The following is a 46054-nucleotide window of genomic DNA, read 5'->3' as shown; positions in this document are numbered from 1 at the left end:
CAAAAGGCGTGGCGGAAGCGACCGTGATTTTCTGGATCGCCGGGATATTGTCCCAGCTTTCAAGCGCGTCGGTTCGCGGGCGAAGGAACACGTCGCCGTTCTGCATCTGAATGACCACGCCGCTTCTGGTCAGCACCTGGCCGCCGGCATAATCAGGCACCTTGATCTGGAACGTGGCCTGGACAAAGGACTGGACTTTCTGGCCCGATACGCTCGCCTCGGTCAGCGGATTCCGATACGAAAATTCGGCGGCGGTCCCGGGACTGGTCTGATAGGTCGTGCGATATCCGCCGCTTGAAGACACGGGGCTTCCCGTTGTGTCGGTCAGAGCGAACTGCGAACTGTCCTCGGCGTTCCAGCCCACGGCGGCGTTCGCCTGCGTCTGGGTGATGTTGTTCTTCGACGTCGGGTCCAGAAGCGACCGCTTTCCGAAATACAGCCAGGTTTGCGTTGGCATGATACGTTTCTTTCCTGATAGCCTGCAGCGTTGGCCGGGCCGTCCCGGCGGGGGCCGAGGCAGCGTCAACCCCGGAAAATATGCGTCTAGCACAACCAAAGGCTGAAATCACCCTGTCAATCAGTGGAACGCCATGTCGCTGTGTCGCTGTTGCACGACAGATGCGAATTGCCTGTCCAGTGGCTGGCCGCTACAAACCCGCGCGACAAAGGATGGGAGCGACAGGATGACCACGACCCGCACCGAGACCGACAGCTTTGGCCCGCTGGAGGTCGATGCCTCGAAATACTGGGGTGCGCAGACCCAGCGTTCGATCAGGAATTTTCCCATCGGCTGGGAACGCCAGCCGGTCGCGATCATCCGCGCGCTTGGCGCGATCAAGCTGGCGGCGGCGCGGGTGAACATGCGAAGCGGCGATCTGGATCCGGCAGTCGGGCGCGCGATGGAACAGGCCGCGACCGAGGTCTACGAGGGCCGGTTCGACGACAACTTCCCGCTGGTCGTCTGGCAAACGGGATCGGGCACGCAATCGAACATGAACGCCAACGAGGTCATCGGCAACCGCGCGATCGAGATTCTGGGCGGCCAGATGGGCAGCAAGGCCCCGGTTCATCCCAATGATCATGTGAACATGGGCCAGTCCAGCAACGATACCTTTCCCACGGCGATGCATGTCGGCATCGCGATGATGGCGCGCGATGTGCTGATTCCCGGTCTGGAAAAGCTGCATCAGGCGCTGGCAGCGAAGGCCGAGGAATTCCGGGACATCATCAAGATCGGCCGCACCCATACGCAGGACGCGACGCCGCTGACGCTGGGTCAGGAATTCGGCGGCTATGCCCATCAGGTCGCCAAGGGAATCGAGCGGGTGAAGCTGGCTCTGGGCGACATCTACGAACTGGCGCAGGGCGGCACCGCCGTGGGCACCGGCCTGAACACGAAGAAGGGCTGGGACACCGAAATCGCGGCCGAGATCGCCGCCATCACCGACCTGCCCTTCGTCACGGCCCCCAACAAGTTCGAGGCGCTGGCCGCCCATGATGCGATGGTGTTCTTTTCCGGCGCGCTGAAGACCGTCGCTGCCTCGTTGTTCAAGATCGCCAATGACATCCGCCTGCTGGGATCGGGTCCGCGATCGGGCCTGGGGGAACTGATCCTGCCCGAAAACGAGCCCGGATCCTCGATCATGCCCGGCAAGGTCAACCCGACCCAGGCCGAGGCGCTGACCATGGTCTGCGCGCATGTGATGGGCAACGACGCCGCCGTGACCTTTGCCGGCAGCCAGGGTCATTTCGAACTGAACGTCTACAACCCGATGATGTCCTACAACGTCATCCAGTCGATGCAGCTTCTGGGCGATGCGGCCTCGTCCTTCACCGACAACATGGTGGTGGGCACGCAGGCCAATACAGCCCGCATCGACAAGCTGATGAAGGAATCGCTGATGCTGGTCACGGCGCTGGCGCCTTCCATCGGCTATGACAATGCCACCAAGGTCGCCAAGACCGCGCACCGGAACGGCACGACCCTGCGCCAGGAAGCCGTCGCGCTTGGCTTCGTCGATGCCGAGACCTTCGACCGGATCGTTCGTCCCGAGGACATGATCGGCCCCAGGGAATGAACAGCGCTTGACCGGATCGGGCCGGTCCGGGGTAGTATGCCGCTCCGCCCCGGCCCTTTCCATCGGAACGCCATGACCCGAATCATCAACCTGCGACAGGCCCGCAAACACCGCGCCCGCAATGCCAGCCGCGCGGCGGGCGACACGAATGCGGCGAAATTCGGCGAGGCGAAGCCGCTGCGCGATCTGCGCAAGGCGGAAAAGGACCGCGCCCTGCGCGACCATGACAGCCACAGGATCGACCGGACCGACGAGACCGGCCCGGATGGCTGAGCCGATCCTGCCCCCCGTGACCCCGCCGCTCAAGCGGTCGGTGACGATCGACGGGCACCGCACCTCGGTCTCGCTGGAGGATGCATTCTGGCATGACCTGGCGGCGCTCGCGAAGCGGCGCGGCGAGACTCGGGCAAGCCTGATCGGCAGGATCGACCACGCCCGGCCGCCCGAGGTCGGACTGGCCACCGCGTTGCGGCTGTTCGTTCTGGCCGAGACAAAGCGCGGTCTGGCGCAGATCCGCACGGCAGGGACGCAGGCATGATCTGACCTGCCCGGAGGTCATGCAAGCCCGGACGCCGGTGCTTTCCTGTCCGGGGCCGGAACGCTGGGACCGGCCTTTTCACCGGAAAAGACCGGGCTTGACGCGCGGCGCCGGCCGCCACAAGGGGGGGATGCCGTGATCCTGATCACGGACGATCTCACGCCCATCCGGCCCGCGGCGCGGCCCCCGCAGGCGGCGGGACGGCTATTTCGCGCTGGCGGCGGCGCTTTCCGGCAATTCCTCGTCGAACAGGCGCTGGTAGAATTCGGCCACCGTCTGACGCTCGAGTTCGTCGCATTTGTTGAGAAAGGTCAGGCGGAAGGCATAGCCCACATTGTCGAAGATGCGCGCGTTCTGTGCCCATGAAATGACCGTCCGCGGCGACATCACGGTGGACAGATCGCCCTGCATGAAGGCCGTCCGCGTCAGATCCGCCAGCGTCACCATCTGGTTGATCGCCTTGCGACCCTTCTCGTTGTTGTAGTTGGGGTTCTTGGCCAGCACGATGGCGGCCTCGGCGTCGTGGGACAGATAATTCAGCGTCGAGACCAGCGACCATCGGTCCATCTGTCCCTGGTTGATCTGCTGGGTCCCGTGATAGAGGCCGGTCGTATCGCCCAGGCCCACGGTGTTGGCGGTCGCAAACAGCCGGAAGCAGGGATTGGGGGTGATGACCTCGTTCTGGTCCAGCAGGGTCAGCTTGCCGTCGGCTTCCAGCACGCGCTGGATCACGAACATCACGTCGGCGCGGCCGGCATCGTATTCGTCGAAGACGATCGCGGTCGGGTTGCGCAGCGCCCAGGGCAGGATGCCTTCGTGAAACACCGTCACCTGCTTGCCATCGACCAGCTTGATCGCGTCCTTGCCGATCAGGTCGATGCGGCTGACATGGCTGTCCAGGTTGACGCGCACACACGGCCAGTTAAGCCGGGCCGCCACCTGTTCGATATGGGTGGACTTGCCGGTGCCGTGATAGCCCTGGATCATCACCCGGCGGTTATAGGCAAAGCCCGCGAGGATCGCGAGCGTGGTGTCGGGGTCGAACTTGTAGGTGCTGTCGATCTCGGGCACCCGGTCGCTGCGCTCGGCAAAGCCCCTGACCTTCATGTCGCTGTCCAGCCCGAAGGTTTCACGCAGGTCGATTTCCTCGGTGGGTTTGGCGTTCATGTCCAGCATCATCGGGCCCTTTCCTCGCAACGCCGCCTTGATCGCGCATTCGTGCGGCGCGCGCAAGACAGGGTCGCGTTGACGTGTGCGAAGACCCTGCCTAATCTGCCCTGCGAACAAGGATGGGAATGAACGTGGCTTTGAAAGAGGCGCGCAGGGTCGAGCTGGAGGAAATGATCGCGCGGGTGGCCCTGGCCGACCGCGAGGCCTTCGATGCGCTGTATGACGCGACCTCGGCGAAACTGCATGCGGTCTGCCTGTCGCTGCTGAAGGACCGTCCCGAAGCCGAAGAGACCCTGCAAGAGGTCTATGTCAGGATCTGGCAGAATGCGGCGCGCTATGCCTCGAACGGCCTGTCGCCGATGACCTGGCTGATCACCATCGCCCGCAACCGCTCGATCGACCGGCTTCGGGCGCGCAAGTCCCGTCCTGCCACGGCGCCGGCCGAGGCCGCCGACGCGGTCCCCTCGGCCGAGCCCGGCCCCGAGGCCGCGACGATCCGCGCCCAGGAGCGCCGGATGCTGGATGAATGCCTTGCACAACTGGGCGAGCCGCAGGCCGGTGCCGTCCGCGCCGTCTATCTGGAAGGGGAAACCTATGCCGATCTGGCCGCCCGCGAGGGCAAGCCGATCAACACCGTCCGCAGCTGGCTGCGCCGCAGCCTGTTGCGCCTGAAGGATTGCGTGGGTCAATGAACGAGGACACGCCCCTGACCCCGGAACAGGAAGACGACGCGCTGGCGGCGGAACTGGCCCTTGGCCTGCTTGACGGGGACGAGGCACAGGCCGCCGTCGCGCGGCTGGCGCAGGATCCGGCCTTCGCCCAGGCCGTGCGCGACTGGCAAGAGCGACTGGCGGGCCTTGCGCTGAACCTGACGCCGGTGATGGCGCCTGCCCGTGCGCGGCAGCGCATCCGCGAACAGCTGGGCCATGGACGCGCGCCGCTGGCCGACGACCCGTCGGCGCGCGCGGCGCCGTGGTGGCGCGGGCCCATCGGCGCGCTGACCGGCCTGGTGGCGGTCGCGGCCGTCGCCCTGTTCCTGTGGATGCCCGGACAGACGCCGACCACCGCGCCCGTCGCCGCCGATTACCAGGCACAACTCGTGTCCGAAGACGACAGCCTGCGCGTCGCCGCCCGGCTGGATGGCCGCGAGATGGAGATCGCGCTGGAACAGGGGACCGCCGCCGAGGGCCGCGACTATGAGATCTGGTGGATCAAGCCCGACGGTTCGGACCCGATCTCGCTGGGCCTGGTGCCGCGATCGGGCAATGCGCGGATGGAACTGCCCTCGGATCTGAACCCCGACGAGGGCGTCCAGATCGCGCTGTCGGACGAACCTCAGGGCGGCTCGCCCACCGGGCAGGCAACCGGGCCCATCGTCGCGATAGCGCCGCTCACGCCGACGTGATCCGGGCGGCCCCGCCGGCCGCGCAACTTATCCTGAATGCTTCCGTGCCTGTGGGTATCGCAGCCGAAAACCGGCTGTTCCAACCCGGAGGAAGATTCATGAAACGCTTCACCACCGCGCTTGCCGCATCCGCCATCGCCCTCAGCCTTGCCGGAGGCGCCTACGCCGACAACACGATGGTCGGCGGCGTCGAGATGTTGCCGACGAACAACGTCGTCGAGAACGCTTCGAACGCGCCCAACCTGACCACGCTGGTCTCGGCGGTTAAGGCCGCGGGTCTGGTCGAAACGCTGATGGGACCCGGACCGTTCACCGTGTTCGCGCCCACGAACGCCGCTTTCGCGAAACTGCCCGAGAAAGCCGTGGCTGACCTGCTGAAGCCTGAAAACAAGGACATGCTGACCAAGGTCCTGACCTGCCATGTCGCCGCCGCGGACGCGATGTCGCCCGCCATCGGCAAGATGATCAAGGATAATGGCGGCAGCTATGCAATCGACACCGTGGGCGGCTGCAAACTGACTGCCTCGATCAACCCCGACAATCAGGCGCTGCAGCTGACCGACGAAAACGGCACTGTCGCGACCGTGACCACGCCGGATGTCAAGCAGGCGAACGGCGTCGTCCACGTGATCGACACGGTTCTGATGCCGAAGATGATGTAATACGGCACAGACCGGCCCGCCTTCCCCGGCGGGTCGACTGGCCCGCGCGAATCCCCTTCCGCGCGGGCCTTTTTCCTGTCCGAACCCCCGAACCGCCTTGCGCGCCGCGCGTTGCATCGTCACGGTTGGGACGGAAAACGGGGCAAGGACAGATGCGGGCATGAGCGGACTCATTGCGCTTCTGGACGATGTCGCGGCCATCTCGAAGGTCGCGGCCACGTCCATCGACGATGTGGCGGGACAGGCCGCCAAGGCCGGCGCCAAGGCGGCCGGAGCCGTGATCGACGATGCGGCCGTGACGCCGAAATACGTCGACGGCTTCGATGCAAGCCGCGAGATTCCGATCGTCTGGAAGATCGCCAAGGGGTCGATCTTCAACAAGCTGGTGATCCTGCTGCCGGTCGGCCTGCTGCTGTCGGCCTTCGCGCCCTGGCTGATCACGCCGCTTCTGATGATCGGCGGCGGCTATCTGTGTTTCGAAGGCGCCGAGAAGGTCGCCCAGATCTTTGTCCGCACAGACCGCCACGACAGCCAGAAACACATCCGCCCCGAAGGCGCCGGCGCGGCGCTGGAGGAGAAGCGCGTGGCGGGGGCGATCAAGACCGATTTCATCCTCTCGGCCGAGATCATGACCATCGCGTTGTCGACCATTCCGGCCAGCGACACGCTGTGGACGAAGGCGCTGATCCTGTTCGTCGTGGCCATCGGGATCACCGTGGCCGTCTATGGCGCGGTGGCGCTGATCGTGAAGGCCGATGATCTGGGCGTGCATCTGGCGACCGGGCGCAGCGGTGCGCTGGCCTCGCTTGGTCGCGGCATCGTCAAGGTGATGCCGGGCCTGATGAAGACTCTGACCATCGTCGGCACCGCCGCGATGTTGTGGGTCGGCGGCAACATCATCCTGCACGGCCTCTCCGAGATGGGCTGGCAAGTCATCTATGGCTGGATCGAGGAGACCGCGGCGAAGGCTGCCGAGGCGGTTCCACGGGCGCCGGGCGCAGTCGCCTGGATGACCACCGCCTTTTTCGACGGAATCTTCGGCCTGCTGCTGGGGCTGATTCTGATCCCGCTGGTCGAATACCTGATCAATCCCGCGCTGTCGGCCACAATCATTCCGCTGATCGCTTCGGCAAAGCGGGTCCTTGGCGGCAAAGGCCCGCAAAAGGCCGAGGAAAAGAGCAGCGGCGATCCGCGTTGACCGTCTGGTCAAAGACTGTCACATTTGCCTCACGAAAGAGTTGCGCTTCCGTCATGCGAGACCGCTAGGTCCGGTAGCGATCCACAACTCCTGAGGGGAGGAAGAACATGAAACGCCTGATTACCGCTTCCGCGGTGGCGCTGATCGCGTCGCTGTCGGCCGCCAATGCCCAGACCGAAATCCAGTGGTGGCACGCCATGGGCGGCGAGCTGGGCTCCAAGCTGGAAGAAATCGTCCAGGGCTTCAATGACAGCCAGAACGAATACAAGGTCGTCCCGTCCTACAAGGGCACCTATCCCGAGACGATGACCGCCGCCATCGCGGCGTTCCGCGCCAAGCAGCAGCCGACCATCGTGCAGGTCTTCGAGGTCGGCACCGGAACCATGATGGCCGCCCAGGGCGCCATCGTCCCGGTCTATCAACTGATGCAGGACAACGATGTCCAGTTCGACCCGAACGCCTTCCTGCCGGCGGTCGTGGGCTATTATACGGACACTGACGGCAACATGCTGTCGATGCCGTTCAACAGCTCGACGCCGATCCTGTATTACAACAAGGATGTGTTCGAGAAGGCCGGCCTGGACCCGGAACAGCCCCCGAAGACCTGGGGCGAGATGGAAGAATTCTCGAAGAAGATCATCGATTCGGGCGCCGCGTCCTGCGGCTTCACCACCGGCTGGGTCAGCTGGATCCAGACCGAGAATTTCAGCGCCTGGCACAACCAGCCGGTCGGCACCGAACAGAACGGCTTCGGCGGACTGGATGCGCGGCTGTCGCTGAACGGCCCGGTTCAGGTCAAGCATTGGGAAAACCTCAAGAAATGGGCCGATGAAGGCATCTTCAAATATGGCGGCCCGGTCGGCGGCGACAACGCACCGCCCATGTTCTATTCGCAGGAATGCGCGATGATCATGAACAGTTCGGCCAGCCGTGCCGGTGTCCTGGCCAATGCCCAGGATTTCCAGGTCGGCTTCGGGATGCTGCCCTATTACGACGATGTCGAGGGCGCGCCGCAAAACACCATCATCGGCGGCGCGACCCTGTGGGTTCTGTCGGGACGCCCGGAGGAGGAATACAAGGGCGCCGCCAGGTTCTTCGAATATCTCTCTTCGCCCGATGTCCAGGCCGACTGGGCCTCGTTCTCGGGTTATCTGCCGATCACGCAGGCCGCGGCGGACCAGATGTCGGGCTTCTTCGCCGACAATCCCGGCGCCGATACCGGCCTGAAAGAGATCACGCTGAACCCGCCGACCGAGAATTCCAAGGGTCTGCGCTTTGGCAATTACGTCCAGATCCGCGGCATCATCGACGAGGAATTCGAACAGCTTCTGGCCGGTTCGAAAGACGCCCAGGGCGCGCTGGATTCGGTGGTCGAGCGGGGCAACAAGCTGCTCGAGGAATTCCAGGCGCAAAACCAGTAGGAACGGATCGGGGGCCGCGATCGGTCGCGGTCCCCATCCCTTGCCGACCGGCCCGCACCACCCGGAGATGCGATGAAGCGCACAATTTTCAGCAATCAGTTGCTGCCATGGCTGCTGCTGGCCCCACAGCTGGCCATTACCTTCATCTTCTTCCTCTGGCCCGCCGGCCAGGCGATCAGGCAAAGTTTCCTGCGCGAAGACGCCTTTGGCATCAATACAAGCTTCGTGGGGCTGGCGAATTTCCGGGCGCTGCTGGACAGTCCGGAATACCTGGAATCGGTGAAGGTCACGGCGGTTTTCGCCGTCTCCGTGACGGTCGTGTCGATGGGCGTGGCGCTGCTGCTGGCGGTGGCCGTGGACCGGATGCTGAAATCGGCGCGCGTCTACACAACCCTGCTGGTCTGGCCCTATGCGGTCGCGCCGGCCGTGGCCGGCATCCTGTGGTGGTTCATCTTCAACCCGACCATCGGCATCATGCCCTATGTGCTGGATGTCATCGGCTATGACTGGAACCATGTCAGTTCCAAGACCGATGCGATGATCCTTGTCGTCATCGCCAGCGCGTGGAAGCAGATCAGCTACAACTTCCTGTTCTTCGTCGCCGGCCTGCAGGCCATTCCGGCCTCCATGCGCGAGGCCGCCGCCATCGACGGCGCCGGCCCCGTCAGGCGTTTCTTCGACATCACCTTTCCGCTGCTGTCGCCCACGACCTTCTTTCTGCTCGTGATCAATATCGTCTATGCCATGTTCGAGACCTTCGGCGTCATCGACGCCACGACCGAGGGCGGACCCGCGCGGGCCACCAACATCATGGTCTACAAGGTGTATTTCGACGGTTTCGTGGGACAGAATATCGGCAGTTCGGCGGCGCAATCGGTGGTCTTGATGCTGCTGGTGATCACGCTGACGATCATCCAGTTCCGCTGGGTCGAAAAGAAGGTCGAATACTGATGATCGAAAATCGCCCCGGCCTGAACATCCTCGCCCATCTGGTGCTGATCCTCGGCGTCGTGATCGTCGCCCTGCCCGTGTGGGTGGCCTTCGTCGCCTCGACCCGGTCCGCGACCGATTTCATGTCGGGCACCGTGCCGATGTGGCCCGGCCCCCATCTGGTCGAGAATTATGCCCGGATGCTGGACAGCGGCGTCTCGACCAGCGGCACACCGCCGGTCGCGCGGATGATGTTCAACAGCCTTGTCATGGCGCTGTCGATCGCCACCGGCAAGATCGCCATCTCGATCCTGTCGGCCTTCGCCATCGTCTACTTCCGCTTTCCGCTTCGCGGGCTGGCCTTCTGGTGCATCTTCGTGACGCTGATGCTGCCGGTCGAGGTCCGCATCGTGCCGACCTTTCAGGTCGTGGCGGGGCTGGGCCTGCTGAATTCCTATGCCGGGCTCTCGGTTCCGCTGATCGCCAGCGCCACCGCCACCTTCCTGTTCCGACAGGTGTTCCTGACCATGCCCGACGAGTTGGTCGAGGCCGCGCGGATCGACGGCGCCGGGCCGATGAAGTTCTTTCGCGACATCCTGCTGCCGCTGTCACGAACCAACATGGCGGCCCTGTTCGTGATCCTGTTCATCTATGGCTGGAATCAATATCTGTGGCCGCTGCTGATCACCACGGATGCGCAATATTACACCATCGTCGCCGGCATCAAGCGCATGGCAGACGCCGTCGACGGTCTGCCGCAATGGCATCTGGTCATGGCGACCGCGGTGCTGGCCATGTTGCCGCCCGTCGCGGTGGTGATCGGAATGCAGAAGCTGTTCGTCAAAGGTCTCGTCGAGACGGAGAAATAAGTTGGCATCCATCAAACTGGACAATCTCGGCAAGATCTATCCCGGCGGCAGCCGCGCCGTGGGCGGCGTCAAGCTTGATATCGCTGACGGTGAATTCATCGTTCTGGTCGGGCCATCGGGCTGCGGCAAATCCACGCTTCTGCGCATGGTCGCGGGACTGGAAAGCATCACCGAAGGCGAGGTCCGGATCGGTGACCGCGTGGTCAACAAGGTCGAACCCGCCGACCGCGACATCGCGATGGTGTTTCAGAACTACGCCCTCTATCCGCATATGTCGGTGCGTCAGAACCTGGCTTACGGCCTGAAGAACCGCCGCACGCCCAAGGCCGAGATCACCCGGCGCGTGGACGAGGCCGCCGCAATCCTGCAAATCGGCCCGTTTCTGGACCGCAAGCCGCGTGCCCTGTCGGGCGGGCAGCGTCAGCGCGTGGCAATGGGCCGCGCCATCGTGCGCGAACCGGCAGCCTTTCTGTTCGACGAACCGCTGTCCAACCTTGACGCCAAGTTGCGCGTGGCGATGCGCCTGGAAATCAAGGACTTGCAGAAACGACTGCGGACGACCTCGATCTACGTTACCCATGACCAGCTTGAGGCGATGACACTGGCCGATCGGCTGGTCGTTTTGAATGCCGGTCAGGTCGAACAGATCGGCACCCCGCTGGATGTCTATCGCCGTCCCGCCTCGACCTTCGTGGCCGGATTCATCGGCAGCCCGGCAATGAACCTGATTCCGGCCCGCGCCGTGCCGCATCTGCCCGGCAGCGCCCATGCCGCCGTGATCGGCATCCGCCCCGAGGATCTGGTTCCCGATCCCGACGGCCCGATCGAGATGCAGGTCGGCGCGATCGAGGAACTGGGCGCACAGCGCCTGGTCCACGGCAAGGTCAACGGCGCCGACGTGACGATCGCCCTGCCCTCGCATGGCGAATTGTCCGACAGGCTGCGCCTGAATGCCGCCCCCGAGGCCCTGCATCGCTTCGACGATAAAAGCGGCAAGCGGCTGGACTGAACGCCCTTTCGGCCGCGGGTGATCGGTGAGCAGCGACTCATGTTCCGTCTTTGTTCCGGGTACGGGCTGTGTTAACCTCGATTCTCCAGCCAGAGGTGAATACGCATGTGCCATTCGGTCTGTTCGCGCGACCCCATCCGCTCGATCCAGTGCATCGTCCCGCCCCACATGCTGCGCGTGATCGCCTTGCGGGGCGATGAACGCACTGCCGAAATGGCGCGCAGCCTGCTGAAGCAGACGCAGCAACTGCGCCAGGAACGCGAGGATCACGTCCATCCCGGCACGCCCGGCCCCGATATGCCGCCAGCCGCCGCTGTCGCGCGACGAAAGCGTGGCGCAAGGGCCAGCCGGTACCGCCCCGACCGCCGCGTCCATGACGGCCAGCACAAGGCGGCCCTTCCCGGCACGCTGGTCCGGGCGGAAGGCGATCCGCCCGCCGGGATCGCGGATGCCGACCGCATGTATGATGCGATGGGCGAGGTGTTTTCGCTTTACGCCGATCAGTTCGACCGCGATTCGCTGGACGGTCACGGGATGCCGCTGCTGGCGACCGTGAACCACCGGCGCAACTACAACAACGCCTTCTGGGATGGCGATCAGATGGCCTTCGGCAATGGCGACGGAAAGCTGTTTCGCAGTTTCATCGACCCCACGGTGATCGCGCATGAAATGACCCATGGCGTGATCCAGTATTCCGGCGGGCTGATCTATCAGGATCAGTCGGGCGCGCTGAACGAAAGCCTGGCCGACGTCTTCGCCGCGATCTCGGTCCAGCATCAGCTGAAGCAGACACCGGCGGAGGCCGACTGGATCATCGGGGGCGAATTGCTGGGTCCGGACATCAAGGGCGTCGGGCTGCGCAGTCTGAAGGCGCCAGGCACAGCCTATCACGACGATCTTCTGGGTCAGGATCCGCAACCCTTTCACATGGACAATTTCCTGTCCACCAAGGACGACGATGGCGGCGTCCACATCAATTCCGGGATCCCGAACCATGCCTTCTATCTGTATTGCATGTTGCTGGGCGGGCCATCCTGGGAAAAGCCGGGCCAGATCTGGTATCGCGCCCTGCAAGAGATGAACAATCCGCTGGCCACCTTCGCCGAATGGTCTGACCAGACCGTCGCCGCCGCGATCACGCTTTACGGCATGGGCAGCCCCGAGATGGTGTTGCTGCGACGGGCCTGGAAGCTGGTCGGACTGCCGGGCTAGGGCGACCTCGGTCGTTTTCCGGGGTCCGGCGGCGCGTCCGGCCTGCCCCTATCCTTTCGGTGATCTTGCCGGACCGCCTTTCCCGCCTTATCTTCTGCGCATATGGGTTGTGCAGCGATAGGCGCCGGGTGTGTTGCCATGATCATCGAAATATCGTCCAGCGGCGGCTTTGCCGGAGTTCCGGCCGCCGCCATGAACAAGCGGATCGACGTGGATCAGCAGACCCCGCAGATGCGGCAGGAAATCTGCGAGGCGTTCGAGCCGCGCGATCTGAGCCAGCTTGCCTCGAAATCTGGCGCGCGCCGGGGCGCTGACATGATGACCTATCGCATCACCGTCACCGACCGGCAGGCCGGCGCGCATGTCTTCACGATTCGCGAGGATCAGCTTCCACCCCAGATGCTGGACCTGATCGACCAGATGTAGGATCTTGGCCGTCCCTGCCCCAAGTGCGGCAGGCCGATAGCCGCCTCCGGGCTACAGCCAGTTCTTCCAGCGCAGCACCAGCCACGTTCCCCCGGCCGTTGCCGCCATCAGCAGCAGCGCGGCGGGATAGCCCCATGCGGTGTCCAGTTCCGGCATCGAGGTGAAGTTCATCCCGTAGATGCTGGCGATCAGCGTCGGCGGCAGGAAGAGGGCTGCGATCACCGACAGGATGCGCACCGTGTTGTTCTGTTCCAGATTGATCATGCCCAGGGTCGTGTCCACCGCCAGACTGACCCGTGAGCCCAGAAAATCGGCATGGACTTCCAGCGCCTGGATGTCGCGCATATGGCCCCGGATCACCGGGCGCAGCCTTTCGGGTTCGGGCCGTTCGTCGATGGTCGCGGTATAGAAGGCCAGAATCCGTTCGACCGTCAGCAGGCCAAGGCGCACCCGAGCCATCAGGTCCGCCTCGCGCCCCACCTCGCGCAGCGCCGTTTGCAGGCGATCGGCCGTGCCGCGCGCGCGGCGCCCGGTCGCGCCGGGGCGGCTTTCGAACACGCCCGCGGTCGTCTCGTCCAGCAGCCGACCCGAATTTTCGAGGATGTCGGCCAGGCGCGCGATGATCTCTTCCACCAGCCCCGAGAACAGCCTGTCCACCGTGCCGCAGCCAAGGGTCGATCGTTCGGCCCTCGCGGGAAAGGTCAGGAACGGCCGGGGCGCATGGTGACGGACTGTCACCAGACGCTCGGACGACAGGATGAAACTGACCGGCATCGCCGCGCGCTGGCCATCAGCGCGTTCGCCGGGCAGAACGGCCGTCATGTAGTCGAAGCCGTCCTCGCGATACAGACGGTTGGAGATCTCGATTTCTTCCATCTCGGCCAGACTGGGAACCTCGAGGCCAAGCTGGCGTATCTGCGTCACCTCGTCTTCGGTGGGAACGACCGCGTCGATCCAGACGGCGCGGCGCAGATCGGCAAGGTCCGCCAGACGCGACAAGCGGCCATTGCGAATCTCGTAGGCGTAGATCATCGGCAATCGTTCCCTTGCGGTCCGGGTCTAGATTTCGGCGCCGCGCAGGAAAACGGCCAGATCGGCGACATTGGTGCCTGTCGGTCCGGTTTGGACCAAACCGCCTGCGGCGGCAAGCGCGGGGGTGGAATCGTTGTCGGCAAGCACCCGGTCCAGATCGATGCCCGCCGCCTCGATCCGCGTCAGCGTGCCGGGATCGACAATGCCGCCTGCTGCCTCGCCCGGCCCGTCGCGGCCGTCGCTGCCGACCGAGGCAAAGCACCAGTCACCCTTCAATCCCCCTTCCGCCGCAGCCCGCGCGAACCGCAAGGCCAATTCCTGATTGCGTCCGCCCATGCCCTTGCCGGTCAGGCGCACGGTCGTCTCGCCACCGAAGACCAGCGGAACACCGGGACGTGCCTGCCGCGCCGCAGCGACCAAGACACGGGCGCAATCCTCGACATCGCCCTCCAGCGGCACGGCCCCGTCACATCCTCCGGCTGCGACCATGGCCTGAACGCTGTGCCTGTTCGAGCCGACAAGAATATTGCGCGCCTCGGGCAGATCGCCGCGATCATCGGACCGCGACAGGGCGGCGCGGACAGCATCGGGCAGCCGATCCCATATCTCCAGCGCGCGCGCCGTCCGTGCCGCTTCGGCGATGGTTCCGATCGGCGCGACCGTCGGCCCCGAGGCCACCACCCGCAGATCGTCACCCGGAACATCCGAAAGGATCAGCGCCGTGATCGGCGCCGGCCCCTGACGCAGCCAGCCGCCGCCCTTCAGTCGCGACAAGGCCTGCCGGATCAGGTTGGTTTCGCGGATGTCGGCGCCCGATGCCAGCAGCAGCCTGTTGACCTCTTGCTTCTCGGTCAGGGTCACCCCCTCGACCGGGGCGGGCAACATCGCCGAACCGCCGCCCGAGATCAGCGCCAGGATCCGATCTGCCGGGCGGCTTTCAGCCAGTCTCTCCGCAACCCGGCGGGCGGCCTGCGCGCCGTCCTCGTCCGGCACCGGATGCCCGGCGCGCAGCACCTCGGCCCGCATCAGCGGCGCATCGTTGCCGGCATTGGTCACGATCAGCGTCTGCGCGTCGGGCAATTGCTTCATCGCCGTCATCGCCATGGCGCGCGCGGCCTTTCCCACTGCAATAATCCGCCAGGAACCGCCTGAACGCGGCGGATCAGCGATCACCGACGGCATGGCCGCATTGACGGCCAGCGACGGATCGGCGGCCCCGATCCCGATCCAGACAAGCGCAAGCGCCTTCGAAGCCAGAGGATTGTCTGTCTTGGTCATGGCTGCATATTCCGGGATTTGCGGCCGGATGGAAAGAGCCCCGGAGCAAGCCCGACCGCCGCCGGCCGCATCATCGAACAGCCGGGCGCCATGAAAAAGGGCGCCTTCCCGGCGCCCCTCGCTGTCGCGCGTCAAGGATCGGCCCTAGACGCTGTCGCGAAAATAATTGTCGATCTCGCGATCGGCCTCGTCCTTGCTCCAGCCGTATTTCTCCTGAAGCTTTCCAGCCAGACGATCCTTGTTGCCGTCGATCTGATCCAGCTCGTCATTGGTCAGTTCGCCCCACTTTTCCTGGACCGAACCCTTGACCTGTTTCCACTTGCCTTGGACAACATCCCAATTCATAGCGACCTCCTTTGGTCTTGATGATCGCGGGAACAACGGCCGGACAGAGGCCGCGGTTCCAAGAACCAACATAAGTCAGTTCACCAGATCGCGCGCCCGTCCTCCGTTGCGATGGTCCAGCAGATTCTGCAATGCCCGCATCCCCATATCCGTCCGCACCGTTTCCGTGGCCGTGCCCAGATGCGGCAGCAGGGTGACATTGGGCGCCTGAATCAGGGCCTGCGGAATGTGGGGTTCGGCCTCGTAGACATCCAGCCCCGCACCGGCGATCGTTGCGCTGTTCAGTGCCTCGATCAGCGCCGCTTCCTCGACCACGTCGCCCCGCGCGATATTGACCAGATAGCCCGCCGACCCCAGGGCGCGCAGCTCCGGCCCGCCGATCATGTGCCGGGTGCCGCCGCCGCCGGGAACCGCGACCACTGCCACATCAGCGGCCGCCAGGGTCTCGCACAGGCCGGGCATCTGCTGGGCGGGAATATCCAGCGAGGAAACGGTCGAGCGGTTGTGAAAGACGACCCGCATCCCGAATCCCAGATGGCAGCGCCGGGCGATCGCCTTGCCGATCCGGCCCATGCCGATGATGCCGACCGTCGCGCCGCTGACATGGCCGCCCAGAAGCTGCGTCGGGTTCCAGCCGGTCCATTTGCCCGCGCGCAGCAGCGCCTCGCCCTCGCTGGCCCGACGCATCGCCATCAGGATCAGCGTCAGCGCGATATCGGCGGTGGCGTTTGTCACCACGTCCGGCGTGTTCGAAACCGCAACCCCCGCCGCCCGCGCCGCGGCAATGTCGATATGGTTGTAGCCGGCGCCGAAATTCGCCAGCATCCGGCAGCGCAGATCGCCGCCGGCAAAGGCACCCGCCGTGAAGGCGTCGCCCAGCGTCGGCAGGATCGCGTCATAGTCGCGCAAGGCCCGCGCCGCGCCCGCCTCGTCCAGCGGCGTGTTGTCGCGGAAGGTCGCATCGAACTGCGCGGCGATGGATGCGGTCGCCCGATCCGTCATCGGGCGCGTGACCAGAAGCTTCATCAGAACAACCTTCCCCCGTCAGGCACGGACAGATCCGGCGCGATCAGCACCACCTCGCCGGCATCGTCGGGCACGCCCAGAACCAGCACCTCGGACATGACCGGACCGATCTGGCGCGGCGGAAAATTCACCACGCACAGGGCCTGCCTTCCGACCAGGGCTTCGGGTGTATAATGTTTCGTGATCTGGGCCGAGGATTTGCGCTGGCCCAGTTCCCCAAGATCCAGCCACAGTTTGATGGCTGGCTTTCGCGCCTCGGGGAAAGGTTCGGCCCGGACGATCGTGCCGACCCTGATATCGACCTTCATGAAATCGTCGAAACCGATCATCATGCGCGGTTTCTCGCATCGGCAGGGCGCAACGGACCCTCAGGCCCGTCCGAAGGCTTCGCCCAGGGCGATGTCCAGCGCGGCTGCGGGTTCCGCGTTGCCCCAGCCGACCAGCTGGAACGAGGGATAGAACCGTTCGCACCCGATCAGGGCATTGCCGATCATCCGGTCGACCTGCTCGGCCGAGGCGACCTGATCGCCGGCCAGAACCAGCCCATAGCGCCAGACCATCAGCCGTTGCTGCGCCCAGAAGGTGAAGCCCCCGTCCCAGACCTGATCATTGGCCAGGTTCAGCGTCTCGTAGACCAGCGGCAGCTTGTCGGCTGGCGGGTCCATGTCGAAGGTGCAGATCAGGCGCAGCACCTCTTCGCGCGGCGACCATGCCAGCGTCAGCGAATAGCTGCGCCACTGCCCCTCGACCACCATCGCGATCTGGTCGTCGGCGAGACGGTCGAAATCCCATTCGTGATGGGCGGCGACAGCCTCTACGATATCGATGGGATGGATCTCGTCGCTGGGAATGAAATGATCGGTCTGAGCCATAGCCTGGATCCTGCCTCTCTGCGGGAGCGATTCTGTCGCCGCTAACCCTCGGTCTGTGGACAATACCGGGCATAGGTGCCCGAATGTTCCTACCATATATCGTGGGCGCGAATCTCTCGCGAGTAAAGTGAAAATTCGTTAACGAATGGCGTGGACGGAACGGGGAGAACGGCATGGACCGCGATCACGGGGGCGATATCGACCGCGCGGCGCGGCGCTTTGGCACGGGGGACTGGCTGGACCTTTCGACCGGGATCAACCGCAGGCCATGGCCGGTTGGCACCCTTCCCGATCACGTCTGGCGGGCCCTGCCGACCGCCGCGGCCCGCGATCGTCTGATCGGTGTCGCCGCCGGCCGGCTGGGTTGCGATCCTTCCCGCGTGCTGCCGGTCGCCGGCGCCTCGGCGGCGATCCAGCTGTTGCCACGGCTGCTGCCGCGCGGACGCGCCTCGGTCCTGGCGCCCAGCTATAACGAACACGCGGCCAGCCTGCGCGCGGCGGGCTGGACGGTCGACGAGGTGAAAGACCCGCAGGACATGGCGGGGGCGGATCTGGCGGTTCTCGTGAACCCGAACAACCCCGACGGCCGCGAATGGCGGCCGCAAACCCTCGGCCGCCTCGCGGGCCGGGTCGGCCATCTGCTGGTGGACGAAAGTTTCGCCGATCCACGCCCGGACTTGTCGCTGGCCGCCACATGTCCCGACAATACCCTGATTCTGCGCAGCTTCGGCAAGTTCTGGGGCCTCGCGGGCCTGCGCCTCGGCTTCGTCATCGCCGCCCCCGCCATCCTTTCGCGGATCGCCGAAGAATCGGGGCCCTGGCCCGTCAACGGCCCCGCGCTCGAGATCGGCGCCAGGGCCATGGCCGATCGCGACTGGGCCGAGGATGCGATCCTTTATCATTCCGAGGCCAGCCTGCATCTGGACCATGTGGCGCAGCGCGCCGGATGGCAGCCCTTGGGCGGCACTCACCTGTTCCGCCTTTATGACACGCCGGATGCTGGACAGGCGCGCGACGGCCTGGCCCATGCCCGTATCTGGACCCGCCGCTTCCCCTATTCGCGCCACTGGCTTCGCCTTGGCATTCCCGGCAGCGCCGCCGAATGGGACCGGCTGCAGGATGCCCTCGGCCGCCTCGCGCTCTTGCCAAATACCTCGGGGTGAATTGGCCGCAGGCCAAGAGGGGCAGCGCCCCTGCCGGCACGCCGGCAAGGACAAGCCGGCTTTGTGTCTCGCCCTCGGCTGCGCATTGTGTAAGCTGAGCAAAAGCCGAACAGGGACGGATCATGTCGATCAAGGCCAGCATCTACCACCTGACCCACTACAGATACGACCGCCCGGTCAGCCTGGGTCCACAGATCATCCGCCTGCGGCCGGCGCCGCATTCGCGCACCCGGGTGCTGTCGCATTCGCTGAAAGTCTCGCCCGCGGATCATTTCGTCAATCACCAGCAGGATCCCTTTGGAAACTGGCTGGCCCGCTTCGTCTTTCCCGAACCGGTGCGCGAATTGAAGATCGAGGTCGATCTGGTCGCGGACATGAGCATCCACAACCCGTTCGACTTCTTCGTCGAGGACAGCGCCGACCAATGGCCTTTCGATTACGCCCCCGACCTGGCCGAGGAGCTGGTGCCCTACCGGCAGGCCGAACCGGCGGGACCGCTGCTGCGCAAGCTGCTGGACAGCATCCCGCGCCAGAAGACCCGAACAGTCGATTTCGTGGTCAACCTGAATGCCCGGATCGCGGGCGAAACCGGCTATACGATCCGGATGGAGCCGGGCGTCCAGACGCCCGAGGAAACGCTGTCGCTGAAAAGCGGATCCTGCCGCGATTCCAGCTGGCTGCTGGTCAATGCCCTGCGCCACCTGGGTTTCGCGGCGCGCTTCGTGTCGGGCTATCTGATCCAGTTGAAGCCCGACCTGAAGGCGCTGGACGGTCCCTCGGGCACCGAGGTCGATTTCACCGACCTTCATGCCTGGGCCGAGGTCTATCTGCCCGGCGCGGGCTGGATCGGGCTGGATCCGACATCCGGCCTGCTGACCGGTGAAAGCCATATCCCGCTGGCCGCCGCGCCGCATTACCGGTCCTGCGCCCCGATCAGCGGCGCGGCCAGCTTTGCCGAGGTCGATTTCAACTTCGACATGCAGGTGCGCCGGGTGGCCGAGCATCCGCGCATTACCAAACCGTTCAGCGACGAGGCATGGGCCAGCCTGGACCGGCTGGGCGAGACCGTCGATGCCGCCCTGCGCAAGGGCGATGTGCGCCTGACCATGGGCGGCGAGCCGACCTTCGTGTCGATCGACGACTTCGAAAGCGAGGAATGGAACACCGCCGCCGTCGGCCCGGCCAAGCGCGTCCTGGCCGACAAGCTGGTTCGCAGGCTGCGCAAGCGTTTCGCACCGAACGGATTTCTGCATTACGGGCAAGGCAAATGGTATCCGGGCGAAACCCTGCCGCGATGGACCTTCTCGATCTACTGGCGGCGGGACGGCCAGCCGGTCTGGCAGAACCCCGACCTGATCGCGCAAGAGGTCGACGAGGGCGCGGTCACGCCGTTGCAGGCGCAGGAATTGCTGCGCGAGGTCGCGCGGGAACTGGATGTCAGCGACGCCAATGTCATGCCCGCCTATGAAGACCCGGCCGAATGGCTGGTGCGCGAAGCGAAGCTGCCGCCCAACGTGACGCCCGAAAACTCGAAGCTCGACGATACCGAGGAACGGCACCGCATCGCCGCCGTCTTCGATCGCGGCCTGACCGAACCCGTCGGCTTCGTGCTGCCGGTGCAAAGCTGGCAATCGAAATCCCACCTGCGCTGGTATTCGGAAAAGTGGCGGCTGCGGCGCGGACATGTCTTCCTGGTGCCCGGCGACAGCCCGGTCGGCTATCGCCTGCCGCTGAATTCGCTGCCCTGGCTGCCACCCTCGGTCTATCCCTATATCAACCCGACCGATCCCGCCGTGGACCGCCCGCCCCTGGCCGATCCGTCGCCGATCCCGCCGGCGCGCAAGTCCCAGCCGATGGCCAGTTTCGTGGCCGGCGGCCCGGTTCAGGGGGTCGTCGAACAGGGCCAGCCCCGGGGCGATGGCGAACACGACCTGTCCGGGCTGGTTCGCACCGCGCTGTCGGTCGAGCCCAAGAACGGCCGGCTCTGCGTGTTCATGCCCCCCGTCGCCACGCTGGAGGAATACCTGGATCTGCTGCGCGCGGTCGAGGCCGCCGCCCTGCGGCTGGATCTGAAGGTCCATGTCGAAGGCTATGCGCCGCCGCACGATCCGCGGCTGAACGTGATCCGTGTCGCCCCCGATCCCGGCGTGATCGAGGTGAACATCCATCCCGCCGAAAGCTGGCAGGATTGCGTCCGGATCACGCAGGGCGTCTATGACGATGCCCGCCAGTCGCGGCTGGGGGCCGAGAAATTCATGATCGACGGCAAGCATGCCGGCACCGGCGGCGGCAACCATGTCGTCGTGGGCGGCGCGACCACGAATGACAGTCCGTTCTTGCGCCGCCCGGATCTGCTGGCCAGCCTGATCCTGTACTGGAACCGCCATCCCTCGCTGTCCTATCTGTTCTCGGGCCTGTTCATCGGTCCGACCTCTCAGGCCCCGCGCATCGACGAGGCCCGCCACGACGCGCTCTACGAACTGGAAATCGCGCTGTCCCAGATCCCCGCGCCCGGTCGCGGCCCCGCCCCGCTGCCATGGCTGGCCGACCGGCTGTTGCGCAACATCCTGACGGATGTGACCGGCAACACCCACCGGGCCGAGATCTGCATCGACAAGCTGTATTCCCCCGATGGCCCGACCGGGCGGCTGGGACTGGTCGAGTTTCGCGGCTTCGAGATGCCGCCCGATGCGCGGATGAGCCTGGCCCAGCAATTGCTGCTGCGCGCCCTGATCGCGCGGTTCTGGAACGAACCGCTGACCGGTGATCTGACCCGCTGGGGCACGGCCCTGCATGACCGCTTCATGCTGCCGCATTTCGTCTGGACCGATTTCTGCGACGTTTTGCAGGACATGACGAACCACGGCTTTCCGATGCAACGGGAATGGTTCAGGGCGCAGGCCGAATTCCGCTTTCCCTTCTGCGGCGAGACCCAGGTCGAGGGCGTGCATCTGGAACTGCGCCAGGCGCTGGAGCCGTGGCACGTCCTGGGCGAGACCGGCGCGCTTGGCGGCACCGTGCGCTATACCGACAGCTCGACCGAGCGTTTGCAGGTCAAGCTGTCCGCCGCCGATCCGACCCGCTATCAGGTGCTGTGCAATGGCCGCGCGCTGCCGCTGACAGATATCGGCGCGAGCGAGGCCGTGGCCGGTGTGCGTTTCAAGGCATGGCAGCCCGCCTCCGCGATGCATCCCGTCATCCCGGTCGATGCGCCGCTGACCTTCGACATCTTCGACACCTGGTCGGCCCTCGCGCTTGGCGGCTGCGTCTATCACGTCGCCCATCCCGGCGGGCGCAACTACGAGACTTTCCCCGTCAACAACAACGAGGCCGAGGCGCGCCGACTGGCCCGGTTCCAGCCGTTCGGCCATCGTCCGGGCCATTTCCATGTCGTCGCGCCCGAACGGCCGCATCGCGAATTTCCGATGACGCTGGATCTGCGGCGCGCGGTCGGGATCTGAGGCATCATGCCGGGCGATGTGCGGATCGACGGCCTGAACGGGGCGGGGCGGGGCCTCTATCGCGCGCTGCCGGGACTACCCGACGAGATGGTCGATGCCGAAGGCGCGATCCGCCCGCTGTGGCGGCGTCTGGCCGGCCATATCGGCGCCCTGGACGCCGAGGCACTGACCCGCGATCTGGCCCGCGCCGACCGGTACCTGCTGGATAGCGGGGTGTTCTTTCGCCAATACGGCGCCGGGCAATCGACCGAGCGGACATGGCCGCTGAGCCATATTCCCGTCCTGCTGTCCGAGGCCGACTGGGCGCAGATTTCGGCCGCCCTGATCCAGCGCGCCGATCTGCTGGAATCGGTCATGGCCGATCTTTACGGACCGAATGATCTGGTCGCCTCGGGGCGGCTTCCGGCGCAATTGGTGGCTGGCAATCGCGAATGGCTGCGCCCCATGGTGGGGGTGCGGCCGCGTTCGGGGCATTACCTGCATTTCCTCGCCTTCGAACTTGGCCGGGGACCGCGCGGCAATTGGTGGGTGCTGGCCGACCGGGCACAGGCGCCTTCGGGGGCGGGCTACGCGCTGGAAAACCGCGTCGCCACCGCGCGCGCCTTAGGCGAAGTCTATGGTCAGGAAAACGTGCACCGGCTGGCCGGCTTCTTTCGCGATTTCCGCGATGCGCTGCTGGCCCAGGCCGGGCGCGGCGGCGGCCGGGTGGCGATCCTGTCCCCCGGCCCGATGAACGAGACCTATTTCGAACATGCCTATATCGCGCGCTATCTGGGCATCACGCTGGTCGAGGGCGGCGATCTGGCGGTTGCGGGCGACCGGCTGACGGTGCGAACCGTCTCCGGAATGCGGCCGGTCGAGGTCTTGTGGCGCAGGCTCGATTCCAGCTATGCCGATCCGCTGGAACTGGATCCGGCCTCGCGGATCGGCACGCCCGGCATGGTCGCGACCCTGCGCGCCGGGCAGGTCACGATGGTCAACCAGATCGGTTCGGGCGTGCTGGAAACGCGCGCGCTGATGGCGTTCCTGCCGAAACTGGCCCGCGATCTGACCGGCACCCCGCTGGCCATGCCCAATATCGCGACCTGGTGGTGCGGCGATGCCAGCGCCCGCGCCGCCGTCCTGGATGCGCCGGACCGGATGTTTCTGTCGGACGCGCTGGCCACGGCGATGCCCTTCGACCGCAATGCCGACCAGATCCGCGCCTCGGACCTGGCGCCCCGGGCGCTGGCGGCGCGGCTGGCGGCGCGGGGGTCGGATCTGGTCGCACAAGAGGCGGTGACGCTGTCCACCACGCCGGCGCTGGTCGAGGGGCGGCTGGTGCCGCGTCCGATGTCGATGCGGGTCTATCTGGCGCGGACCGAACAGGGCTGGACGGCCATGCCCGGCGGCTTCGCGCGCATCGGCGCATCCGAGGACGCCTCGGCCATCGCCATGCAGCAGGGCGGCAGCGCCGCCGATGTCTGGGTCATCAGCCCAGAACCCGTGGCCGCGGTGACGCTGAGCCGCCCGGCCCGTGCCGACCGGCCGCGGCGGACGCCCGGCGCCCTGCCCGCGCGCGCCGCCGACAACCTGTTCTGGCTTGGCCGCTATGTCGAACGGGCCGAAACCATCGTGCGGCTGATGCGGGCCTATCACGGCCGCCTTGCCGAAGGCGACGCGACCAGCGACGCGCTGAGGGCGGCCGCGACGCCGCTGTTCCGCCTGATGGGCCTTGCAGCCGACAAGGGCATTCCGCAGGCATTGCTGGACAATCTGGCCGCCGCCATTGCCAGCGCCGGCGCGGTGCGCGACCGTTTCTCGCCCGATGCATGGCTGGCGCTGCACGATCTGGACCGCAGCGCCCGGCGCATGGCATTGCGGGTAACGCCGGGCGACGACGCCGCCCGCGCGCTCAGCGCGCTGTTGCGCAAGCTGGCGGGCATTTCGGGACTGGTCCACGAGAACATGTATCGCTTTACCGGCTGGCATTTCCTGTCCATCGGCCGGCTGCATGAACGCGCCATGGGCATCTCGGCGGCGCTGGCGGTTCTGGCCGATCCGGATGCGCCCGAGGGGGCGCTGGATCTGGCCATCGACATGGCCGACAGCGTCCTGACCCATCGCCGCCGCTTCGCCACCGCGACCACGCGCGAAACGGTGCTGGATCTGCTGGCGCTGGATGGGCTGAACCCGCGCGCGCTGCGCCATCAGATCGACGGCTTGCGCGACCAGATCGACGCGCTGCCCGCCGCCAATGATCACGGCGCCCTGTCGCCGCTGGCCCGGGCGGTTTTGCGCCTTCACGCCGAGATCGCCACCGCCGAACCCGAGGCACTGACGACCGCGGCATTGTGGTCGATGCGGTCGCGGATCGCCGCGCTGTCGGATCTCTTGACCACGGACTACTTCCACTGATGCGATATCGCCTTCGCCTGACGCTTCGCTATGATTTTGCCCGGCCAACCGGCGCCGGGCGGCAATTGCTGCGGATCTGCCCGACAACGATCCCCGCCATCCAGAGCGTCGAGCGCTGCGAGGTCGAGATCACCCCCGCCCCGGTCGAGCGCGGCACCTTCGCCGATTTTTTCGGCACCGAGGTGATCCAGTTGGTCCTGCCCGCCGGCATGACCAGTCTGAGCTTCGAGATGACCGGCCAGGTGACGCGGCACGGGATCGATTCGGTGCTGGACCTTTCAGCGCCCCTGCCCCGCCTGGCCCCCGAGTTGGCCGAGATTGCCGATCTCGGCCGCCATTCGCCGCATCATTTCCTGCGCCCCTCGCCGCGCATCGCCCCCGAGCCAGACATCGCCGCCTTCGCCGCGCGCGCGACCGCGGGCGCCCCCACGGCGCGTGCGGCGACCGAGAGGCTGGGCCTTGCGCTGCACGAGGTGATGCGGTTCGACGCCAGTGCCACGCAGGTCGATACCCCCATCGCCGAGGCGTTCCGACACCGCCACGGCGTCTGTCAGGATTTCTCGCAGATCATGATCGCGGGCCTGCGCGCCCTGGGCATTCCGGCGGGCTATGTCTCGGGCTTTCTGCGCACGCAGCCGCCGCCCGGACGGCCCCGGCTGGAAGGCGCGGACGCGATGCATGCCTGGGTCCGGGCCTGGACCGGGATCGAGGCGGGCTGGACCGAATATGATCCGACCAATGCCTGTTTCGTCTCGGCCGATCATGTGGTGATCGGCTACGGCCGCGACTATTCCGATACCGCGCCGATCACCGGCTCGCTGCGCCTTTCGGGCAGCCAGATCGGCAGCCACGGCGTCGATATCGCCGAGATCGGCTGAGCCCGCTTGCACCGGGCCCGACCGCGTGGGAACATCCTGCTGTTCGCAACACGGAAGCTTGGGATGTGCCCCACCGCCATCTTGCTTGCGCTGCTGGCAGGCCCCGGCGGGCCCGCCATCGCCGCCGCGCCCCCTGATCCCGGCCGCGGCGCGGCCCGGTCGGGATGCCGACGGATGCAGAACCTTTCCATTCCCGCCCTGGATGTCGTTGTGAGAAAGCGCAGAGAACACGAATGATGGACGAGCCCAAGGACTGGCTGGAAGCCGAATTGCAGGACACGCTGGACGAGGACATCGAGATCGAGCTGGAAGACGCGATCCTGTCCGAGGAGGTGCGCCGCATCTATCGCGAGAACCATCCCGAACAGATGCCGCGCAGCCGCTATTTCCACGAGCTTCTGCGCCTTCAGGCCGAACTGATCCGGCTTCAGGACTGGGTCAGCTATCACAAGGAAAAGGTCGTGGTCCTGTTCGAGGGCCGCGATTCCGCCGGCAAGGGCGGCGCGATCAAGCGCATCACCCAGCGGCTGAACCCGCGCGTGGCCCGCGTGGTGGCCCTGCCCGCCCCGTCCGACCGCGAAAAGACGCAATGGTATTTCCAGCGTTACGTTCCGCATCTGCCGGCGGGCGGCGAGATCGTGCTGTTCGACCGATCCTGGTATAATCGCGCGGGCGTCGAACGGGTCATGGGCTTCGCCTCGGACGACGAGATCGAGCAGTTCTTCCAGGACGTTCCCGAATTCGAACGGATGCTGGTCCGGTCCGGGATTCGACTGGTGAAATACTGGTTCTCGGTCACCGACGAGGAACAGCAGATGCGATTCCTGATGCGCATCCATGATCCGCTGAAGCAATGGAAGCTGTCGCCGATGGATCTGCAAAGCCGGGTCCGCTGGGAAGCCTATACCAAGGCCAAGGAAGAGATGTTCGAACGCACCAACATCGCCGAGGCGCCGTGGTACATCGTCCCCGGCAACGACAAGAAACGGGCCCGCCTGAACTGCATCAGTCACCTGCTGGGGCTGATGCCCTATACCGATGTGCCCCATGAAGAGGTTCATCTGCCGCAACGCGTCTTCAACCCCGATTACGAGCGCGAGGTGCTGCCGCGCGATCTCTACGTGCCGCAGAAATACTGAGACCGCCGCGCGGTCCGACCACGGAGACATGGCGAATGCTGGGCTTCCAGATCTGGGACGTCTTTACCGAACGCGCGTTCAGCGGCAATCCGCTGGCCGTGGTTTCGGACGCGGACATCCTGACCACGGCGCAGATGCAGGCGATGGCGCGCCAGTTCAACCTGTCCGAGACGATCTTCGTCATGGCACCGCGCGATCGGGCCCATACCGCGCGGGTCCGCATCTTCACGCCGACCGCCGAAATACCCTTCGCGGGCCATCCGACCATCGGCTGCGCCCTGCATCTGTCGAAGGGGCGCGACATGCGGATCGTGCTGGAGGAAAAGGCCGGGCCGGTTCCGGTCCAGGTTCGCGACGGCCAAGCGGATTTCATTGCGCCGCGATTGCCGGTCATGCTGCCGGGGCGGGCCGAACCCGGCCTGATCGCGCGGGCGCTTGATCTGCCGGCGGATGCGATCGGGCCAGACGGCCATCAGCCGGGCATCTGGCAGGGCGGTCCGGCATTCCTGTTCGTTCCCATTCGCGATCCGGCCTCTCTGGCCGCCGCCCGCCCGGTCGAACCCTGCTGGTCGCAGGCGGTGGTGCCGGGGATCGTGGGCGCCTATCTCTATACCCCGGATCGGGGCGGCTATCGCGCCCGGATGTTCGCGCCCACGGCCGGCATACCCGAAGACCCGGCCACCGGTTCGGCCTCGGCCATCCTTGCCGGGCCGCTGCTGGCATCGGGCGTGCTGAGCAGGGGCGAGAACCGGATCGCGCTTCGACAGGGAATCGAGATGGGGCGACCCTCGCGGATCGGCCTGACCGCCATCGTGCGGGACGGCGCCCTGACCGAAATTCGGATTTCTGGCCGGGCGGCGAAGGTCGCGGAAGGCCGCATCACCATACCGGAGGTCGAATGAAGGGTTATTGGATCGCGCATGTCTCGGTCGATGATGCGCAGGCTTACGAGGCCTACAGGCAGGCCAATGCCGCCGCCTTCGCGAAATACGGGGCGCGGTTTCTGGTCCGGGGCGGGCCGCAGGACGTGGTCGAGGGTGCCGCCCGGCCGCGCAGCGTGGTGCTGGAATTTCCCTCGATCGAGGCGGCTCGGGCCTGCTATCACAGCCCGGAATACCGGAGGGCCAAGGCGCTGCGCGATCCGGTTTCCCAGGTCGATCTGGTGATCGTCGAGGGCTGGGACTGAGTGCTTGCAGCCGCCGACAAATCCCATAAGATCACGTGCATGTTCCGCAATCTCCTGTCCCGCCTCTTTGCCGACGATACCGACGACGCACCCTTGCAGGCGCAGGATGCGGAGGTCGCGATCGCGGCGCTTCTGGTCCGGGTCGCCCGGGCGGATGATCGCTACGAGACCAGCGAAAGGCAGCGGATCGACCAGATCCTGGCGCGCCGCCGTGGTCTGAACATGGCCGAGGCCGCCGAACGCCGCGCCGTTGCGGAAATGATCGAGGCCGAGGCCCCCGACACGGTGCGCTTTACCCGGCTGATCAAGGACCGGATCCCGCTGGAGGACCGCGCCGGCGTCCTGTCGGCCATGTGGGAGGTCGCCTATGCCGATTCCCGCCGCGCCGCCGACGAAGAGACGCTGATCCGGCTGGTGGCGGGATTGCTGGGTATCCCCGATCGCGATTCGGGCCTGCTGCGCCAGCGCGTGCTGGAAGGTCTGGGCCTGAAATCGGGCTAGAATCCCAGCCGGTCGCGCAGCCCGTACCACGCCATTCCGGCAACCAGCAGCGGGCTGCGCAGGACGCGGCCGCCGGGAAAGGCGCGCGTGGGAACGGCGGCCATCGCATCGAAGCCCCCGGCCTGGCCGGTCACGGCCTGTGCCATCAGCCGGCCCGCCAGCGTCGCCATCGCGACCCCGTGCCCCGAAAAGCCGCTGGCCGACAGGCAATTCGGCGCCGGCCGGGCGAAACAGGGCATCCGGTTCATCGTGATCGCCAGAGTCCCGCCCCAGGCATGGGTCAGCCGCACGCCTTCAAGCTGCGGATAGACCGACAACAGGTGCGGTTGGACCACCGAGGCGATGTCCTGGGGAAACTTGTAGCGCACGGTCTCGCCACCGCCAAAGATCAGCCGGCGGTCCTCATCCATCCGCCAGTAATTCACCACGAACTTGGTATCGGCGACGGCGCTGCGTTCGGGCAGGATCTCGGGGAAATCGTCGCCAAGGGGTTCGGTCGCGACGATGTAATTGTTGATCGGCATGACCCGCGCCGCGACCTTCGGCGCAAGATTGCCGATATAGCCGTTCCCGGCCAGGATGACGTGATCGCAACGGATCTTGCCGGTGTCGCAGTGAACGACACTCTTGTCGGTCGCGCTGCGGGCATGGGTGATGCGGTGGACATGGCTGTCCTCGAAGATGCGCGCGCCGGCCTCGGCGGCCAGCCGCGCCATGCCAAGCGACAGGTTCAGCGGATGAAGATGGCCCGCACCGCGGTCCAGATCGCCGCCCCGATAGGCGCTGCTGCCGATCAGCGCGGCAAGCGCGGCACGGTTCAGCGGCTGCACCTGGTCATAGCCGTAATCGCGGGCCAGGCGTTCGGCCATGCGCGCGGCGTGATCGACCTCTTCGTTGCTGCGGCAGGCATGGGCAATGCCGTCGCGGATCGGCAGATCCGCCTCGGCGGCCAGGGCGCGAACCAGCGACTTCGCCTCTTGCGACAGATCCCACAGGCGACGCGCGGCCTCGCGCCCCAGGCGATCCTCCAGCCAGTCGACCTCTTGCCGCTGTCCCGATCCGATCTGTCCGCCATTGCGCCCCGAGGCGCCAAAGCCCACCCGATGCGCCTCCAGCAGAACGACGTCATGGCCCTGCCGGGCCAGGTGCAGCGCCGCCGACAGACCGCAATAACCACCGCCGACCACCGCCACATCGGCCCGCAACTCGCCGCTGATGCGCCCGAAAGGGTTCAGCACGCGCCGCGTATCGGCATAGAGGCTGGGCGGATATTCGCCGCGGCGGTCGTTCAGAAACAGCAGGCTCATACGTTCAGCAACAGATGTTCGCGTTCCCAGGGGCTGATGACCTGCAGGAATTCCTTGTATTCATTGCGTTTCACGGATTCGTAGACGTCACAGAATTCCTCGCCCAGCACCTCGCGCATGGGTGCGCTGTCAGCCATCAGATCCAGCGCGTCGCCCAGGTTATAGGGCAGTTCGTCATGCGACATGTAGGCGTCGCCCAGATATTCGGCGCGCGGGTTTTCGGCCTCGATCAGCCCCAGATAGCCGCAGGCAAGGGATGCCGCGATGCCCAGATAGGGGTTGCAGTCCATCCCCGCCAGCCGGTTCTCGATCCGCCGGGCCTCGGGGCCCGAGATCGGCACCCGCAATCCGGTCGTTCGGTTGTCGCGGCCCCATTCCAGATTGATCGGTGCGGCGAAATCCGGGACATAGCGGCGATAGCTGTTGACATAGGGCGCCAGCAGCGCGATCGCCGCCGGCAGATGCCGCTGCATTCCGCCGATGAAATGCAGGAAGGATTCGGTTTCGCGGCCCTTCTCGTCCGAGAAGATGTTGCGACCGGTGGCGACATCGATGATCGAATGATGCATGTGCATCGCGCTGCCCGGCTCGCCTTCGATGGGCTTGGCCATGAAGGTGGCAAAGCAGTCGTGGCGCAGCGCCGCCTCGCGGATCAGCCGCTTGAAATAGAAGATCTCGTCGGCCAGCGCGACGGGATCGCCGTGGTTGAGGTTGATCTCGACCTGGCCCGCGCCGCCTTCCTGCAGGATGCCGTCGATCTCGAACCCCTGGGCTTCGGCGAAATCATAGATGTCGTCGATCACCTTGCCGTATTCGTCCACGGCCGACATGGAATAGGCCTGTTTGGCGGCGGCGCGCCTGCCGGTGCGGCCCATCGGCGGGATGATCGGCTGGTTCGGGTCGATGTTGCGGGCGACAAGAAAGAACTCCATCTCGGGCGCGACGACCGGTTTCCAGCCCTTGTCCTGATACAGACCCACGATCCGCTTCAGCACGTTTCGCGGCGCGATCGGCACCGGCTTTCCCTGCTGGTCCATCGCGTCATGGATCACCTGCATGGTCCAGTCCGCCGTCCACGGCGCCGCCGTTGCCGTGCTGAAATCCGGGGTCAGAACCATGTCTGGTTCGGTGAAGGCCCCAGAGGGATTGTCGGCCCATTCGCCGGTGATGGTCTGCAGGAAGATCGAATTGGGCAGATAGAATTTTTCCTGCCGCGCGAATTTCGAGGCGGGCATCGCCTTGCCCCGCGCCACACCCGCGATATCGGCCAGGATGCATTCGACCTCGTCCAGCCGCCGACCCGCCATGTAGTCGCGCGCGGCCTGCGGCACCTTGCCGATCCAGTCGCTCATGCCACCCCCCGCTCATCGCCGCGCGCCAGGGCCCTTGGCTGCTTGAAGAACGCCTCGATCCGGTCGGCGATGCCGGATGCATCGCGGGCCTGCCCCATGCGCGCGGCGGCGCGGTCCAGCAGATCCTGCGGAACCACGCCCCTCGCGCGCGTGTCCATCAGGCCCTGCACGAAAGCGTCGTCGAATTCGGGATGGGCCTGCACGGTGAAGGCGCGGTCGCCATAGATCAGCGCCGCGTTCCGGCAGAAATCGCTGCGGCCGGCGACCTCGGCCCCCTCGGGCCGGCTGACCACCTGATCCTGATGCCAGGCGTTCAGTGTCACGGGCTTGCCGCCGAAATCGTAATCCTGCGCGCCCACGGCCCAGCCGTCGGGATGTTTGACGACCTTGCCGCCCAGGGCCTGCGCGATGATCTGGTGGCCGAAACAGATGCCGACCATCGGCACGCCCGCCGAATGGGCCTGCCGGATGAAATCCTCCAGCGGTGGAATGAAGTCGTGATCCTCGTAGGCCCCGTGGCGCGAGCCGGTCAGAAGCCAGCCTTCGGCCTCGTGAACGTCCGCGGGAAACTCCATCCCCTCGACATGCCAGGTCCGGAAGGTAAAGCCGCGCCCGTCCAGCAGACGGACGAACATGTCGGGATAATCGCCCAGTTCGTCCTTCAACTGCGCGGGCGACTGGCCGCATTGAAGTATGCCGATACGCATGAAAATCCTGCGATGTTGCCTATGGCGGAAGCCTAGTCTCGGCGCAGGGGGAACCGCAAGGGGGCGCGGCGGTCGCCAGCCCTTTGACGGTCTTTCGCAGCGCGCCGGCCGGATCTAGTGTGGCGCCGCACCACAGGGAGAACCGCCATGCCTCATCTGCGCCCCGAGATCGACCCCGACGGGCTCGAGGAATTCTCGGTCGTTTTCACCGACCGCTCGCTGAACCACATGTCGCAAAGGTTCCAGCAGGTGATGCGCGACCTGTCCGCGACCCTGCGCCAGGTCTATGGCGCGGACCAAATCGCCATCGTGCCCGGCGGCGGCACCTATGCGATGGAATCGGTCGCCCGTCAGTTCGGCCGCGATGCTCATGCGCTGATCCTCCGCAACGGCTGGTTCAGCTATCGCTGGAGCCAGATATTCGAGGCGGGCGGTTTCGCGCGCGATACCACCGTGGCGATGGCCCGGCCCGCCGGGAACGCGCCCCAGCCCGCCTATGCACCCCCGCCCATCGAGGATGTCGCCGCGACGATCCGCGAAACCCGGCCCGATGCGGTCTTTGCCCCGCATGTCGAGACCTCGGCGGGATTGATCCTGCCGGACGACTACATCCGCGCGCTGTCCGAGGCCGCGCACGAGGTGGGCGCGCTGATGGTGCTGGACTGCATCGCATCGGGCGCGGTCTGGGTCGATATGGCCGCGACCGGCGTCGATGTGCTGATCTCGGCCCCGCAGAAGGGCTGGTCCTCGACACCCGCCGCCGGGCTGGTGATGCTGTCGCAGCGCGCCGCAGGCAGGCTGGAGAAGACCGAAAGCGACAGTTTCGCGATGGACCTGAAGAAATGGCGCGCGATCATGGCGGCCTATGAGGATGGCGGCCACGCCTATCACGCGACCATGCCGACCGATTCGCTGCTGGCGCTGCGCGACGCGATGGCGGAAACCCGCGCCATGGGGTTCGAAGCCGCGCGCGCGGCGCAGTGGCGGCTGGGGGACGGCGTGCGGACGATGCTGGCCGAGAGGGGCGTCCGTTCGGTCGCCGCGCCGGGCTTTGGGGCGCCCGGCGTGGTGGTCAGCTATACCGACGATCCCCAGATCCGGTCAGGCCGCAAATTCGCGGAAGAAGGGATGCAGATCGCGGCCGGCGTGCCGCTGGCGGTGGGCGAGGGCGACGGGTTCTCGACCTTCCGGCTGGGTCTTTTCGGTCTGGACAAGCTGGCCGATGTCGATGGCACCCTGACGCGGCTGAAAACGGTCTTTGACAGGGTGTTCTAGGCGGCGGATCTTGCGCAGGGCCGGGAAAATCCTATCTCGATGACCGGGCGACCTATCCGCCCGATCTTGGGAAAGGAAACGCCGACCGATGGACAGCACAGGGCAATTGCTGATCGAACAGCGCATCGCGAACGAGGCGAAGTCACCCCTGGTCGCCTATCTGCTGGCGCTGGTCTTGTGGGGATTTGGCGCGCACCGCTTTTATCTGGGCCGCTATGTCAGCGGATTCCTGATGCTGGTCCTGTGGGGTTTCGGCCTGCTTACCGCGCCGATCCTGATCGGTTGGGTGCCCTTGGCCCTTGTCAGCATCTGGATGGTGATCGACCTGTTCCTGATTCCCGCCATGATCCGCGAGGACAAGGCGATCCTGCGCCAGCGCCTGACCTCCGAGGCCATCGCGGGTCGCTAGAGCCCGCGGACGAGCCCCTGACCATTGGCCATCGGGATCGGCACGCCGGGCTGGTGATCGTGGAGCCCTCATTCCAGCGCGGTCTTCGCCTCGATCCGTTCCCAGGTCTGATCCATGGGCCAAGCCTGCGACAGCACCGGGACCGAAAAATGACCGAAGCGCAGGGAAAGCTGGCTTTCGGCGCGGTCCTCGTCCATGCCCTTGATCACGGCCTGATAGATCACCGAGGCAAGACCGGTGCGGTCGGCGCCCGACCGGCAATGGATCAGCAAGGGTTTCGGCGCATCGCGCAGGATCCGCATGAGGTCGCGGATTTGCGTTTCGGTCAATTCCCGACTCGCCGACAGCGGAAAATCGATCAGCGTCATGCCAAGCGCCGCCGCTGCCCTGACTTCCTCGTCGTACCAGTCGGAACCGGGGCTGGCGCCGCGCAGGTTCAGCACGGTCCGGATGCCATAGCTGTCGCGATATCGGGCCAGGCGCGCGGCCGTGACCTGGTTCGAACGATAGACCTCACCAGCCACGACCGGGGCAAAATTTCCGCTGAGCTGAATGGCCCCGAGATACAGCCCCAGTCCGAGAAGCAGCAGGACGAAGGCGCCAAGCGCATATTTGAGACGGGTGTATAAGGACATGAGCGATCCATCCGGGACAGGGGCGCAGCGGCCGATGACGCCTTGTGAACCGCCGGCCCGCGACGGGCCTTGCCGCATCCTTACGGATTTGTAAGGGCGGCCGGGAAAATGATCGAAACCCTCAGTCCGGGCGCGTTGTCCTGAAGCACCAGCGTCGCCTGATGAAGCTCGGCGATCGCCGAGACCAGGCTGAGGCCCAGCCCCGTTCCGGGCACCGACCGGCTGGCATCGAGGCGCACGAACCGTTCCAGGACCGGCCCGCGATCGGCCTCGGGGATGCCGGGGCCATTGTCGGAAACGGTCAGCACGGGCCGGTTTGCCCGCAGACCGACCTCGATTCTCACCGAGGCCGGCGGCGGGCAATGTTCGACCGCGTTCACCACCAGATTGGTCAGCGCCTGGGCCAGCAGATCCTCGTCGCCCGGGACGCGGACGGGCGCGGCCGGAAGGTCGATGTCGAGTGTATGGCCGGCCTCTTCGGCCGATGGCTGCAGGATTTCGCCGATCGAGGCAGCCAGCCGCACCAGATCGACGGGATCGTGACGCCGCCCCACGGTGCCCGACTGCAATCGTGCAAGACGCAGGATCGCGTCGAACGTCGCCGAGATGGCGTCGATGTCCATCAGGGCCGAGCCGATCTCGCGCCGGGCATCCGCCGGCAGCGTGCCGGAAAGGGCCTGTGGTTCCAGCCGCATCCTCAGCCGCGCCAGGGGCGCGCGCAGATCATGGGCAACATCGGTCGACACCTGCCGGATGGCCTCGACCCCGGTTTCGAGCCGGTCGAGCATCTGATCCACGCGGGCGGCGAGGTCGGCGATGTCGTCGTTGCCGCCGTCGCCGATCCGCCGATGCATGCGCCCGGCGCCGACTTCGTCGAGAACCCGGTCCATGCGGTCGATGCGGCGTTCGTTCCTGCGCGCGATGATCAGCGCAAGCCCGATGGACAACACCATCGCAAGAGCCAGCGACGATGCCGTCGTCTGCACCAGGATCTCGCCATTCTCGCTGACCCAGGCCTCGTCGCGTGCGGCGATGACCCAGCCGGGTTCGGTCCGGATCCCGAAGGCAAGATAGGCCTCGGCGCTGTCGGCCTGCTTGGGCGCGCCTGCCGGGATGTCGCGGCCGACAAGCAGACGGCGCGCGCCCTCGAAGGGGGCCGACAGCCGCAGCGAGCCGGTGGTCTGCCCCGAGGCGGCATCGACAAAGGCGAACAGGCTGGCGCCGTTCCTGCTGGAGCGGACCTGGGCGCGGATTTCCTCGTCAAGATCGGTCCGGTCGCCGGTGGACGCGATCCGCGCCAGGCTTTCTGCGCTGGATCGCACATCGGCCAGAAGGCGCTGACTCATTTCCCGCGACAGGAAAAGATAGGACAAACCACCGGCCGACAAGGTGCCGATGGCGAAGACCGCCGACAATGCCAGCGCAAACCGCATCGACCAGGACAGCGGCCGTCTCATGGCTGCAAGACGTAGCCGACGCCGTGCAGCGTGACCAGATAATGCTTGTCGAAGGGCTTGTCGATCTTGTTGCGCAGGCGGCTGATATGGGTTTCGACGACGCTTGTCTTGGGATCGAATTGCAGCCCCCAGACCGATTCCAGCAAGACGGTACGGGTCTGCACGCGGCCCGGCCGTTCCATGAAATGTTTCAACAGCAGGAATTCCCTGGGCTGAAGGTCGACGCGCTGGCCGTCGCGTGCCGCCTCGCGCGTCAGCAGGTCCAGCCGAAGTTCTCCGATCACCAGTTCCACGACCTCGTCCCGCGTCGCCGGGCGGCGGCAGATCGTGTCGATCCGGGCAAGCAATTCGACGAAGGCAAAGGGCTTGACCATGTAGTCATCCGCGCCGCTGCGAAGCCCGGCCACCTTGTCATCGACCGCGCCCATCGCCGTCAGCAGGATCGCAGGGGCGTCGATCCTGGCCGCGCGCAGCGATTTCAGCACCGAAAGCCCGTCAAGTCCCGGCATCATCCGGTCCAGGATCAGAAGGTCGTATCCGGCCGACATCGCCTGCGACAGCGCCTCCCTGCCATCGGTCAGATGATCGACGACATGTCCTTCGCCGGACAGCCCCCGGACCACATAGGCGGCTGTTTCGGCGTCGTCTTCTGCAAGCAGGATGCGCATCGTGAAGAATCCCCTCTGTTGTCGTTCCCCGGTTCGACGGCCGAAACCGGATCGGAAAACGCGCCGAGCCGGTGGATTCGGGCGGCGCAGCCCGCGTCTTCCCCCGCCTTCTGCCTATCGCAAGACGGCGCCCGGGCGAAGACATGATCGCGGCCGGCGGGGCGCGGGAACCGCGGTCCTGTTGCCGGCCCGCATCCCCTGCTTTCCGCTGCGGCGGGGCAATTTTCGGTTATCCGGTGGCAATGGCAGCGGCTCGCCAGGGCGAAACCCCTTTCAACGGGCTTACTTTTTTGTAAGAAGCGGGCCCAGGCCGCATTGACGCTTGGCAAGTCCGCCCCGCTTTGGGTAAGCCCGCAGCGATCCGTGAACGTTTCGAACAAACTGGTGTCCGCGCATGGTCCGACCGAGCCTTCAGTCCCTGCGAAGCGCGGCGCCCGTCCTGATCGGGGCGGCGTTATTCGCACTGGGTCTCTACGCGCTCTATACCTTGCTGAAGCCCGTCAGCCTGGCCGATGTGGCGGCGCAGATCAGGTCCACACCGGTGGCGAGCCTTGGCGCCGCCCTGGGCGCGACGGCGACAGGTTATGTCGCGCTGATCTTCTATGACTGGTTCGGGCTGCGCTTCATCGGCAAGCGCCTTGATCGCGGGATCGTCGCGCTTGGTGGCTTTCTGGGCTATGCCTTCGGCAACACGATCGGTGTCAGCGTCGTGTCCGGCGGCGCGGTGAGATACCGCATCTATTCGGCCGTCGGCCTGAACGCGTTCGAGGTCGCGGCCGTCTCGGGCTATATCGCGCTGGCCCTGGGGACCGGCCTGACGCTGCTCGGGGTGGTCGCGCTGGCCATCAATCCCGGCGCGATCGGCGCCTATCTGCCCTATGCGCCGGGAACCATCCAGATGGTCGCAGGGACCATCGCGGCGGTTTCCGTGCTGATGATCGGCTGGATGTCCGCGACCCAGCGCAGCCTTGCCATCCGCGGCCACCGGTTGCGACTGCCCCCGCCCGCCGATCTTGCCGGACAGCTTGTCGTCACCCTCATCGACGTCGCGGCGGCATCCTTTGCGCTGTGGATCCTGCTGCCGGCGGGCAAGCCCGACTATGCCAGCTTCGTCGCGGTCTATGCCGCCGCGACCATGCTCGGCGTGCTCAGCCATGTTCCGGGCGGGATCGGCGTCTTCGAGACGGTGGTGATCGGAACGCTGCCCGCCTCGGTGCCGGTCGGTGACGCCGCTGCGGCGCTGCTGCTGTTCCGGCTGATCTATTACCTGGTGCCCTTCGCACTGGCATTCGTCCTGGTCGGGCTGAACGAGGCCCGGCTGGCAAGCGGACTTGGCTCGCGGCTGGTGGGGCGGGCTCCGGGAATGCAACCCGCGCTTGCCACGCTGCGTGGATTTTCGCCCGGTCTGGTCGCGGTGGTCGCATTCGGTTTCGGGGCCTACCTGCTTCTGGTCACGATGCTGCCGTCGGTCCGCGCCAACGCCATCGCCGAGGGCGACCTGGTCGGAGCCGTGCTGCTGGAAGGGGGAACCATCGCCTCTGCCGTGGCCGGGATCGCGCTGATCATCGTGTCGCATGGCCTGGCCCGCCGGGTATCGTCGGCCTGGTGGTTCGCCATCGGTGCCCTGCTGGCTGGGTCCGTTGCCTCGCTGCTCAACGATTTCGGTTACGAGAATGCGGCCTTCCTGGCCTTCGGCGCGCTTTTGCTGTTGCCGTTCCGCAAGGCCTTCGATCGCCCCGGCCGGCTGACAGCGGGCGTGTTCGAGCCGCGCTGGTTCGCGACGGTCGTCGGCGTCGGCCTTGCGGCGGCAACTTTCTTCTTTTTCGTGCACAAGGCGGTTCCCTATTCCAATGACCTCTGGTCCGAGTTCTCGCGAAGCTCGAACACGCCGCGGGCGCTGCGGGCCGGGCTGGTGGCGACGGCGCTGATGTTCTTCTTCGGGATCTATCTGCTGACCCGGCCCGTCGGCCATACACCACCGCGCGATGCCGATGCCGAAACCCTGTCGCGCGCGGCCCGATTGTGCGGCGAGGCCCAGGATCCGCAATGCTGGCTTGGCCAGACCGGCGACAAGCGGTTCCTGTTTTCCGAATCCGGCAATGCCTTCGTCATGTATGGGGTTCGCGGACGATCCTGGATCGTGCTCGGCGATCCGGTTGGCGATCCGGACGAATTCGAGGCGCTCGTCTGGTCCTTTCTCGAATACGCCGCCCAGTCAAACGGGCGGCCCGTCTTCTACGAGATCAGCGGACGCAACCTCGCGCTGTGGGTCGAAATGGGGCTGACGCTGCACAAGACGGGCGAGGAAGCGATCATCCGCCTGTCCGATTTCAGCCTCTCGGGCGGCCGGTTCAAGACCATGCGCGCCGCGATGAACAAGCGCCAGCGGGACGGTTATGAATGCGCGCTTCTGTCCGCGCCGCACGACCCCGCGCTGATGGCCGAACTGCGCCAGATCTCGGAGGCCTGGCTTGGCGGCAAGGCCGGTCACGAGAAGGGCTTTTCGGTCGGCCGGTTCGACCCGGACTATCTGGCGCTGTTCGACATCGCCGTGGTGCGCAAGGATGGCCGCATCGCAGCCTTTGCGAATATCATGGAATCCTGTGGCGGGCGGCGCGTCAGCGTCGATCTGATGCGATACCTGCCCGGAGAGGCTTCGGGCCTGATGGAATACATGTTCCTCTGCCTGATCCAGCACTACAAGGCGCGCGGCGCCGAAGAATTCAGCCTTGGCACAGCGCCGTTGTCGGGCCTGTCCGAACGTTCGGTCGCGCGATCCTGGAATCGCTTTGGCGGGCTGATCTATCGTCATGCGCGCGCCTTCTACAACTTCGAGGGCCTGCGCGCCTTCAAGCAGAAATTTCAGCCCGAATGGCGCCCGCGCTATCTGGCGCTGCCACCCAATGTGTCACCCATGCTTGCAATGGGCGATGTCGCGCTGCTGATTGCGGGTTCGGCGCGCGGACTGATTTCAAGATAGGCCGATGAACCTTTCACTTGATCAAATTCTTCCCTCGCTCCAGGCGCTTGGCGTTCTTGGCTACTGGCTCATCGGTCTTGCATCGATGCTCGAGGCGTTCTTCCTGACCGGGGTCGTGGTTCCCGGAACCCTGATCGTGGATGCCGGCGGCGTTCTGGTGCAGCGGGGTCTTCTGGATTTCTTCGATCTGGTCTGGTTCGTCGCGATCGGCTCTGTCCTCGGTTCGGAACTGGGCTACTGGATCGGCAGGCTGGCCATGAACCGGCTGCCCGGCCGGCGTCGGATCGGCGATTCGGCCGCCTTTGCACGGGCTACCCGCCTGTTTGAAAGACGCGGCGGAATGGCGCTGATCATCGGCCGCTTTCTGGGGCCGGTCGCAGGTCTCGTACCGCTGGCCGCCGGCATGGCGGGAATGAAGCGACGCCAGTTTCTGATCTGGAACCTGGCGGGCAGCCTTCCCTATGCGCTGAGCCATGTCGCCATAGGCTATTTTCTGGGCGACGTCATGGGCAGGATCGGCGGATCGCTGACGCGCCTCGCCGTCCTGGGCGGCGGTGTCGGCCTGTTGCTGATCGTGCTTTGGGTCATGCTTTATGCGGCGCTGCGGCTGGTTCCCCTGGCATGGGCGGTCATTTCTGCCGCCCTCGGCAATCTGGCCGACAGCCCCGCGATCGGGAGACGCATCGCAGCCCACCCGCAAGCGGCGCGTTGGGTTCTGGCCCGTTTCGACGGCACCTCCTTCACCGGATTGCCGCTGAGTCTTCTGATGGTGATCTTCTTTTATATCGGCGCGGTCTGGCTGGATTCCGCCGTCGATTTCCTGGCTGGCAACCCGATGCTTCAACTCGACATGCGGCTGGCCCAGCTGATCCACCACTTCCAGTCGCCGGGGCCGATCCGGATCGCCTCGCTGATCACTGCATTGGGGGGATGGCATGTCGTGGTGCCGGTCTTCGGCGCGGCGATGCTGTGGCTGCTGCTGTCCGGTCGGCGCGCGCTTGCCGCGGGGCTGGCCGTATCGGTGATCGGGAACACGATCTCGGTGGCCTTGCTGAAGCTTGCCTTCGCGCGACCGCGTTCCCCGCTGGGCGTCTTCGCCGAAACCTCGGGCAGCTTTCCGTCGGGTCATGCGGCCGCGTCGGTCGCGGCCTACGGGATGATTCTCTATGTCATCTGGCGGGCCGGAAGGCTGCGCGCCGAGACGGCGCTTCTGCTGGCGGGTTTTCTGGCCTTCGCCATTGGCGGAAGCCGGATCTATCTGATCGAGCATTACCTCAGCGATGTCCTGAACGGCTGGCTGGTCGGCGCGCTGTGGGTCACCATGGGCGTGGCCATCGCCGAATGGCGGCTGTCGGAACGGCCCGAGCCGCACCGGGGCGCCCGCGGATCCGCGAGGATCGTGGGCGTTGCGCTGATCCTGGGACTGATCGGCCTGGCCGCCGCGAATGTCTGGCGCTATGACCATCCGCGCAATACCCCGACCCAGACGGCCGATCGGATCCTGCCGGATGCCGGGGGCCTGGCCGGGATCGCGGGGCTTCCCGCCTCGACGGAATCGCTGATGGGATCGCCGGTTCATCCCATCTCGCTGATCGTCCTTGCGCGGGACGAAGCCGCCCTGTCCGAGGCCATGCGGGCAGCGGGTTGGGACGCATCCCGGTTGCCCTCGGCCGGCCTTGTCTTCGACGCCCTCTATGCCGCCCTCGCCGGCGAGGAAGACCCGACCATCGAGACCGTGTCGCATTTCTGGCGCGGCCAGCCGAACGATCTGGCTTTCGTCCAGCGGCGGCCGGATGGTGCAACACGGTCGATCGCCGCTCCGAAGGCACGGTTCTGGCGCAGCGAATATGTCACCGCCCAGGGATTTCGCGCCTTTTTCGGGACCGTCGGGCAGGACGAGGCCGCGGAGCCAGGATCCGGGCGGCCCTTCGCGTCCGACCCCGCCATTCGCGACCGGCTGGAACAACAGCTTCTTGCCCTGCAGGCGACCCGTGTGACCCGCATCGCGCTGCCACGGCCGCGCGATGCCGCCGCGACGGCAGAACAGGCTGACGCGGTCGTTTTGGCCCTGCCCTGACCGGCCACGCACCAAGGCGGCGCGGGCTTACCAAACCGTAAGAACCGCGTCAGACCTTGCGGGAAAGATTCTGTCATCTCTTGCGCTGCGGACCTCGGATCGAGGCCGCCTTGAACAAGACAGGATGCTTTTCATGAACGCCACCTTTCGAAACCTGCTCTTGTCGGCGGTGCTGATCGCCGTTCCGGCCGGCGGGTTCACCCTGGCCGAGATGTATATCTCGCCGACAGCGCAGGACGCTTCTGCCACGCAGGCCTCGGCCGGTCTTGGCGATCTGTCCGCCTACAAGACCATCGTGACCGACACGCAGGCCATCGCCGCCACCGGCGATTACACCGCGGCCGAGCGCCGGATCACCGATCTCGAAACCCTGTGGGACAAGAACGCCGCCGCCCTCCGCCAGGGCGATCGTGGCGCTTGGAACAACGTCGACGCGGCCGCGGACGGCGCCTTCAAGGCGCTGCGCGCCGATGCGCCGGACAAGGCGACGGTCGATGTGGCGCTGGCCAGGCTGGCCACGACGCTGGACGCCCCCGCCGCAACCACGGCCGCGGCCTCGGGCCCGGTTCAGTATGTCTCGGGCATTGCCGTCACCGACCAGAGCGGACGCGCCCTGCCCTGCGAAGAACTGATCGGGCAATTGCGCGACGCGATCGGCACGACCACGCCGACCACCGCTGTCAGCGGTCTGCAAGCCAAGGCGCTGGAACGCTGCAATGCCGACGATGATGCCCGAGCCGACGCCTATTCGGCGCAGGCACTGGCCCAAATCAAGGGATGAAGACCATGAGCGACGCAACTTTCACCGATATCGACCGCCCGCTTGCGCAATCCGCCCGGATCAACCGGGTTCCCGAAGTCACCCCCGGCTTCTGGCTGATCAAGCTGACTGCCGTGACCATGGGCGAGACCGCCGCCGATCTGCTGGCCGTCAATCTGGGCCTCGGACTGGGAAAGACGACACTTCTGATGACCGCCATCCTGATCGCGGCGATGATCTGGCAGTTCCGTCAAAGGGCCTATGTGCCCGCCGTCTACTGGATCGCCGTGGTGCTGATCTCGGTGGTCGGCACGCTGATCACCGACAACATGACCGACGCCTTCGGTATCCCGCTGATCGATTCGACCATCGGTTTCACGCTGGCGCTGGCCGCGACCTTTGCGGTCTGGTACGCGGTCGAACGGACGCTGTCGATCCACGAGGTCTTCACCTTCCGACGCGAGGCCTTCTACTGGCTGGCGATCCTGTTCACCTTCGCGCTTGGCACGGCGGTGGGCGACCTGATCTCCGAGGCCTTCGGGGTCGGCTTTGCCGGAACCGGCGTGCTGTTCGGGCTGATCATCGCGTCGCTGGCGCTTGGCTATTTCGCCTTGGGTCTGGACGGGATGTGGGCCTTCTGGCTGTGCTACATCTTCACCCGGCCGCTTGGTGCCTCTATCGGCGACTTTCTGGCACAGCCGGCCGAGTTCGGCGGCCTGGGCCTCGGCACCGTGATCACCAGCTTCGTCTTCCTGATCGTGATCGCCTCGACCGTCTTCGTGATGACCACGAAGGCCGCGCCCGAACTGGCCGAATGAGCCACTAATCCGGCAAGCTTCGTGCCGGCCTGACACCACCTTGCCGCCGCCCCGCCTGTCATGGGGGGCGGCGGTCCGGCGCTACCGGCCGCAAGGTGCGTGATCCGCGGACAGGCTTGCCCTGTGCGCGGATATCCTCGCCCGACGTCCGGCAGGCACCGGGCGACCCGCATCAAGCGATGCGAAAGACGCTGCCCGGACCGATCGCAGTATCGGTCGCGACCGCGCCGATCTCGGCCAGCGCAATCAGGTGGGCCAGGCAGTTGCGCGCCGCCGCGGGCAACAATCCCGGCGCAATGTCCTGGTAGAGACGCTGCGCGAGGCCGTCTGCGGTATCGGATCGCCGGCAAAGCGCGGCCAGGATCTGGGCGCTGCGTTCCCGCCGGTGGACAACCAGTTCGGCCAGCCTGACGGCGGGGTTTTCGATCGCGTCGCCGTGGGCAGGCAGCATCCGGCGCGGCGCAAGCGCGTCAAGCCGCGCAAGCGAGCGCAGGTAATCGATCAGATCCCCGTCCGGCGGTGAGATGATGGTCGAGGCCCAGCCCATCACGAGATCGCCGCAAAAGACCTGATCGCCCCACAGAAAGCACAGATGGCTGGCGGCATGGCCGGGCATGTGCAGGGCCTGCAGGCGCCAGTCCGGGCTTTCGATCAAGTCGCCGTCGCGAAGCACCCGATCGGGCGCGAAATGGCGGTCCAGCCCCTCGCCGCCGCCCTCCATCCCCGCCGCCGCGAGCCGGCGCATCACCGCCGAGCGGCCCGATTCGGCGGCACCAAAGGCCAGCACCGGCGCCTGCGTCCGGCGCGACAGCGCCAGGGCGCCCGCGGAATGGTCGCGATGGGCATGGGTCACCAGGATATGGGTGATCGGTCCGGGTGCCGCGTCCAGGATCGCATGCAGATGGCCGGGATCGTCGGGGCCGGGATCGATGACCGCGACATGATCGCGGCCGATCAGGAAGCTGTTGGTTCCCGGCCCGGTCAACGGCGAGGGGTTCGGCGCAAGGATGCGCAGCGGCTCTTTCGGATCGGCGCTCATCGTCATAGCCTAGCGTGGCGCGAAAGGGGTTGCCACGTTGAACCACACAGAGACCAGTTGGCTGAAAGGGCTGTTTCCGCGCGGGCTTTATGGACGGGCGGCGCTGATCCTGATCCTGCCGGTGGTCGTGATCACCCTGGTCGTCAGCGTGATGATCCTTCAGCGCCATTTCGAGGGTGTCACCCGGCAGATGACAGCCAGCATGGCGCGCGAACTGGACTTCGTGCTGCGACGCATGGACCGCGCCGAAAACTTGGCCACCGCGAAGCTGGCGGGACAATCCATCGCCGCGCCGCTGGGCTTGCGGCTGCAGCTTCCGGCGCCGGAGCGGCAGGGCGACAGCCGGGTCTTCTACGATTTCTCGGGTCGGGTGCTGATCCGCGAATTGCGCAACAATGTGCCCGGCATCACCGCCATCGACCTGGTCGGCGACGACAGCGTCGTGGCGGTCACCCTGACGGGCCGCTACGGCCCCTTCTCGGTCACCTTCGACCGCACCCGCGTGACCGCCACCAATCCGCACCAGTTATTCGTCCTGATGATCTTCACCTCGCTGCTGATGAGCGGGATCGCCGTGGTCTTTCTGCGCAACCAGTTGCGGCCGATCCGCAGGCTGGCACGGGCGGCCGAGGAATACGGAAAGGGACGCGTGGTCGCCTACAGGACTGCCGGCGCGACCGAGGTCCGCAGCGCCGGCACCGCGTTTCTGGACATGCGCAACCGGCTGGAACGGCAGAACGAACAGCGCAAGATGATGATGTCGGGGATCAGCCACGATCTGCGGACGCCGTTGACGCGGATGCAGCTTGGGCTGTCGATGATCTCGACCGACATTCCGCCCGATGCCGATGACATCGCCGCGATGCAGGCCGATCTGGCCGAGATGAACCGCATGATCGACGCATTTCTGGACTATGCCCGCGACGATGCCCGGGAAAGCCCGGCCGAGGCGATCAACGTGGCCGATTTCCTCGGCGCAATCGCCAGCGATGGGCAACGGGCGGGCCATGATGTCCTGCTGCTGGGGGTCAGCGGCGATCCGCAGGGCCAGGCGACCTTTCGCCGCGACATGCTGCGGCGCGCGCTTGAAAACCTGATCGGCAATGCCGTCCGCTATGGCAGCCGGGCCGAGATCGACGCGACCCTGGGCCCGCGCAGCCTGCGGATCGGGGTCGAGGATGACGGGCCGGGAATACCCGACGACAGCCTGGAGGCCGCGATGCGCCCCTTTACCCGGCTGGATCCGTCGCGCAACCGCAACAGCGGGCAAGGCGCGGGGCTGGGGCTGGCAATCGCGGCCGATGTCGCGCGCGGGCATGGCGGTCAGTTGCGGCTGGGCCGCGGCGCGCGGCTGGGCGGATTGCGGGCCGAGATCGTGATCCCCCGCTGACGGCGCTGGCCGCGCTTCGCGATGCAGGTGCGGGGCGTCCTGCGGGATCCGGTGCGGGACCTGCCTGGCAGGGCGTCGGCCGGGCCCGCAATCCGGCAGACGCCATCCCGGATTTCCGATTGCGCGCCCGCCGGACTTACATCCATTTGCGTCCCGCCGGCGGTGTCACATAATATGTGGTATTCTCTCCGTCATATTGAACGCGGCCCGTGCCGCGCCTAGATTGTCGCGATGCAGGGGCCGTGCGTCGCCATGACGGGGCCACGGCTTCGGGCAGGAAAGGAACGCAAAGCAATGAACGAATTCGCTTCTCAGACCTATCCGGTGCTGCCTTTGCGCGACATCGTGGTGTTTCCTCACATGATCGTGCCGCTGTTCGTGGGCCGCGAGAAATCGGTCCGCGCGCTGGAGGCGGTGATGGAATCGGACAGCCCGATTCTGCTGGCCGCGCAGAAGGACGCCTCGGTCGACGAACCCGACGAAGACGGTATCTATCGCACCGGCGTTCTGGCCAACGTGCTGCAATTGCTGAAATTGCCCGACGGCACCGTCAAGGTGCTGGTCGAGGGGCAGGAGCGCGTGCAGATCACCGATTTCGTGCCGAACGAGGATCATTTCGAAGCCTCGGCCATCGTCCTTGCCGAAAGCCGGGGCGACGAAGCCACGCTGACCGCCCTGGTGCGCACCGTCGCCGAGGAATTCGAGCGTTACGTCAAGGTGCGCAAGAACATTCCCGAAGAGGTCGTCACCGCCGTCGCCGAGGCGAAGGAACCCGGCAAGCTGGCCGATCTGGCCGCCGGCCACATGGGCATCGACCTGGACAAGAAACAGGAATTGCTGGACACGCTGGACGTGGCCGCACGGCTGGAAAAGGTCTATTCGATGATGCAGGGCGAAATGTCCGTGCTGCAGGTCGAAAAGAAGATCAAGTCGCGCGTCAAGACCCAGATGGAGAAGACGCAGCGCGAATACTACCTGAATGAG

At 66.0% G+C, this 46054-nt stretch carries 44 protein-coding genes; 29 read left to right on the top strand and 15 right to left on the bottom strand.

Annotated elements, in window-relative coordinates; translation table 11 throughout:
* Positions 1-526, bottom strand: a 526-nt coding sequence (locus B4A72_RS07995) for a hypothetical protein (protein ID WP_292958787.1), incomplete at its 3' end; no start/stop codon positions are given.
* A gap of 157 nt (positions 527-683) precedes the next feature.
* On the opposite strand from B4A72_RS07995, the gene fumC reads away from it, so the two are divergent.
* The 3 genes from fumC (at position 684) to B4A72_RS07980 (ending at position 2616) form a co-directional block, all read left to right on the top strand.
* Positions 684-2078: a class II fumarate hydratase gene (fumC, locus tag B4A72_RS07990; RefSeq protein WP_292978305.1), complete on the top strand. Its 1395-nt coding sequence runs from the start codon at positions 684-686 to the stop codon at positions 2076-2078.
* A 72-nt stretch (positions 2079-2150) separates the two neighbouring features.
* Positions 2151-2351 (top strand): DUF4169 family protein, encoded by a 201-nt coding sequence (locus B4A72_RS07985; RefSeq protein ID WP_292958783.1) that lies wholly within the window; start codon positions 2151-2153, stop codon positions 2349-2351.
* Positions 2344-2616, top strand: coding sequence for a ribbon-helix-helix domain-containing protein (locus B4A72_RS07980; protein ID WP_292958781.1), 273 nt, complete (start codon positions 2344-2346; stop codon positions 2614-2616). The genes B4A72_RS07985 and B4A72_RS07980 overlap by 8 nt, the downstream gene beginning before the upstream one ends.
* Positions 2617-2820: 204 nt before the next feature.
* On the opposite strand, the gene cobS is transcribed toward B4A72_RS07980, so the two are convergent.
* Positions 2821-3792 (bottom strand): cobaltochelatase subunit CobS, encoded by a 972-nt coding sequence (gene cobS / locus B4A72_RS07975; RefSeq protein ID WP_292958844.1) that lies wholly within the window; start codon positions 3790-3792, stop codon positions 2821-2823.
* A gap of 119 nt (positions 3793-3911) precedes the next feature.
* Between cobS and B4A72_RS07970 the strand changes: the two genes are divergently transcribed.
* From B4A72_RS07970 to B4A72_RS07925, 10 genes are all read left to right on the top strand, one after another.
* The gene (locus tag B4A72_RS07970) at positions 3912-4478 is read left to right on the top strand and encodes a sigma-70 family RNA polymerase sigma factor (protein ID WP_292958779.1); all 567 of its coding nucleotides are present in this window, start codon (positions 3912-3914) and stop codon (positions 4476-4478) included.
* A complete protein-coding gene (locus tag B4A72_RS07965) occupies positions 4475-5191 on the top strand; it encodes an anti-sigma factor (RefSeq protein WP_292958777.1) in 717 nt (238 codons plus the stop codon). The genes B4A72_RS07970 and B4A72_RS07965 overlap by 4 nt, the downstream gene beginning before the upstream one ends.
* Before the next feature lie 98 nt (positions 5192-5289).
* Positions 5290-5853, top strand: coding sequence for a fasciclin domain-containing protein (locus B4A72_RS07960; protein ID WP_292958775.1), 564 nt, complete (start codon positions 5290-5292; stop codon positions 5851-5853).
* Between the two features lie 160 nt (positions 5854-6013).
* The gene (locus B4A72_RS07955; RefSeq protein WP_292958773.1) at positions 6014-7051 is read left to right on the top strand and encodes a DUF808 domain-containing protein; all 1038 of its coding nucleotides are present in this window, start codon (positions 6014-6016) and stop codon (positions 7049-7051) included.
* Positions 7052-7158: 107 nt separating this feature from the next.
* A complete protein-coding gene (gene ugpB, locus B4A72_RS07950; protein WP_292958771.1) occupies positions 7159-8472 on the top strand; it encodes a sn-glycerol-3-phosphate ABC transporter substrate-binding protein UgpB in 1314 nt (437 codons plus the stop codon).
* Positions 8473-8544: 72 nt separating this feature from the next.
* The gene (ugpA, locus tag B4A72_RS07945; RefSeq protein WP_292958769.1) at positions 8545-9423 is read left to right on the top strand and encodes a sn-glycerol-3-phosphate ABC transporter permease UgpA; all 879 of its coding nucleotides are present in this window, start codon (positions 8545-8547) and stop codon (positions 9421-9423) included.
* Positions 9423-10271, top strand: a complete 849-nt coding sequence (gene ugpE, locus B4A72_RS07940) for a sn-glycerol-3-phosphate ABC transporter permease UgpE (RefSeq protein WP_292978304.1) — start codon at positions 9423-9425, stop codon at positions 10269-10271. The genes ugpA and ugpE overlap by 1 nt, the downstream gene beginning before the upstream one ends.
* 1 nt (position 10272) lies before the next feature.
* Complete coding sequence (locus B4A72_RS07935; RefSeq protein WP_292958765.1) at positions 10273-11280, top strand: sn-glycerol-3-phosphate import ATP-binding protein UgpC; 1008 nt, start codon at positions 10273-10275, stop codon at positions 11278-11280.
* A gap of 105 nt (positions 11281-11385) precedes the next feature.
* On the top strand, positions 11386-12492 hold the full coding sequence (locus B4A72_RS07930) for a M4 family metallopeptidase (protein ID WP_292958763.1): 1107 nt from the start codon (positions 11386-11388) through the stop codon (positions 12490-12492).
* A 138-nt stretch (positions 12493-12630) separates the two neighbouring features.
* Positions 12631-12918, top strand: a complete 288-nt coding sequence (locus tag B4A72_RS07925) for a protealysin inhibitor emfourin (protein WP_292958761.1) — start codon at positions 12631-12633, stop codon at positions 12916-12918.
* A 51-nt stretch (positions 12919-12969) separates the two neighbouring features.
* On the opposite strand, the gene B4A72_RS07920 is transcribed toward B4A72_RS07925, so the two are convergent.
* From B4A72_RS07920 to B4A72_RS07895, 6 genes are all read right to left on the bottom strand, one after another.
* Positions 12970-13950 (bottom strand): CorA family divalent cation transporter, encoded by a 981-nt coding sequence (locus B4A72_RS07920; RefSeq protein ID WP_292958759.1) that lies wholly within the window; start codon positions 13948-13950, stop codon positions 12970-12972.
* 27 nt (positions 13951-13977) lie between these two features.
* On the bottom strand, positions 13978-15228 hold the full coding sequence (locus B4A72_RS07915) for a glycerate kinase type-2 family protein (RefSeq protein WP_292958757.1): 1251 nt from the start codon (positions 15226-15228) through the stop codon (positions 13978-13980).
* Between the two features lie 144 nt (positions 15229-15372).
* Entirely contained in the window at positions 15373-15573 is a 201-nt protein-coding gene (locus tag B4A72_RS07910; RefSeq protein ID WP_292958755.1) for a CsbD family protein, read from the bottom strand.
* 75 nt (positions 15574-15648) lie between these two features.
* Complete coding sequence (locus B4A72_RS07905; protein ID WP_292958753.1) at positions 15649-16599, bottom strand: NAD(P)-dependent oxidoreductase; 951 nt, start codon at positions 16597-16599, stop codon at positions 15649-15651.
* A complete protein-coding gene (locus B4A72_RS07900; protein ID WP_292958842.1) occupies positions 16599-16928 on the bottom strand; it encodes a tRNA-binding protein in 330 nt (109 codons plus the stop codon). Before B4A72_RS07900 ends, B4A72_RS07905 begins: the two co-directional genes overlap by 1 nt.
* A 39-nt stretch (positions 16929-16967) precedes the next feature.
* Positions 16968-17471, bottom strand: a complete 504-nt coding sequence (locus B4A72_RS07895) for a YbjN domain-containing protein (RefSeq protein WP_292958751.1) — start codon at positions 17469-17471, stop codon at positions 16968-16970.
* Between the two features lie 173 nt (positions 17472-17644).
* On the opposite strand from B4A72_RS07895, the gene cobD reads away from it, so the two are divergent.
* From cobD to B4A72_RS07855, 8 genes are all read left to right on the top strand, one after another.
* Positions 17645-18634: a threonine-phosphate decarboxylase CobD gene (cobD, locus tag B4A72_RS07890; RefSeq protein WP_292958749.1), complete on the top strand. Its 990-nt coding sequence runs from the start codon at positions 17645-17647 to the stop codon at positions 18632-18634.
* Between the two features lie 122 nt (positions 18635-18756).
* Positions 18757-22095 (top strand): DUF2126 domain-containing protein, encoded by a 3339-nt coding sequence (locus tag B4A72_RS07885; RefSeq protein ID WP_292978303.1) that lies wholly within the window; start codon positions 18757-18759, stop codon positions 22093-22095.
* A 6-nt stretch (positions 22096-22101) separates the two neighbouring features.
* Positions 22102-24492, top strand: coding sequence for a circularly permuted type 2 ATP-grasp protein (locus B4A72_RS07880; RefSeq protein WP_292958745.1), 2391 nt, complete (start codon positions 22102-22104; stop codon positions 24490-24492).
* A complete protein-coding gene (locus tag B4A72_RS07875; RefSeq protein ID WP_292958743.1) occupies positions 24492-25370 on the top strand; it encodes a transglutaminase family protein in 879 nt (292 codons plus the stop codon). The genes B4A72_RS07880 and B4A72_RS07875 overlap by 1 nt, the downstream gene beginning before the upstream one ends.
* 236 nt (positions 25371-25606) lie before the next feature.
* Entirely contained in the window at positions 25607-26509 is a 903-nt protein-coding gene (ppk2, locus tag B4A72_RS07870) for a polyphosphate kinase 2 (protein ID WP_292958741.1), read from the top strand.
* A 35-nt stretch (positions 26510-26544) separates the two neighbouring features.
* A complete protein-coding gene (locus B4A72_RS07865; protein WP_292958739.1) occupies positions 26545-27411 on the top strand; it encodes a PhzF family phenazine biosynthesis protein in 867 nt (288 codons plus the stop codon).
* Positions 27408-27695, top strand: a complete 288-nt coding sequence (locus tag B4A72_RS07860; protein WP_292958737.1) for a DUF1330 domain-containing protein — start codon at positions 27408-27410, stop codon at positions 27693-27695. Before B4A72_RS07865 ends, B4A72_RS07860 begins: the two co-directional genes overlap by 4 nt.
* Before the next feature lie 39 nt (positions 27696-27734).
* Positions 27735-28196 carry a TerB family tellurite resistance protein gene (locus B4A72_RS07855; protein ID WP_292958735.1) on the top strand — a complete coding sequence of 154 codons (462 nt, stop codon included), beginning with the start codon at positions 27735-27737 and terminating at the stop codon, positions 28194-28196.
* Here B4A72_RS07855 and B4A72_RS07850 read toward each other — a convergent pair.
* Genes B4A72_RS07850 through B4A72_RS07840 form a run of 3 tightly spaced genes read right to left on the bottom strand, consistent with a single transcriptional unit; the run spans position 28193 to position 31562 of the window.
* On the bottom strand, positions 28193-29503 hold the full coding sequence (locus B4A72_RS07850) for an NAD(P)/FAD-dependent oxidoreductase (RefSeq protein ID WP_292958733.1): 1311 nt from the start codon (positions 29501-29503) through the stop codon (positions 28193-28195). The two genes, B4A72_RS07855 and B4A72_RS07850, sit on opposite strands and share 4 nt — an antisense overlap.
* Positions 29500-30855, bottom strand: a complete 1356-nt coding sequence (locus B4A72_RS07845) for a glutamine synthetase family protein (RefSeq protein WP_292958731.1) — start codon at positions 30853-30855, stop codon at positions 29500-29502. The genes B4A72_RS07850 and B4A72_RS07845 overlap by 4 nt, the downstream gene beginning before the upstream one ends.
* Positions 30852-31562, bottom strand: coding sequence for a type 1 glutamine amidotransferase (locus B4A72_RS07840; RefSeq protein WP_292958729.1), 711 nt, complete (start codon positions 31560-31562; stop codon positions 30852-30854). The genes B4A72_RS07845 and B4A72_RS07840 overlap by 4 nt, the downstream gene beginning before the upstream one ends.
* Positions 31563-31709: 147 nt before the next feature.
* Between B4A72_RS07840 and B4A72_RS07835 the strand changes: the two genes are divergently transcribed.
* Positions 31710-32837 (top strand): aminotransferase class V-fold PLP-dependent enzyme, encoded by a 1128-nt coding sequence (locus B4A72_RS07835; protein ID WP_292978302.1) that lies wholly within the window; start codon positions 31710-31712, stop codon positions 32835-32837.
* 88 nt (positions 32838-32925) lie between these two features.
* Positions 32926-33246, top strand: coding sequence for a TM2 domain-containing protein (locus B4A72_RS07830; RefSeq protein WP_292958725.1), 321 nt, complete (start codon positions 32926-32928; stop codon positions 33244-33246).
* 68 nt (positions 33247-33314) lie between these two features.
* On the opposite strand, the gene B4A72_RS07825 is transcribed toward B4A72_RS07830, so the two are convergent.
* The 3 genes from B4A72_RS07825 to B4A72_RS07815 form a co-directional block, all read right to left on the bottom strand.
* Positions 33315-33881, bottom strand: coding sequence for a fused DSP-PTPase phosphatase/NAD kinase-like protein (locus B4A72_RS07825; protein ID WP_292958723.1), 567 nt, complete (start codon positions 33879-33881; stop codon positions 33315-33317).
* Positions 33882-33961: 80 nt separating this feature from the next.
* Positions 33962-35338 (bottom strand): sensor histidine kinase, encoded by a 1377-nt coding sequence (locus B4A72_RS07820; RefSeq protein ID WP_292958721.1) that lies wholly within the window; start codon positions 35336-35338, stop codon positions 33962-33964.
* Positions 35335-36006, bottom strand: coding sequence for a response regulator transcription factor (locus B4A72_RS07815; protein ID WP_292958719.1), 672 nt, complete (start codon positions 36004-36006; stop codon positions 35335-35337). The genes B4A72_RS07820 and B4A72_RS07815 overlap by 4 nt, the downstream gene beginning before the upstream one ends.
* 394 nt (positions 36007-36400) lie before the next feature.
* Here B4A72_RS07815 and mprF point away from each other — a divergent pair, with 394 nt between their 5' ends.
* The 4 genes from mprF (at position 36401) to B4A72_RS07795 (ending at position 42641) form a co-directional block, all read left to right on the top strand.
* Positions 36401-38986, top strand: coding sequence for a bifunctional lysylphosphatidylglycerol flippase/synthetase MprF (gene mprF, locus B4A72_RS07810; RefSeq protein ID WP_292958717.1), 2586 nt, complete (start codon positions 36401-36403; stop codon positions 38984-38986).
* A 4-nt stretch (positions 38987-38990) separates the two neighbouring features.
* Positions 38991-41063, top strand: a complete 2073-nt coding sequence (locus B4A72_RS07805) for a bifunctional DedA family/phosphatase PAP2 family protein (protein WP_292958715.1) — start codon at positions 38991-38993, stop codon at positions 41061-41063.
* A gap of 133 nt (positions 41064-41196) precedes the next feature.
* Entirely contained in the window at positions 41197-41844 is a 648-nt protein-coding gene (locus B4A72_RS07800; protein ID WP_292958713.1) for a hypothetical protein, read from the top strand.
* 5 nt (positions 41845-41849) lie between these two features.
* Positions 41850-42641: a hypothetical protein gene (locus tag B4A72_RS07795; protein WP_292978301.1), complete on the top strand. Its 792-nt coding sequence runs from the start codon at positions 41850-41852 to the stop codon at positions 42639-42641.
* Positions 42642-42813: 172 nt separating this feature from the next.
* On the opposite strand, the gene B4A72_RS07790 is transcribed toward B4A72_RS07795, so the two are convergent.
* Positions 42814-43680, bottom strand: coding sequence for an MBL fold metallo-hydrolase (locus tag B4A72_RS07790; RefSeq protein ID WP_292958709.1), 867 nt, complete (start codon positions 43678-43680; stop codon positions 42814-42816).
* A gap of 37 nt (positions 43681-43717) precedes the next feature.
* Between B4A72_RS07790 and B4A72_RS07785 the strand changes: the two genes are divergently transcribed.
* Both B4A72_RS07785 and B4A72_RS07780 read left to right on the top strand, forming a co-directional pair.
* A complete protein-coding gene (locus B4A72_RS07785; protein ID WP_292958707.1) occupies positions 43718-45070 on the top strand; it encodes an ATP-binding protein in 1353 nt (450 codons plus the stop codon).
* 294 nt (positions 45071-45364) lie between these two features.
* The coding region (locus tag B4A72_RS07780) for an LON peptidase substrate-binding domain-containing protein (RefSeq protein WP_292978300.1) at positions 45365-46054 on the top strand (690 nt) is incomplete at its 3' end.

It is taken from the genome of Paracoccus sp. UBA5162 (assembly GCF_002413585.1).
In the GTDB taxonomy this organism is placed as follows: Bacteria; Pseudomonadota; Alphaproteobacteria; order Rhodobacterales; family Rhodobacteraceae; genus Paracoccus.
This window is presented reverse-complemented; position numbering and strand designations above follow the sequence as displayed.

Bases quoted from the DNA above. Each gene is read 5' to 3' on its own strand.
- fumC (WP_292978305.1), top strand. From the start codon at position 684: ATGACCACGACCCGCACCGAGACCGACAGCTTTGGCCCGCTGGAGGTC.
- B4A72_RS07985 (WP_292958783.1), top strand. From the start codon at position 2,151: ATGACCCGAATCATCAACCTGCGACAGGCCCGCAAACACCGCGCCCGC.
- B4A72_RS07980 (WP_292958781.1), top strand. From the start codon at position 2,344: ATGGCTGAGCCGATCCTGCCCCCCGTGACCCCGCCGCTCAAGCGGTCG.
- cobS (WP_292958844.1), bottom strand. From the start codon at position 3,792: ATGCTGGACATGAACGCCAAACCCACCGAGGAAATCGACCTGCGTGAA.
- B4A72_RS07970 (WP_292958779.1), top strand. From the start codon at position 3,912: ATGAACGTGGCTTTGAAAGAGGCGCGCAGGGTCGAGCTGGAGGAAATG.
- B4A72_RS07965 (WP_292958777.1), top strand. From the start codon at position 4,475: ATGAACGAGGACACGCCCCTGACCCCGGAACAGGAAGACGACGCGCTG.
- B4A72_RS07960 (WP_292958775.1), top strand. From the start codon at position 5,290: ATGAAACGCTTCACCACCGCGCTTGCCGCATCCGCCATCGCCCTCAGC.
- B4A72_RS07955 (WP_292958773.1), top strand. From the start codon at position 6,014: ATGAGCGGACTCATTGCGCTTCTGGACGATGTCGCGGCCATCTCGAAG.
- ugpB (WP_292958771.1), top strand. From the start codon at position 7,159: ATGAAACGCCTGATTACCGCTTCCGCGGTGGCGCTGATCGCGTCGCTG.
- ugpA (WP_292958769.1), top strand. From the start codon at position 8,545: ATGAAGCGCACAATTTTCAGCAATCAGTTGCTGCCATGGCTGCTGCTG.
- ugpE (WP_292978304.1), top strand. From the start codon at position 9,423: ATGATCGAAAATCGCCCCGGCCTGAACATCCTCGCCCATCTGGTGCTG.
- B4A72_RS07930 (WP_292958763.1), top strand. From the start codon at position 11,386: ATGTGCCATTCGGTCTGTTCGCGCGACCCCATCCGCTCGATCCAGTGC.
- B4A72_RS07925 (WP_292958761.1), top strand. From the start codon at position 12,631: ATGATCATCGAAATATCGTCCAGCGGCGGCTTTGCCGGAGTTCCGGCC.
- B4A72_RS07920 (WP_292958759.1), bottom strand. From the start codon at position 13,950: ATGATCTACGCCTACGAGATTCGCAATGGCCGCTTGTCGCGTCTGGCG.
- B4A72_RS07915 (WP_292958757.1), bottom strand. From the start codon at position 15,228: ATGACCAAGACAGACAATCCTCTGGCTTCGAAGGCGCTTGCGCTTGTC.
- B4A72_RS07910 (WP_292958755.1), bottom strand. From the start codon at position 15,573: ATGAATTGGGATGTTGTCCAAGGCAAGTGGAAACAGGTCAAGGGTTCG.
- B4A72_RS07905 (WP_292958753.1), bottom strand. From the start codon at position 16,599: ATGAAGCTTCTGGTCACGCGCCCGATGACGGATCGGGCGACCGCATCC.
- B4A72_RS07900 (WP_292958842.1), bottom strand. From the start codon at position 16,928: ATGATCGGTTTCGACGATTTCATGAAGGTCGATATCAGGGTCGGCACG.
- B4A72_RS07895 (WP_292958751.1), bottom strand. From the start codon at position 17,471: ATGGCTCAGACCGATCATTTCATTCCCAGCGACGAGATCCATCCCATC.
- cobD (WP_292958749.1), top strand. From the start codon at position 17,645: ATGGACCGCGATCACGGGGGCGATATCGACCGCGCGGCGCGGCGCTTT.
- B4A72_RS07885 (WP_292978303.1), top strand. From the start codon at position 18,757: ATGTCGATCAAGGCCAGCATCTACCACCTGACCCACTACAGATACGAC.
- B4A72_RS07880 (WP_292958745.1), top strand. From the start codon at position 22,102: ATGCCGGGCGATGTGCGGATCGACGGCCTGAACGGGGCGGGGCGGGGC.
- B4A72_RS07875 (WP_292958743.1), top strand. From the start codon at position 24,492: ATGCGATATCGCCTTCGCCTGACGCTTCGCTATGATTTTGCCCGGCCA.
- ppk2 (WP_292958741.1), top strand. From the start codon at position 25,607: ATGGACGAGCCCAAGGACTGGCTGGAAGCCGAATTGCAGGACACGCTG.
- B4A72_RS07865 (WP_292958739.1), top strand. From the start codon at position 26,545: ATGCTGGGCTTCCAGATCTGGGACGTCTTTACCGAACGCGCGTTCAGC.
- B4A72_RS07860 (WP_292958737.1), top strand. From the start codon at position 27,408: ATGAAGGGTTATTGGATCGCGCATGTCTCGGTCGATGATGCGCAGGCT.
- B4A72_RS07855 (WP_292958735.1), top strand. From the start codon at position 27,735: ATGTTCCGCAATCTCCTGTCCCGCCTCTTTGCCGACGATACCGACGAC.
- B4A72_RS07850 (WP_292958733.1), bottom strand. From the start codon at position 29,503: ATGAGCCTGCTGTTTCTGAACGACCGCCGCGGCGAATATCCGCCCAGC.
- B4A72_RS07845 (WP_292958731.1), bottom strand. From the start codon at position 30,855: ATGAGCGACTGGATCGGCAAGGTGCCGCAGGCCGCGCGCGACTACATG.
- B4A72_RS07840 (WP_292958729.1), bottom strand. From the start codon at position 31,562: ATGCGTATCGGCATACTTCAATGCGGCCAGTCGCCCGCGCAGTTGAAG.
- B4A72_RS07835 (WP_292978302.1), top strand. From the start codon at position 31,710: ATGCCTCATCTGCGCCCCGAGATCGACCCCGACGGGCTCGAGGAATTC.
- B4A72_RS07830 (WP_292958725.1), top strand. From the start codon at position 32,926: ATGGACAGCACAGGGCAATTGCTGATCGAACAGCGCATCGCGAACGAG.
- B4A72_RS07825 (WP_292958723.1), bottom strand. From the start codon at position 33,881: ATGTCCTTATACACCCGTCTCAAATATGCGCTTGGCGCCTTCGTCCTG.
- B4A72_RS07820 (WP_292958721.1), bottom strand. From the start codon at position 35,338: ATGAGACGGCCGCTGTCCTGGTCGATGCGGTTTGCGCTGGCATTGTCG.
- B4A72_RS07815 (WP_292958719.1), bottom strand. From the start codon at position 36,006: ATGCGCATCCTGCTTGCAGAAGACGACGCCGAAACAGCCGCCTATGTG.
- mprF (WP_292958717.1), top strand. From the start codon at position 36,401: ATGGTCCGACCGAGCCTTCAGTCCCTGCGAAGCGCGGCGCCCGTCCTG.
- B4A72_RS07805 (WP_292958715.1), top strand. From the start codon at position 38,991: ATGAACCTTTCACTTGATCAAATTCTTCCCTCGCTCCAGGCGCTTGGC.
- B4A72_RS07800 (WP_292958713.1), top strand. From the start codon at position 41,197: ATGAACGCCACCTTTCGAAACCTGCTCTTGTCGGCGGTGCTGATCGCC.
- B4A72_RS07795 (WP_292978301.1), top strand. From the start codon at position 41,850: ATGAGCGACGCAACTTTCACCGATATCGACCGCCCGCTTGCGCAATCC.
- B4A72_RS07790 (WP_292958709.1), bottom strand. From the start codon at position 43,680: ATGAGCGCCGATCCGAAAGAGCCGCTGCGCATCCTTGCGCCGAACCCC.